42 protein-coding genes (1 of these 42 running past the window's edge) are annotated in these 57,671 nt (G+C 46.0%); 12 read left to right on the top strand and 30 right to left on the bottom strand.

All coding sequences use genetic code 11. The annotated features are described in order from the left end of the window. Positions 1–1,726 carry the 3' portion of an S-layer homology domain-containing protein gene (locus tag AC58QG_RS22780; RefSeq protein WP_497364418.1) on the top strand. The gene continues 440 nt to the left of window position 1, outside the view, so the window shows 1,726 of its 2,166 coding nt (coding positions 441–2,166); its start codon lies off the left edge, out of view; it ends in the stop codon at positions 1,724–1,726. 427 nt (positions 1,727–2,153) lie between these two features. On the opposite strand, the gene AC58QG_RS22775 is transcribed toward AC58QG_RS22780, so the two are convergent. The 7 genes from AC58QG_RS22775 to AC58QG_RS22745 form a co-directional block, all read right to left on the bottom strand. Next, on the bottom strand, positions 2,154–3,260 hold the full coding sequence (locus tag AC58QG_RS22775) for a rhamnogalacturonan acetylesterase (protein ID WP_497364417.1): 1,107 nt from the start codon (positions 3,258–3,260) through the stop codon (positions 2,154–2,156). Between the two features lie 18 nt (positions 3,261–3,278). After that, complete coding sequence (locus tag AC58QG_RS22770) at positions 3,279–4,475, bottom strand: FG-GAP-like repeat-containing protein (RefSeq protein WP_497364673.1); 1,197 nt, start codon at positions 4,473–4,475, stop codon at positions 3,279–3,281. A 95-nt stretch (positions 4,476–4,570) separates the two neighbouring features. After that, positions 4,571–7,138 carry an exo-rhamnogalacturonan lyase family protein gene (locus AC58QG_RS22765; protein WP_497364416.1) on the bottom strand — a complete coding sequence of 856 codons (2,568 nt, stop codon included), beginning with the start codon at positions 7,136–7,138 and terminating at the stop codon, positions 4,571–4,573. A gap of 124 nt (positions 7,139–7,262) precedes the next feature. Then, positions 7,263–9,605, bottom strand: coding sequence for a helix-turn-helix domain-containing protein (locus AC58QG_RS22760; RefSeq protein ID WP_497364415.1), 2,343 nt, complete (start codon positions 9,603–9,605; stop codon positions 7,263–7,265). A 182-nt stretch (positions 9,606–9,787) separates the two neighbouring features. Next, positions 9,788–11,374 carry an extracellular solute-binding protein gene (locus AC58QG_RS22755; protein ID WP_497364414.1) on the bottom strand — a complete coding sequence of 529 codons (1,587 nt, stop codon included), beginning with the start codon at positions 11,372–11,374 and terminating at the stop codon, positions 9,788–9,790. Between the two features lie 46 nt (positions 11,375–11,420). Further along, positions 11,421–12,305, bottom strand: a complete 885-nt coding sequence (locus AC58QG_RS22750; protein ID WP_497364413.1) for a carbohydrate ABC transporter permease — start codon at positions 12,303–12,305, stop codon at positions 11,421–11,423. Positions 12,306–12,338: 33 nt separating this feature from the next. Then, positions 12,339–13,310, bottom strand: coding sequence for an ABC transporter permease (locus AC58QG_RS22745; RefSeq protein ID WP_497364412.1), 972 nt, complete (start codon positions 13,308–13,310; stop codon positions 12,339–12,341). 253 nt (positions 13,311–13,563) lie between these two features. On the opposite strand from AC58QG_RS22745, the gene AC58QG_RS22740 reads away from it, so the two are divergent. Together AC58QG_RS22740 and AC58QG_RS22735 are read left to right on the top strand one after the other, a co-directional pair. Further along, positions 13,564–15,555, top strand: coding sequence for a beta-galactosidase (locus AC58QG_RS22740; protein ID WP_497364411.1), 1,992 nt, complete (start codon positions 13,564–13,566; stop codon positions 15,553–15,555). A gap of 109 nt (positions 15,556–15,664) precedes the next feature. After that, complete coding sequence (locus AC58QG_RS22735) at positions 15,665–16,423, top strand: YheC/YheD family protein (protein ID WP_497364410.1); 759 nt, start codon at positions 15,665–15,667, stop codon at positions 16,421–16,423. 270 nt (positions 16,424–16,693) lie between these two features. Here AC58QG_RS22735 and AC58QG_RS22730 read toward each other — a convergent pair whose 3' ends face one another. The 7 genes from AC58QG_RS22730 to AC58QG_RS22700 form a co-directional block, all read right to left on the bottom strand. Continuing rightward, positions 16,694–17,737 carry a glycoside hydrolase family 88/105 protein gene (locus AC58QG_RS22730; RefSeq protein WP_497364409.1) on the bottom strand — a complete coding sequence of 348 codons (1,044 nt, stop codon included), beginning with the start codon at positions 17,735–17,737 and terminating at the stop codon, positions 16,694–16,696. A gap of 24 nt (positions 17,738–17,761) precedes the next feature. Beyond that, complete coding sequence (locus AC58QG_RS22725) at positions 17,762–18,538, bottom strand: carbohydrate ABC transporter permease (RefSeq protein ID WP_497364672.1); 777 nt, start codon at positions 18,536–18,538, stop codon at positions 17,762–17,764. Positions 18,539–18,605: 67 nt separating this feature from the next. Continuing rightward, the gene (locus AC58QG_RS22720; protein WP_497364408.1) at positions 18,606–19,508 is read right to left on the bottom strand and encodes a carbohydrate ABC transporter permease; all 903 of its coding nucleotides are present in this window, start codon (positions 19,506–19,508) and stop codon (positions 18,606–18,608) included. Positions 19,509–19,726: 218 nt separating this feature from the next. Next, the gene (locus tag AC58QG_RS22715; RefSeq protein ID WP_497364407.1) at positions 19,727–21,052 is read right to left on the bottom strand and encodes an ABC transporter substrate-binding protein; all 1,326 of its coding nucleotides are present in this window, start codon (positions 21,050–21,052) and stop codon (positions 19,727–19,729) included. Positions 21,053–21,147: 95 nt separating this feature from the next. Continuing rightward, positions 21,148–22,710 (bottom strand): response regulator, encoded by a 1,563-nt coding sequence (locus AC58QG_RS22710; RefSeq protein WP_497364406.1) that lies wholly within the window; start codon positions 22,708–22,710, stop codon positions 21,148–21,150. A gap of 3 nt (positions 22,711–22,713) precedes the next feature. Further along, positions 22,714–24,465, bottom strand: coding sequence for a cache domain-containing sensor histidine kinase (locus AC58QG_RS22705; RefSeq protein WP_497364405.1), 1,752 nt, complete (start codon positions 24,463–24,465; stop codon positions 22,714–22,716). Between the two features lie 75 nt (positions 24,466–24,540). After that, positions 24,541–25,383, bottom strand: a complete 843-nt coding sequence (locus tag AC58QG_RS22700) for an AraC family transcriptional regulator (RefSeq protein ID WP_497364404.1) — start codon at positions 25,381–25,383, stop codon at positions 24,541–24,543. A 159-nt stretch (positions 25,384–25,542) separates the two neighbouring features. Between AC58QG_RS22700 and AC58QG_RS22695 the strand changes: the two genes are divergently transcribed. Then, the gene (locus AC58QG_RS22695) at positions 25,543–27,054 is read left to right on the top strand and encodes a sulfatase family protein (RefSeq protein ID WP_497364403.1); all 1,512 of its coding nucleotides are present in this window, start codon (positions 25,543–25,545) and stop codon (positions 27,052–27,054) included. Positions 27,055–27,098: 44 nt separating this feature from the next. On the opposite strand, the gene AC58QG_RS22690 is transcribed toward AC58QG_RS22695, so the two are convergent. Both AC58QG_RS22690 and AC58QG_RS22685 read right to left on the bottom strand, forming a co-directional pair. Then, positions 27,099–27,932: a hypothetical protein gene (locus AC58QG_RS22690; protein ID WP_497364402.1), complete on the bottom strand. Its 834-nt coding sequence runs from the start codon at positions 27,930–27,932 to the stop codon at positions 27,099–27,101. Continuing rightward, positions 27,898–28,626 carry a hypothetical protein gene (locus AC58QG_RS22685; RefSeq protein WP_497364401.1) on the bottom strand — a complete coding sequence of 243 codons (729 nt, stop codon included), beginning with the start codon at positions 28,624–28,626 and terminating at the stop codon, positions 27,898–27,900. The genes AC58QG_RS22690 and AC58QG_RS22685 overlap by 35 nt, the downstream gene beginning before the upstream one ends. A 228-nt stretch (positions 28,627–28,854) precedes the next feature. Here AC58QG_RS22685 and AC58QG_RS22680 point away from each other — a divergent pair, with 228 nt between their 5' ends. Then, a complete protein-coding gene (locus AC58QG_RS22680; protein WP_497364400.1) occupies positions 28,855–29,121 on the top strand; it encodes a hypothetical protein in 267 nt (88 codons plus the stop codon). Here the strand turns inward: AC58QG_RS22680 and AC58QG_RS22675 are convergent. The 4 genes from AC58QG_RS22675 to AC58QG_RS22660 all read right to left on the bottom strand — a co-directional run bounded on the left by AC58QG_RS22675 (position 29,075) and on the right by AC58QG_RS22660 (position 32,678). Continuing rightward, the gene (locus AC58QG_RS22675) at positions 29,075–29,896 is read right to left on the bottom strand and encodes an ABC transporter permease (protein WP_497364399.1); all 822 of its coding nucleotides are present in this window, start codon (positions 29,894–29,896) and stop codon (positions 29,075–29,077) included. The two genes, AC58QG_RS22680 and AC58QG_RS22675, sit on opposite strands and share 47 nt — an antisense overlap. Positions 29,897–29,900: 4 nt before the next feature. Continuing rightward, a complete protein-coding gene (locus AC58QG_RS22670) occupies positions 29,901–30,710 on the bottom strand; it encodes an ABC transporter permease (protein WP_497364398.1) in 810 nt (269 codons plus the stop codon). Beyond that, positions 30,710–31,756, bottom strand: a complete 1,047-nt coding sequence (locus AC58QG_RS22665; RefSeq protein WP_497364397.1) for an ABC transporter ATP-binding protein — start codon at positions 31,754–31,756, stop codon at positions 30,710–30,712. The genes AC58QG_RS22670 and AC58QG_RS22665 overlap by 1 nt, the downstream gene beginning before the upstream one ends. A gap of 157 nt (positions 31,757–31,913) precedes the next feature. After that, on the bottom strand, positions 31,914–32,678 hold the full coding sequence (locus AC58QG_RS22660) for a phytanoyl-CoA dioxygenase family protein (protein WP_497364396.1): 765 nt from the start codon (positions 32,676–32,678) through the stop codon (positions 31,914–31,916). A gap of 188 nt (positions 32,679–32,866) precedes the next feature. Between AC58QG_RS22660 and AC58QG_RS22655 the strand changes: the two genes are divergently transcribed. Next, positions 32,867–33,667, top strand: coding sequence for a helix-turn-helix domain-containing protein (locus AC58QG_RS22655; RefSeq protein WP_497364395.1), 801 nt, complete (start codon positions 32,867–32,869; stop codon positions 33,665–33,667). 1,536 nt (positions 33,668–35,203) lie between these two features. Here AC58QG_RS22655 and AC58QG_RS22650 read toward each other — a convergent pair. From AC58QG_RS22650 to AC58QG_RS22625, 6 genes are all read right to left on the bottom strand, one after another. Then, entirely contained in the window at positions 35,204–36,160 is a 957-nt protein-coding gene (locus AC58QG_RS22650) for an ROK family protein (protein WP_497364394.1), read from the bottom strand. A gap of 11 nt (positions 36,161–36,171) precedes the next feature. Beyond that, entirely contained in the window at positions 36,172–36,855 is a 684-nt protein-coding gene (locus AC58QG_RS22645; protein ID WP_497364393.1) for an N-acetylmannosamine-6-phosphate 2-epimerase, read from the bottom strand. Positions 36,856–36,872: 17 nt separating this feature from the next. Then, the gene (locus tag AC58QG_RS22640; RefSeq protein ID WP_497364392.1) at positions 36,873–37,790 is read right to left on the bottom strand and encodes a dihydrodipicolinate synthase family protein; all 918 of its coding nucleotides are present in this window, start codon (positions 37,788–37,790) and stop codon (positions 36,873–36,875) included. A gap of 62 nt (positions 37,791–37,852) precedes the next feature. Beyond that, positions 37,853–38,683, bottom strand: coding sequence for a carbohydrate ABC transporter permease (locus AC58QG_RS22635; RefSeq protein ID WP_056613048.1), 831 nt, complete (start codon positions 38,681–38,683; stop codon positions 37,853–37,855). Positions 38,684–38,694: 11 nt separating this feature from the next. After that, positions 38,695–39,591, bottom strand: a complete 897-nt coding sequence (locus AC58QG_RS22630) for a carbohydrate ABC transporter permease (RefSeq protein WP_497364391.1) — start codon at positions 39,589–39,591, stop codon at positions 38,695–38,697. Between the two features lie 80 nt (positions 39,592–39,671). Then, positions 39,672–41,072: an ABC transporter substrate-binding protein gene (locus AC58QG_RS22625; protein ID WP_497364390.1), complete on the bottom strand. Its 1,401-nt coding sequence runs from the start codon at positions 41,070–41,072 to the stop codon at positions 39,672–39,674. Between the two features lie 222 nt (positions 41,073–41,294). On the opposite strand from AC58QG_RS22625, the gene AC58QG_RS22620 reads away from it, so the two are divergent. The 5 genes from AC58QG_RS22620 to AC58QG_RS22600 all read left to right on the top strand — a co-directional run bounded on the left by AC58QG_RS22620 (position 41,295) and on the right by AC58QG_RS22600 (position 47,580). After that, complete coding sequence (locus AC58QG_RS22620) at positions 41,295–42,914, top strand: response regulator (RefSeq protein WP_497364389.1); 1,620 nt, start codon at positions 41,295–41,297, stop codon at positions 42,912–42,914. A 4-nt stretch (positions 42,915–42,918) separates the two neighbouring features. Continuing rightward, positions 42,919–44,727, top strand: a complete 1,809-nt coding sequence (locus AC58QG_RS22615; RefSeq protein WP_497364388.1) for a cache domain-containing sensor histidine kinase — start codon at positions 42,919–42,921, stop codon at positions 44,725–44,727. A 49-nt stretch (positions 44,728–44,776) separates the two neighbouring features. Beyond that, complete coding sequence (locus AC58QG_RS22610; protein WP_497364387.1) at positions 44,777–45,175, top strand: CidA/LrgA family protein; 399 nt, start codon at positions 44,777–44,779, stop codon at positions 45,173–45,175. After that, positions 45,172–45,864, top strand: a complete 693-nt coding sequence (locus AC58QG_RS22605) for an LrgB family protein (protein ID WP_497364386.1) — start codon at positions 45,172–45,174, stop codon at positions 45,862–45,864. The genes AC58QG_RS22610 and AC58QG_RS22605 overlap by 4 nt, the downstream gene beginning before the upstream one ends. Positions 45,865–46,344: 480 nt before the next feature. Next, on the top strand, positions 46,345–47,580 hold the full coding sequence (locus tag AC58QG_RS22600; protein WP_497364385.1) for a helix-turn-helix domain-containing protein: 1,236 nt from the start codon (positions 46,345–46,347) through the stop codon (positions 47,578–47,580). Positions 47,581–47,593: 13 nt separating this feature from the next. Here AC58QG_RS22600 and AC58QG_RS22595 read toward each other — a convergent pair whose 3' ends face one another. The 4 genes from AC58QG_RS22595 to AC58QG_RS22580 form a co-directional block, all read right to left on the bottom strand. Next, positions 47,594–51,883: a S8 family serine peptidase gene (locus tag AC58QG_RS22595; RefSeq protein WP_497364384.1), complete on the bottom strand. Its 4,290-nt coding sequence runs from the start codon at positions 51,881–51,883 to the stop codon at positions 47,594–47,596. Between the two features lie 400 nt (positions 51,884–52,283). Further along, a complete protein-coding gene (locus AC58QG_RS22590) occupies positions 52,284–52,994 on the bottom strand; it encodes a YebC/PmpR family DNA-binding transcriptional regulator (RefSeq protein WP_497364383.1) in 711 nt (236 codons plus the stop codon). Positions 52,995–53,285: 291 nt separating this feature from the next. Continuing rightward, positions 53,286–55,193 carry a glucosidase family protein gene (locus AC58QG_RS22585; RefSeq protein WP_497364382.1) on the bottom strand — a complete coding sequence of 636 codons (1,908 nt, stop codon included), beginning with the start codon at positions 55,191–55,193 and terminating at the stop codon, positions 53,286–53,288. 86 nt (positions 55,194–55,279) lie between these two features. Then, positions 55,280–56,134, bottom strand: a complete 855-nt coding sequence (locus AC58QG_RS22580; RefSeq protein ID WP_497364381.1) for an AraC family transcriptional regulator — start codon at positions 56,132–56,134, stop codon at positions 55,280–55,282. A gap of 141 nt (positions 56,135–56,275) precedes the next feature. On the opposite strand from AC58QG_RS22580, the gene AC58QG_RS22575 reads away from it, so the two are divergent. Next, positions 56,276–57,148 (top strand): phytanoyl-CoA dioxygenase family protein, encoded by an 873-nt coding sequence (locus AC58QG_RS22575; protein WP_497364380.1) that lies wholly within the window; start codon positions 56,276–56,278, stop codon positions 57,146–57,148. The last annotated feature ends 523 nt before the right edge of the window (positions 57,149–57,671 follow it).

The following is a 57,671-nucleotide window of genomic DNA, read 5'->3' as shown; positions in this document are numbered from 1 at the left end:
AAACGATTTGTTCGCCGAATCCGATACGAATGTCAACCCGAATCAGCCAGCAGATCGCCTATGGGCCACAACGCTCCTAGTCAAAGCATTGAAGCTACAAGACGAAGCTGAGGCCAATATGAATGCAAGGCTCCCTTTCTCCGACTCCTCCAGCGTACCCGCAGGATCCGTGGGATATGTCAAAGTAGCCGTCGACAAAGGCCTTGTGAATGGTTTCGAAGATAATACGTTCCGTCCCAAACAGCTCGTAACTCGCGCCCAAATTGCCGCTTTGCTGGATCGAGCAGGCAACCAATTGCCTAATAGTGTTGACGGTCTTGTAACAGGAACCGTTGTAGCCCCTGTCAGTGGCAATGTACTGACCGTTCGAACTAATGGCCAGAACATCAATCTGACCCTGGATCCTAATGTGTTTATTTACCGGAACGGCGCTAAAGTCAGTCCATCGGCTTTACAAACGGGTGATGTCCTGAAGATTCGTTCCAACGATGGCAACATCATTTATATCGAAGTTACACAGCCAAGCGGTGGCAACCCTACAACGCCCACACAAGCCATTGGGGTGAAGACCGGCATGGTGACTGGCGCGATTACTGGGAGTACACTAACCCTCTTGAGCAATGGGCAAACTATTTCTCTCCCGATAAACAGTAACGTACTTTACTACCGAAATGGTTCCCAGACGACGGCCTCAGGCATACAAGTAGGTGATATCGTCAGCACGCGCTCCTACAACTATGGTGTCAGCTATGTGGAAGTGACACAACCAGTAGGCACAAGTGGGACGCCAACCAATTACGCTTCGACTGTAACGGGCACGATGTCTTATCCGATTAGCGATAATATTTTATTGTTAACTACCTCTTCTCAACTCCAAGGCGTTCCACTGGGCAGTCAGACTATCGTGTACAAGAATGGTGCATTTACGACGCTATCGGCGCTTCAGGTTGGCGATGTCCTGACAACCTACGCCTACAATAATACGGCAGCCATCATTGAAGTAACCAAGAGTGTGTCGCCAGTAACGACAACAGGCGAGATGACCGGTACGATTACAGGTCCGGTCACCAATAACCTCCTTACGCTAACGAGTGGCGGCCAATCTTACAGCTTACAGCTTCACGCAAACACCTCCATCTACTTGGATGGCACGCAAACAACGAGCGGCGTACTACTGCCAGGTCAAGTCATCAAAGTGCATTACTATAACGGCATTGTATTGCATGCCGAAGTCCTTCAACGTGTAGATGGCACAGCTGTTACACAGCCTACAATTGCCCAACTCACGGGCACAATTATTTCGGCGACAAACAGTCTCCTAGTTATTGTGAACGGCAACCAAGCTCAAGCGATTACCTTGAACGACAAGGCATTCGTCTATCGAAGCGGCGTTCAGGTTAGTGGTTCAGCACTGCAACCAGGTGACATCGTTAAAATCCGTTCTTATAATAATTCAGCCATCTATACCGAGGTCACACAGCTTACCAACGGCAACAATCAGAGCTTCAATGTTTCCGGGACATTTAACAGCGTAACCTTTACGAATCAAGGCAAAATTGCAACCATCACGATCAACCAAACAGGCACCAATGGCAGTAACGTGACGACGACTTACAACGTGTCATCCACGGTAACGATCGTTGGCAATATCACGAACTTGGTGCAAAATCACGCCATATCGCTGCAAGGTACAGGTGCCTTGATTAACAAGATCACCATTCAGTAGCTTCGTTTCAATAAAAAGAGGTTCTCCCATAAGCCATGTATGTGGCGGGGGACCCTCTTTTTGCTATTCAGTGGATTTAGAGCAAAATGCAAAAGTGCAACCATTTTAATCAAATTCACCTCACTTTTTAAAATGCGTGCAATTGTGCAACTATTTCTGCCTCCACTCGTCGTTTTGGCACCTTTTCGGTGCTAAAAGATGCACTTTTGCACGAATTCATCTATGTTTAGCTTTTTCCCCGAAAATGAGTGTATTTTAGCATCTTTACCCATTTTTTTACACGCAACTATCGACATCTGTAAGCGTGTTTTTCAGCGTTACAGCGCGGAGGAGCATTCGACTCCCCTCTCGCTGAAGCGAACAACAAAGGAGCTAAGCGCAAACAGCCACTTAGCTCCTTTTCCATTCCAATATTGGCTTCGCTATATCAACGCAAATACAAACTTAGCGGTTGCAGCTTCAAGTCCTTCAAGCCGGCATGAACCAGCTTCGCAACTTCAATCCCGCCTTGCTGCTGGAAATGCGTGTTATCCTCGACACCATCCGGGAAATTCATGAATTCGCCTGGTGCCAGCCACATGAATAGCCGTTTGGTCCCTTCTGGCCCTAGCTCTTCAAATAATGCCTTGCTGCTTGCGGCAAGATCGATCAATGGCACTTCTTCAGCCGCAGCCAACTCACGCATCGCAATCAGATAATCGCCGTGCGTATCACGCAATGTCCCATCTTCTTCGAAAAACCGACGCTGCACGGATGTGACCAAAATCGGATATGCGCCTCGCTCCCGAGCACCGTCGATATAGATTTTCAACGTTTCCTTGTAGGAGGAAAATGGTTCTGTAAATCGCGCTTCATCCGGCTTCTGGTCATTATGACCGAATTGGATGAGCAGGTAATCGTAGGGCTTGATGCAGCCCCAAATCGTATCCAAGACGCCTTCGCGAATGAAGCTTAGGGAGCTTCTGCCCGATAGTGCATAATTAGCTACCGCCGCATCTGCTTTGACGAATAGTGGGAGCATTTGTCCCCAGCCCGCATACGGATACCCGTCTGTCGGCTGGTCGGTCACGGTGGAATCTCCTGCTAGAAACAGCGTACAAGCTGTAGGCATAGGCTCGATTTCCAACGCATTGATGCGCGGTGCCCTACCCGTGAACGTGAGCTTCAGCTGTGCATCCGCGACCCATATTGAGAAGCTTGTGCGAACAAAATGTCCCGCAGAAGTACGCTGCTTATGAAGCACAAGCCTTCCTTCTCCCGTGGTGATCGTCGTTTCTGTTTCGGCGATCTCATCGCCTAGTAGAATCGAAACACGATAAGTCCCGTTAGGAACATCCACCAGAAACGAAGTGTCCAGCGGAATACAGAAATCTCTCCGCAGCGCACCGGGCTCGTCCCGATCCTTGGCATGAACATTCTTCACATTGCTAAATCCATATCCAACCGTTTTCTCATACTCGGCTGCTGGAGTAATCTTGGTGTACCCTGACTCCGGGTTCCCAACCCCGAAATCAAACTTCAACGCGTGTGTCATCGTAGATATCCTTTCTCTTTACAACGGAATTTCGCCGCCGGGATATAGGGTTGAACTGGACAAGCGTTTGGGCTGCGGCAGTTGTGTGCCGGATAGTCCTTCTCGCAACGCAAGCGGCCCACTTGCATAAATGGCGGCTGTGTCGTCATTATAAATGATCACTTGCTCTGTCCCACTACCACATACATCGGCATGTACGGCATATCCGTGTAGCGGAAATTCAACAACAACGTTCATCTCACCATCATACAAGGATGGCCAAACCCCACCACCTCTACGGTAGGCAAGTATCAGATCCGCTGAATCTGCTTCCCAGCCGCGTAGGGGCTCGATAATCGTCAGCCAACCATCCGTTTGGCGATCTTCCTTCCATATTTCTTGACCTTCACTGTCCAAGAGAAATAGGGCGTCCTTCCCTTTCAATCCCTTCCCATCATCCTCACGAACGAGACGATCTAGTCCTGCAATTTGCAACCCTGGCTTATCGCTGCAGAACCTGCCCAAGGCGATATGCTGCGATTCGATGGAGCCTTCATAGCGCCATAGCTCTTTGCCGAAGCGGTCATACATCACCGTGACACTTCCGCCAATCACAAGCTCTGGTTGACCATCCCCATTCACATCCCCGATCCAGATACAGTCGGCATGATCCTCAAGATCCTGACAGCTCCACAGCTTCTGACCATCATGATCCAATAAATCATAACCAGCCATGACTTCGTCTTTCCCATCCCCATCCAAATCATACACCCATGGGAAATGCCCAGGATTACCTTCGTGAGTCCATAGTAAATTGAAATGACGATCGAACGCCCACATCGTGTGATAACGGTCTTTTAGGATAATGTCACTGGCATACGCCCCGCCAGTCAAATTCGCCACAATGATGCAGTCATGGGCATGCTCATGCGGCAGCTCGTATGTGGCCTTCACTTCGCCATTTTGGCCATTCAGGATGAGAAATCGCCCATCCATCACGCATAATACTTCTAACTGACCATCGCCATCGATGTCAGCGATCTGGGCAGGGTAGTCTGACCCCGCACTTCCAGCTCCCGAATCTGGCTTGCCTGTCTGCCACAGCAGATTGCCCTCCAGATCAAATGCCGTCAGGCATTGCACCTGATGGGGAATATATCGAACATCCTGTCGGTTGTCGGGATGCACCATTAGCATCTCCATACGACCGTCACCGTTCAGGTCACCTAGGAGCATTTTGCAGCGCGGGCCAGCCGCACGAATATCGACCTTTCCAATCAAATAAGCTTCCTTGCTTGTAGGTTCCACAGCTAATCTCTCCTCAATTCTGTCTATTGGGGTAGCCATTCTGATATAAGCTCAAGTGCGATTATCGTATTCAATGACCATTGTGCAGCCTCATTCGTGTTCATCCAATCGATCTCTTGCAAGGTATCCACGTGCGTAACGATGGAGGCCTCCTGCTGCAGATCAACCTTAGCAAACGCGCTTCCGAGCAAAATGGACCAGCATTTCTCCGCCGTCTCATCATCCCGCTTATAAAAAGCACCATAGGCTGTGATCGCTGCACTGAGCACTGGATGCTCGAAATGTTTCGTGGAGATCTGACCATGGGTCAGCTTATCCTTCTGCTCCTGCGTTTGGTTATAATACACGCCGAGCTCCGCCATCATGTCTTCCCATTCGGGGTCTTTCAACATGCCTGCAAGCTCGAACCACACCTGCGGTCCTCCCATACAAATGGCCAAATGCCTTCCCCAGTTATCGTCACCAAGTGGTGAGAGCACGCCTGTTTTCGGATCGTACCCATAGGTTGGTCCCGAGATAAGCCCATAATTCGTATCCTTAATACAATTGATGCCCACCAAGATTTTGTCCCGATACGAAGTATCCTCATAGCGTTCCCAACGTGTCATCCAGTTTGAGCTAAAAGCCGCCCAATCCGGCCCCACACGGATATGCGTTGGATGCTCATCCTTCGGAAAATAAGCCCGCATCGGATCCAAATTCACCGTCGTGAAATCCGAATCACGCACTTCATCCATGATATCCCCGATCCGCTCATCGGCGGTCAAATAATAGAAGTACCGATGTAAGCCCGCCATCCCAATGCGAGCCTCCTTGCAGCCGCAGCCCCAATGGACCACATTATGCCTGGATCCAAGTCCCGCATATTCACCAAAATGGTACAGGTCCACTTCACTTGTGTGACGAGTCATGGCTTCTGCCATTCGGAAAATATCCGCTCGACCCGTGCGGAGGAACATAACCCATAGCCACATGTTGGGCGCAAGCTCTGTATTTTGCCAAGCACAGCCACCTAAATCATAGTTCCATACATGCCTAACAGGATCATAACTATGCATGTAATCGCCATAATCCCAGAACCCGTACCACTTTCGTTGCTCAACTTCATCTTGATAAAAGGTAATAATGCCATCCAGCCGATTCTCCAGCTGCGCTTTCACTTTATGACTGCGGTCTGGTAAGCTCCAATAGCCGAAAGCTCCCGACTCGTGATAATACGTAGGCTCACAAATAAGAAGGGAAGGATTTTGCGTCTCCTCCTGCATATGCTGTAGCAGCTCCGTATCCGGCGTTTCACTCGTACACCACAGCATCAATTCACTCGTATTCGCAATGCCATATGGCGTTGCGCGAAGTTCTTCCGCTCCTTCATAGGAGGATTCTACATGTGTTTCTGTATCATAATGGCGAAGGTCCATCGGCGTCCCGTCAGGAGACCACAACCAGATCGTAAATGCTGCCTCCGAAGCTGCTGTACCATGTATCTCAAAGCTAGATGGATGCTTCTCCCAGAAGTTTCTCAACCCCACGGCTAAGCCGCCGCCTTCACCACCGACATAACTCAGTCCGCCAGCGCGAGCTCCGTCTGTCACCTTGACCCAGCTGCAGCCAGCTTTCGTCCGCTTCCAAATACGATAATGTTCAGATGAATCTTGAACAAGTTTAAAGCTATCCCATGTCGCTGAATCATCCAGCAGCCCTAGGAAATACGCATCCTCTGTGGGGTCAAATGTGGTCAACTCACCTGCCGTTTGATGCTCGAATAACTCTCTATACTTTCCTTTTGTTCGGCGGGTATGTAAGGTTTTGGGCGATTCGCTGAAATAGCCACGATCCCCTGCCAAACGGATATGCCGATTGTATTGGGCCCCTCTCATCGGCACCGCGAAGCGAATGCCTATGCCTTTAATGAAATCCTCGTGGGGATTCCCATCATAGTGAAACGTATGCACGAGTTTAATCGTTTCCTGTCCCGCATACACATACAAACGCAGTGTAAAAGGCAGCCACTCTCGGCTTCCCGTCGTCGATCGGAGCCTGCCATCTAGTTTAACGACAGCCCGAATCGGTCCGTTCTGTTCAACAACAGCGCGTAAGACTCGGCTTTCGAAAGTCTCCTCGCGGCTTATCCGTACACCCGACGCCTCGCTCAGTCCTTCTTTCAAGCCAATCAATTCGCCGCCGCTACATATCTGGTTGCCCTCACGAACGATACTGCGAAGCCATTGTTTCCCCTGCTTGCCTATTGTGCATATCATAACGCCTGTATCAAGCGTAATGGTGTCATCCGTTTCAGTTACTAGCATACGGTGATCGGACTCGGGACCTTTTCCTTTTCGAATGGTGAAGTCATCTGCTTTTCCAGGAAGAACGGCTGCCGAATGAGCGGACCATTTCACGCTGCCATCCGGCCAGTAAGCGGTCGGCCAGCTTTGGACCGGTATAGCTTCTTCACCGTCACCCGTTTCCAAACGCAATGACTCTTCTCGCCCAAGCACGCCCTCGCGCCAAGGAATTCCCCATGTTATCCCAACAGGTTTAGATGCCTCTTTGTTTAACCAACGCAGCTTAATTGCCATATCCGAAGCCAAGCGATCATCTCCTTTTCACATGTAGCCCCATTGTAGAAAGTGGAGCTCTTGCGAACAAGCGGACATTATTGCAATGGTGTACTCGGATCGTTTGCACTTTTTTGGCTAACTAATACATTATTGATTAGGAAGTCCGACTGAGCTCACGATAGCGCGTTGGCGTCATGCCCTCCAGTTTTTTGAAAATCCGATTGAAATACGTATGCTGATAACCGACTTGATCGGCGACATCGTTAATCCGCATTTCGGAGTCTCGCAGCAGCTCTTTGGCTTTGTCCATGCGCAGCTCTGTTAAGTAATCGATAAAGTTTTTACCGGTCACTTGCTTAAAGGATCTGCTTAGAAAAAATGGATTCGTCCCCGTATGCTCCGCACAATTATCAAGCGAAATATCTTGTCTATAATTATTTTGCAAATAAATCATCGCTTGTTCGATAATACGTTTCACTTGCGCGTCCGAACGTCCAGACATCTCATTCATAAAAGGCTTAAGCACTTTATCCTGAAACCAAGCAAGAATTCTCGTGGATTCCCGAATCTGAGAAAGCTGCTCATACAAATTCGCGCCTTTGAAGAGGCGATTCGGATTAATTCCAGACACCATAATGGCATGCTGAACATTACCAAGCAGATGCAGCATCCCTTGCTGCACTTCAATTTCTTTAGCCCCCTTGCAGGTTAACACCTCCAGGAAAGACACCAACAAGTCGCTGGCTTCCCCTTCTTTCCCTGTCCGTAAAGCTTGAATGAGCTCCCGCTCCTGTGTAAATGGATATTGCAATTCCATGTCTTCATCTCCTGCAAAATTGTCATGCTCCATATCGATAATCTGGTTCACATTCTCAAAGTAGCGATAGCTGACCGCTTGCTTGGCTCGTTCAAATGCGATAGGGATATCGGAAATCAGCTGTACAGGCCGACTAATGGCCATGGTCATGCGCATTTTCAAAATACGATTAATCGACTGCTTCAATTCGTCACTAAAGGCTTGGCATGCATCTGTATAAGATTGATCCTCAGGTAGGATGAGAAGAATACCCGCGGTTAGATCGTGAAAATTGAGTGTATGACTTTGTTCAAAATACGGAGTAGCCAGCTCCTCGATCATATTCACGGCCGCAAAGGTGACAAGTCCCTCTTCGCCAAGCCGGAAATTCCCCTCCATGCTTGTCATTCCAATCAATTGTACATAGAGGACAACGAATTGCTTATTCTTCACGTCCCACTTAAAACGCTCCATCCGATGGCGTAAATCGTCCTCTGAATAGGCATTCAAATATCCTTGAAGCAGTTGATGCATAAAGCTGTCCTTCAAGTGAGGGAGCTGTTCCGTCAGTTTCGTATTCAGCTCCAAGCTCTCGTTATGCAATTGCATCCATTGTGATTCGAGCAGTGTAAATTCACACTGTGGAGGGTTAGCTGAGCTTCCGCCCAGCATCGCAACAAGCCTTTTGACAGGCAAATAAATGCGGCGTGAAGCCAACCATGCAAGTAAAGCCGCAAGCAGCAGTACCGCGAGACTTACCGTGATAATCAACTTGGAAATAAAGACTACAGGTGATGTGATACTCGAAATGGGTGACGCGGATACGTACGTCCAATCCTCTGAAATTCTGGCCAAGCTGCCGTATGAAACGGTGTAGGTCGAACCTTTCCAATCCATAAAAAAGGAACCCTTTTTACCTGCTAGTGAAGCAACTTTGTCACGAAGAGCGCTTACAAATGGAGATGACGATGTATTCCCATTTGCAGAAACGAACAGCTCTCCAGCATTCTGAATCAGGAACGTCTCCCCGCCATCATAAGGCGTCAGCGTATTGAGCATATTGGCCACCTTTTGGCTATCAAAACGAAAAACTAATACCCCAAACGGATTCAGACTGCCACCGGGAATTTGATGAACGAGCGTTAAATCTTTGTTATCGGGACGATTCGCATCAAACGACCATTGTGTCCAATACGTCGTATGTTGACCGTGAATGAGAGGATCATATCTAGTTGCTGTGGCTGCAGAACGATCATCGATCTTCATATATTCAGGGTTGAACAGCACGGAGCTTGTTCCACCCACGTAAAGTTCCGCATGCTTCACCATCGCATTCGAGCCTTGCATAGCGACTAGCGTCCTGGTGATATCCTGCGTCCTCTCGAAATTTCGGACAAAATCATATCCGTTTAAGCTATAGTCAAATTTATTATCGAACGCCCAATGGGATAGCAGCAGCTCTAGATTGCCTAATTGGTCATCAATATTTTGCGACCGTTGTTCGATTTGTCTGTAATGCAGCTGCAGCAGCTCGGTTTCCACACGCCCGCCTGCCATCCAATACACGAGCACGCCCATTAATAGCCCTGGTATGCCGGAAACAATGAATATCGTGATCAGACTCTTTTTGTAAAAGCGTCCTTGACCGCCGATCGCCTTGCTTAAACTTCTTGCTAGTCCTTCTTTAATGGCTCGTAACATGCCCTCACCAACCGTTCGAAAGTTTTGTTTGGAGCGAAGACTTCACCTTTCAGCGTATAACGATTGGACGTAGGATGTAAGTTAATTTCCAGTGAATTTTCATTACTTTTCCGACTTTTTAGTGGGCGAGACTTATCTGTAATAATTGAAAAAGTCGTGTCCACTGGACACGACTTTCCATCTTATTTTTTCGTAGCTGCATAAAGGTCGTTCATTTCTTTCACCAAATCATCCCCGCCTGATTTTTTCCAAGTTTCGAAAGCTGCCTTCAGAGCTGCTTCGTCACTTTGACCAACGATGAATTTAATACGTGCATCGTTGATAATGTTATCCAGCTGTTGGCCTTTTTGTGAGTAAACTGTGGAGATGAATGGCTCAACTGGGTTTGCCACGATGTTCGCTTCAGCTTCTTTTTGAATCTTCGTCGTTTGCAAACGAAGCGGTGTTTGCTTCACTTTCAAGCCGCGATCTTCCGGGATAAATGGCAGCATTTGGTTCAAGCCTTCTACTTCAGATTCGAGAAGAGCTGTATCCTTGCTCACCACAAGTGCGTCGCCATCCTTTGTATAATGCTTGCCTTCGATACCGTAGCCAGCTAACGTTTGAAGATCCGGCTCATTCATTTGATCCAAGAATTTCAACACGCGTTTGAGCTCATCCTCTGTTTTCACGCTGGACTTCGAAACCGCTAGAATACCTGCAAATCCGGAAGTCGGCAATGCTTTCAAGCCGTTTTTGCCTGTCACGCCAATCATATTATCGACATAATGAATGTTAGGATTATCTTTGCCATCCTTGGCAAGCGCAGCATGAATTTTATCATCCATACGTGCGGCATTGTCTGTTACGTCTACGATGACCCCTGCTTGATTGTTGGCAATTGGATCGTTCCACTTCGCTGAATCAAACACAGCGAAATCCTGATTGATTAACTTCTCATCATATAGCTTCTTCATAAACTTAAGCGCTTCCAGATATTCTGCGGTTTGATGCTCAGGTACAAGCTTACCGTCTACAACGCCCCATTTGTTCGGAGCTCCAAACCAAAGCTTCATAATATCAAAACTGCTTGCCCATTGCCCTGTCCATTTGACCAATACCATGCCGTATGTGTCATCTTTGCCGTTTTTGTCTGGATCTTTTTCTTTAAACGCTTTCAGCATATTGTAGAAATCATCAATCGTTTTTGGAGGTTGCATACCAACAGCTTCCAACCAATCCTTGCGATAGTTGATACCATTTCTACCCAAAGCACGTCCACGGTAAATTCCGTAGTTTTTCCCATCAACCGACGAGTTGTTCATAATGACTTGGTTCGCTTTGCTGAGATTCGGGTAATCTTTCAAATATTTTCCAATTTCCCAGAATGCACCCGATTTAGCAGCATTAACGAAACTCGGGTTCTTCACATCACCAACGTAGATGATTTGAGGCAGCTTCCCTGATGCCAGGGTAATATTGAATTTATCCGTGTAAGAAGCGTTCGGCACCCACTCCAGGTGGATATTCGTATTGGTTTTCTTCTCAATTTCGGTCGTAACAGGACCATCATCCTTCGGGAAATTCGTTTTGAAGATAGGAAGCATGATGCTCAGATCAAGCGGAGCTAAGTTCTCAGGAGCCTTCGTCTGTGCAGCCGCTTGTGAAGGAGCAGCGGATGCTGCTGGTGTTGTAGTACTCGGTTTGTCACTGCTGCAGCCAACTACGGTCGTCATAACGGCAGTGCCCACGGTTGCTACGGTAACCCATTTTTTCGCGTTTTTTTTCATCTAACATGCCTCCTCTAAATTATGGACTTGCTTCTATCTGAATCCGTTACCCCTTGACCGAACCAATCAAGACCCCTTTAGCAAAATGCTTTTGCAGGAACGGATAGACAAACAAAATTGGAATAGTGCCCACGACGATAACGGCCATCTTGATGGATTGCTCGGGCGGTTTCACGAAATTCGGATCCATGGAATTGAGATCTCCAGCTGCAGCCTGTGACAGTAAAACAATCTGTCTGAGCATCACTTGCAATGGCCATTTGGCTGGATCGTTGATGTACAGTAAAGCTGAGAAGAAGTTGTTCCAATGACCTACGGCATAAAATAAAGTGAAAGTTGCCAATACGGGCATTGATAACGGCAGCACGATCCGCCACAGAAGACCAATCTCCGTACAGCCGTCAATCTTCGCTGCTTCCTCTAATTCTGGAGGGATCTCTTGGAAAAAGTTTTTGACAATAATCAAGTTAAAAGCGCTAATCGCGCCTGGAATCATTAATGCCCAGTAGGAGTCCAACATGTGCAACTCTCGTACAACTAGAAAGGTCGGAATTAATCCGCCGCCAAACAACATAGAGAAAATAATCAGATTCAACACGGTATTTCGTCCCATTAATCCCCGCTTCGACAAGGCATACGCCATCGTTACGGTGAAGAACAAGTTGACGAAGGTTCCAACAACCATGACATACAGTGATACCCCGATACTTTTCAAGATTGTATCCGTTGAGAAAATAAAGCGATAGGCAGCTAAGGTAAACGTCTCAGGTATGAGGAACACCGCACGTTTGGTCAGCTCCGCATCAGATGCGAACGACCCTGCTATGACATACAGAAATGGCAGAACGGCAACGATACCAATGATACCCAGAACAATATAATTAGTTACATCAAAGATGGTTCCGGGAACGCTCTTATATTGCTTTGCCAAAACCTCTCTCCTCCTTTACACATAGTATTCGTATTAATAAATGCCAGATTGTCCGAACCTCTTTGCTGTCCAGTTCGCACCTAGTACAAGAATCACGCCGATGACGGCTTTAAATAAACCAACTGCTGTGCTGTAACTAAACGCCCCTTGCGTGATCCCCATCATATACACATAGGTATCAAATACTTCCGCTACATCCCTGTTCAATGGATTCAGCATGAGGAAAATTTGCTCAAAGCCGTTATCCAACACATCCCCCATTCGCAGGATGAGCAGAATGACGATCGTACTGCGGATTGACGGCAGTGTTATGTGCCACAGCTGTCTCCAGCGGTTGGCCCCATCCACGATGGATGCTTCGTATTGTTCCACATCGACTCCAGCAAGCGCTGCTAGGAAGATAATCGTGCCAAATCCGCATTCCTTCCACATCGTTTGCATAATAATCATCGGTCGGAACCATTCCGGACTAGCCAAGAAGTCAATTTTATGACCCAGATATTTCTGCAAAAGCTCATTAACCAGCCCGCCTTGCGTCGTAAGAAAAACATAAGTTAAGCTGGCCACGATGACTAATGAGATGAAATGCGGCACATATATGAGTGTCTGAATGGTTCGTTTATACATATTGACCTTGATCTCATTGAGTAAGAGTGCAAGCACAATCGGTGCCGGGAAATAAAACACCAGATTATATAGGGAGAGCAACAACGTATTGCGAAGGAGCATGAAAAACTCTGGATTTTGAAAAAATACACGAAAATGCTCTAAGCCGACCCAGTCACTCTTCCAAAAGCCTAGAAAAGGCTGATAATTCTTAAAGGCAAGCAGCACACCCCACATGGGCACATATTTAAAAATAATGAAATATAACAAGCCCGGTGTTAGCAATGCGTAGATCCATTTATCCTTACGCAACCTTGCCCACACTTGCGATCTGCGAAGCCCTTTCGCTTCGGTCACCTGAACCAGCTCTCTGTTGTTAGGAGCAGTTGCCTGCTTCATCCTTTTCACCTCCACGTCATGATCGCCTTGTCAGCGTTTGTACCCCTATTATGCATCACCTGTGATTTACCGCCTATCAGACATTCTTGTAAGCCCTTCCAATCACTAATTTTCACCATGTTTCAAGAAAGTGCAAACCCGTCAAAACAGTTGAAATCCCCTAATATTTCCAGCAAGAATGTGTTATTGCCCCTGAGGCATGTAGCACTTATAGTAGTAACTAACTTTCTGATGAAGAGGATGGATGATAGAAATGGGTAAAAAGCTTTATCATGGTGCAGCCTGGTATCCTGAGCTTTGGGATCAAACGGTTATTGAACAAGATATTGAGCTTATGAAGCAAGCAGGTATGAATGTCGTGCGAATTGGCGAATTCGCTTGGTCAAATATGGAACCAACAGAGGGAACTATTGATCTTGGATTTTTTGTGCGAATGGTTAATCTCTTGCATGAAAATGGGATCGATACCGTTATGTGTACGCCGACACCTACGCCGCCAATTTGGTTTACGCACGGTCATCCTGAACGGATGTATGTAAATGAGCAGCTGCAGGTCATGGGCCATGGTTCGCGCCAACATGCTTGTACGAATCATCCTTATTTCCGCGAAAAGGCCGCCATTATTACCAAGCACATTGCTCAGGCCATTGGTCCCTTGCCAGGTCTGATCGGTTGGCAGATCGACAATGAATTCAAAGCACATGTCTCCGAATGTATGTGTAGCACTTGTCTCGTACAATGGCACGAATGGCTTGAAGCGCGTTACGAAACCGTTGAAAAGTTGAATGAGGCGTGGGGCACGCAAATTTGGAGTGAATACTACCATAGCTTCGAGCAAGTACCGCAGCCTGGTCCAGTGCCTTTCTTGCACAACTCCTCCCTCAGTACGATGTACCAACTATTTTCAATGGAGAAAATTGCCCAGTTCTCAGACGAACAAGCGGCGATTATCCGCCAATTTTCGGACGCGCCCATCACGCATAATAGCAGCGTTGCTTTCAGCGTAGATAATGAACGTTTATTCCGCGAGCTGGATTTTGCGTCGTTCGATACGTATGCGACATACGATCACCCTGCCAACTATTTATTAAATAATGATTTGTGGCGGAACTTTAAGCGCGGACGGGATTATTGGATCATGGAGACGAGTCCCTCCTATGCTGCCTCTCTTGCGAGTTATGCGAAGCCGCATCCGAATGGTTATCTCAAAGCCGAAGCGGTCGCTGCCTATGCATTAGGCGCAGAAGCCTTCTGCTATTGGCTATGGAGACAGCAGCGTGCAGGCTGCGAACAGCCTCACGGTTCTGTTATTAGCACATGGGGCAAGCCTACGGTTGGTTTTCCAAATGTACTCGAGGTTGAACAGGCCAGAAAAGAGATCGAAGCTACGATCCTAGCGACACGACCTGCGCAGGCTGAAGTTGCTATGACCTATTCGGATCGATCCAAAGCGTTCCTGAAAACTGAACCGCATCAAAAACTGAATCATCGCGGTCTGGTTACTGCGTTCTATGAGCGGATACTCCATCTAGGGATTCACCGAGATCTTGTGCCTGAAGGCGCAGAACTAGCTGGCTACAAGCTGCTGTTCACACCTTTCCTCCCTTATATCTCTGCCGATTTAATGAAGCGTGCTACTGCGTTCGTTGCCGAAGGCGGCGTGTGGGTCGTTGGTCCGCTTTCTGGCGGTCGCACAGAGGAGCACACCATGCATACGCACGCTGCACTGGGTGATATGGAGCAGCTCGCTGGCGTGGAGACGATCTACACGTTCCCAATGGACGGCAGCGGATCGATCGGAAGTGCCTTTGATGTCACTGCTCCATTGTCGCTTTGGAGCGCTGTCTTCGATCCGAAGGAGGCTGTTGCTATCGGAACCGTGGAATCGGGACTGACGCCAGGGTTAGCTTTCCTAACCGAGCGGAAGTATGGCAAAGGTAAGATCGTCATGCTCGGCTCCATGCCGACTGGCGAGGAAGGTGAGCTGCTGCTGGGCAAACTCATCACGCATTATGCGGATGATGCTGGCGTTACCCTCCGCACCGATGTGACCGCAGGTACGATTGTCGCACCAAGACGAGGCGATGGTTACGATGTGTGGGTTGTCGTTAACATGGACGGTGGCGGCGGCAGCGTGACACTCCCACAGGCGGGCGTCGATCCGATCACAGGAACACGATACCGTGAGGGGAAACTGACGATAGGCCGCTACGAACATAAAGTGATTCAATTTGCAGCTAAGTAACTTAGACACTTAGTAGTTAATTTTACGTAAATTTGATAGGACAGCTGGGTAAACGCACTGACAAGCAGGAGTCACCTCACATACGCTGACTAAAAAGAGGTGACTCCTTATGCCCACGTACAAAAGCAGTTCAATCAAGAGCAAATGGCGCAAAACAAAATGGCTGCTTCAACAACCTGAAATGCGCAAATTTGTCCCTCGAACGTTGCTTTTTACGAGAACTAATTTGCATACCATGCTAGATAATTATAAAACGGTCTTTTTCAAGCCAACCGATGGTTCAGGAGGATCAAATATTATTCGGATTAAGCAGAAGCCGGGTGGCTTCCAAACCCAATTGAATCGTAACAAGGACTTTTGTACAACGAGAAAAAAGCTTCATACCAAATTGTCCAAACATGCCGGAAAACGCTCCTATTTGCTGCAGAAAGGGATTAATCTTGCCAAGACCAAAGGCAGACCTTTCGATATTCGTGTCATGGTTCAGAAAACGAATAAAAGCGAGTGGGTCACAACGGGACTCTTCACCAAAATTGGAAGACCAGGCAAGGTAGCCACCAATTATAATCAAGGCGGGTCGGTTGGGTATTTCAAACCAACCCTGCTCGGAGCCGGTTATTCCGTTACTGACATACAAGAACGTGAAGCGCTATTGAAAGAGATGGGTATTGCTGTTGGGCATGTTTTTGAATCTCACAACCGGGGATTCAGAGAACTGGGACTCGACGTCGCACTCGATTCGCAAGGGAAACCATGGATCTTGGAAGTCAATACGCGTCCACAGTTCTATCCGCTGAAGAACATGTCCAATCGCAAGATGTATCGACGCATGCTGAATACGGGTAAACAGTATGGGCGAACCAAGTAGATTATGTTTCACTCGTTCTAGCAATTGACAAACTATAGCTGCTCCACTTGAAATAGATGGATATTGTCCATCTATTTTCTTTCATTTCCTCGATTATTAGGAAATAAGAGGAAAACCTCCAGTTAATCTTGGCGTTTCTGTGCGTTTCGCAGAGAATGGCCGAATTTAACTGGAGGTTTTCCATTTATAACATATTTTTAACGAATACACGTAAAAATAACTGTATATTTTGCAGCTAACACTTCAGGAGGCCGCTCGGGCTGTGGTGGGTTAACACCCATTCCCGAAGCTATTTTTCTTCGAATTCAACACCTCAGCAAGGAAAGTCAATGTTAATCCTTGTCCCCATCCTTGGATGCGTTTGTCCGGCACGCCTTTGTAGCCTTCCGCGTTTTTCATGACAGCTGTCCCAGCCGATACGCCTGTGACTGTGCCTTCCTCGGTGATTCGAGCCAAGATACCGTCGATCGAATTCTGCGTATATTTGTTGTACAGTCTACCTCGCGTTAGTAAGGCAGTCGCAATGCCTGCCGATCCGGAAGTTTCCAGCGGAGCTGTTGCATCATCCAGAATGGTGTGCCACAAGCCTGACTCGTCCTGCAATCGGACAAGTGCACTTAGCTGATCACGTAATGATCCATCAATGACCATGAACGAAGGATGCGTTACTTCAATGAGATGGAGCGCGCGTGCCATCGTGAGCGCTGCCCAGGAGTTCCCGCGTGCCCAGAACATAGCGGACATATTATTTTGAGCAATATTGTCCCATCCATGATAGTACAGGTTGGTCTTCGCATCTTGCAGGACATTTTCATGTCCATGATACTGCTTCAAGCCAAGCTCGAAATAGTCTTCATTATTCAGCAATTTACCAACACGCAACAGGAAGTAACCTGCCATAAACATCGTATCTACCCAGGCCTGTTCTGGGAAATTATAGGTCTCGGAATTAACGGTGTGCTGGAGGATATCATCCCCAAACCGCTCCGCTTGTGTTGTTAGAAAATCCGCCATTTCCTTAACTGTGTCTAGATATTTCTCTTCTTTCGTTACGTCATACAAGGTAAGAAGGGAGTGTCCGATGGACACCGCATTGACCGAAAGCTTCGGCAATCCATCTTCCATATTTTCGTCTACCCAAGCCTTCAGCCTTGTAAGATAGGATTCATTTCCTGTGGCTGCATAGGCTTCACTGACCCCATAAAATGCGACACCACCTGGCCAATCCCATCCAAAGTCCATCCGAAACGTGCGGTCTACCACTCGGTCAATTGCTGATCTGATTTCATTTTCCTCAAATATTAATTTCGGCATGTCTATAAGTTCTCCTCTCATCCTCTATCCTTTCAAACCGCTTGTGCTAATCCCTTCAACAATGTACCGTTGGAAAATGAAGAACACGACAACAATCGGTACAAGTGACGCGGATGCCATTGCGAACATGCCTCCCCAGTTATTCACGGACTCTCCGTCCAAGAAAAGCTTCAAGGCCAGGGACACAGGGTACATACTTGGCTTATTCAAGTAAAGCAGCGGGTTAATAAAATCTTCCCAGCGCCAGTAGAAGGAGAAGATCGTTGATGTAATGAGCGCCGGAACGATAAGTGGAACCAAAATTCGGAAAAAGATGCTGTATTTACTGCAGCCATCCATTTTAGCGGCTTCATCGAGCTCAATAGGAATCGTCCGAATGAACTGCATAATCAGGAAGATAAAGAATGGAATCGCAAAGAACTGCGGCACGATGATAGGTTTAAAGGATCCGATCCATTCCAACTTCGCAAACAGTACATATTGTGGAATGATTGTAACGTCATGCGGCAGCATCATGGTTAGCATCATACAGCCGAACCAGAAGTTTCTTCCGAAGAATGGAATACGACCAAATGCATAAGCAACGAGGGCTGAACTGACCACCGCGCCGATCGTAGACAGGATCACGATATAGAACGAGTTCAGGAAAAAGCGACCGAACGAATTGCCTGCGAAGCCTCTCCAGCCCGTTTGAAAGTTCTCCCAAGCAATTTTACTCGGAATCAAGCTGTAAGCGGTTGAAAAAATTTCATTGTTTGGCTTCAGCGAGCTTGCAAGCAACCAAATGATTGGGTACATCATCACGAGCGACAATAGGACTAAAAGGAGATGATAGCCAAAGCGTTTGTAGTTGTTCGAATATGCCATGTTATTTCTCTCCTTTGTTTTCGTAGTAAACCCAGTATTTCGAAGTTTGGAAAATAACAAGTGCAATGATACCGACAAGAATGAGCATCACCCACGCCATCGCGGAAGCATAACCCATTTCGTAGAATTGGAATGCTCTGCGGTATAAGTACAATGAATAAAGCAATGTATTGTCCAGCGGTCCGCCTTCGCCGCGAGAGATGATATAGGCTGGCGTAAAGGTCATGAACGCAGAGATTGTTTGCATAATCAGGTTGAACAGGATGATCGGGCTGAGCAGCGGAAGCGTAATTTTGATGAATTGGCGAATTTTATTCGCGCCGTCTACGCTAGCCGCTTCATAATAAGAAGCCGGAATATTTTTGAGACCTGCAAGGAAGATGAGCATGGAAGACCCGAACTGCCAGACGGACAATGCAATCAGTGTCCATAGCGCCGTCGACGGGTTCCCGATCCAGGACGTATCTGTGTGAATCCCGATAACGCCTAGTGCGGAATTCAGCAAACCTTTATCCCCGAACACTTGCGTCCACATGATGGAAACCGCTACGCTGCCCCCGATCAAGGAAGGCAAGTAAAACGAGGAACGGTAAATGCCTATACCTGAGACAGCTTTATTAAGCAGTACCGCCACCATCAAAGCGAATGCGAGACGCAGTGGCACGCTGGCGAACACGTACGTAAAGGTTACACTGACGGATTTCCAATACTTGTCGTCCGCAGTAAACATTTTTTCATAGTTGTCAAAGCCGATAAAATTCGGTGCATCAAACAAGTTGTAATCCGTAAATGAATAAAAGAGTGAAGAAATGATCGGATACAGCGTGAAAATGAGAAACCCCAGAATGAAAGGGGAAGCAAATATGTACCCTACCAGGTTGTCGTTATAACGCAGCTTGTTCATTGGTGATCAACCCCTAACCTCGATTTATGAAGTGGAAGCCTCGCTTCCTCTCTTCTCTACCTTTATTATAAAAGAGTTGACTCGCTGCCAGAAGGCAAAAAACCGTTCTGTTTGTATAAATAACAGAGTGATAATAACGGTTACACCGTCCTTACAGGATGCTTTTGAACATGAAAAAAGCCTCCGCAAATTTACATGCGAAGGCTTCCGGGCGAAGCTTATTTTTTGTTTTTAGCCAAGATTGCGTTCGCGTCCTTGCGGAATTTCGCTGCGCCTTCTTCAACAGTTAATTTTTTGTACATGATTTGTTCAGCGGTATCTTTCAACAATTTCTCTACTTCAACGGAGCCAATCGGACTTGGCGGATCCATTGGGGAAGCGTTTTTCTCTGCCCAAGCTACGTACTCAAATACTTTCTTTTGCTCAGGAGTCAATAGCGGCATCAATGCTTCTTTCACTTTGGAGGAAACCGGTACACCGCGCTCACCCATGATGATTTTGTTCGCGTCGATATCATTGATCAAGAAGCTGATGAATTTAGCTGCTTCTTCTTTGTTTTTGGAGCTTTTCGCAACAGACCAGAACATACTTGGTTTCAAGAACAGCGCTTTGTTCTGACCCCAGCTTGGTGTTTTCATTACATCCAGCGAACGCTTCGCAGCTGTATTGAAACCAATGAACTGGTTGGACCAACCGAATGTGGCAACCGCATTGCCCAGAACCATTTCGTCGTCTTCCGCCGTTCCTTTTTTCTGTGCCAGCTTATCTAGCGGCAGTAAGTAACCGGAATCATACCACTTTTTGTACATCGTGTAGTAGTCAACAAACGCTTTATCATCGGAATAGCCAAGACTAGCGCCATCTGCCGCATATAGCTTTTGACCAACGCTTCTTAGATAGAACGGGAAGTATACGTCATGACGAAGATCACCAGCGAGCATCTTACCTTTGGCTTTCAGCGTCGCGCCAACTGCGTCCAAGTCAGCGAAAGTCCAATCTTCCTTCGGCGCAATGCCATTGTCTTTCAGCATTTGCGAATCAACGGTAGCACCCAAGGCATTGGAGCCTGCGTTTAACGCAACCAGTTTACCGTCAACTTTGCCACCGGAAAGATTGTTTTCAGCAATATCTTTCACGTCCAGCACACCGTTTGTTGTAAATGTTGTCAAATCTTCCAATTGACCTCTGCCGCCATATTGTGTCAGGTAGGAGATGTCCATTTGAAATACGTCAGGCAATCCATTCGCTGCTGCTTGCGGAGCAAGCTTTTTCCAATAATCGTCGAATGCCGCATACTCCGACTCAATTTTCACATTTGGATGCTTTTGCTGATACAACTCAATTACTTTCAATGTATAGTCGTGACGCGCTTGCCCACCCCACCAGGCAACACGCAATGTAACTGGATCCGCTTTGGCACTTGTAGTTGGAGCTGCACTTGTTGCTGGGCTAGAACCTGTGTTTGACGTGCTTGATGATCCGCTTGTACCGCATCCTGCAAGTAGGACAGCAGCCGAGATCACAGTTAACATAACTTTTTTCATCTGTATTTCCTCCCCAAAGTTGTAATCGGTTTCTTTCTATTCGTATTATCGCGCCAGAAAGAGGAAAGGTTAATCCAAAATACAGTCCTATTTGTTTAAAATGCAGAGGTGTCTGTCGATTTCATGTACTCGGAAGGTGTCGAACCTCGGTATTTTTTGAATACTTGGCTAAAATATTGTGGATTGTCCCCGAATCCAAGTCGCTCCGCAAGCTCGAAAATTTTGATATCCGTATCTTCCGCGATCATTTCTGTCGCACGATTAATTCTTGCTTTCATGACATAATTCGAAAACTTCTCACCGGTTTCCTTCTTGAATAATTTCCCGAGATAGTCTGCATTCATATACAACATATCATGTGCTACCCAATTCAAGCTGAGTTCCGTGTTCCCAAGCTGGGCATTAATTACATCAATCACCTTCTGTACAATCGCACTATGCTTCACTTTGTTAAGTCCATAGAAACGTTCTGTCATCGTAATGACAACATTTTCCATGAAAGTTTGAATCGTTTGAAGCGTATGCATCTCCACAATCAATGGAATTTGCGAGAAATAATGATTCATTTCATCGGGTGCGCATTGCCGAACAAGGGATACAAATTGCTGAATGACATACGATTTCGTTACATCAATGTCCAGCTGCGCTTCTTTCAACCCGCCGATAAAGTCATGCAAAGCTGACTCCGCTTCCTCACGGTGACCGGATCTTACCGACATATTGAGACGTTCCTCGTCCCAACCCAGCTCTTTCGGCGAAGCCTCTTGCGATACTTCTGTATCTTTGCGGGTAATCAGACTGCCTTCTCCCAAATAAAAGCGATAATTCAACAGATGCAGGCATTGCTTATACAGATCTCTTGCCTTCGTAATGTGGCTGGGCTCACTAAGCGCAATTGTCGCGTCCATTTTATAATACTTCTGAAAGGTGTCTCGTATATGGTAAATCCGCTCGTGGAGCTGATCGATGTGATCTGATTCTTCTAGAAGAATTAAGACATGATTCCCAATTGTTGTACTTAGGAGAGGACTCTCTAGGATTTCCTGGGCAATATTCTTGATTGCAAACAGATGCTCAAACTCAAAGGCACCTTCCAACTGAAATAAGAGGAGTCGAATTTGATAATCAAAATCGAGCTTAAATAAGCTGCGGAAATAGTCCCAATCCCAATGTCCGTATGTTTTATTTGTCACGAATTCCTTTAAGAATTGTTCTTTTACATGCGGCATCACTTTCTCAAGCTCCGATTTCATGTTCTGAACGAACGACTCCTGATTTGTTTCCTGTTCAAGCTCGGCCACGATTTCCTGCAGCGCTTCGCCAATTTTGCCTTCGTTCGTTGGCTTTAGCAAATAGTGCTTAACCCCATGTTGCATGGCTCTGCTCGCGTAATCAAACTCGCCGAAGCCTGACAACAAGACGAATCTTATCTGAGGGTAAGCCTCATGCACCCGTGCCACAAGTTCAAGTCCATCCATCCCAGGCATGCGAATATCACTAATGATAATGTCAGGGGCCTGCTTTTGTATGAATTCGAAGGCTTCCACCCCATTCCGCGCAGTCCCGATTAGCTCCGTTTGTAAGGAGGCCCAATCCACCATACGAGAAATGCCATCTAGAATGATTCTCTCATCGTCAACTAACAATACTTTGTACATCCCTTATTCCTCCTGTCCATTTGGTAACCTTAGAATGATCGAAGCTCCTTGCTTAACAGTCTCATCCACCCCGATCCCGTATGTGTCCCCGAACGCAAGCTTAATACGATCATCGATATTCAAGAGCCCAATGCCCTTGCCTTTCGTCGTCACTTCACCACTACGCAGTCTTTCAATTACACCTTTCGGCATACCTGGTCCCGTATCTTCAACTGCAAGGAAGATCCCGTCTTCGGTACTCCAGCCTCGGATCGAGATTTCACAAGGCTCGATGGTTGACTCCAACGCATAATGAATCGCATTTTCCATTAAAGGTTGAAGCGTTAGCTTGGGAATGGAGCGATTCATTAATTCTTCAGGTACATCAAGCTTGAACACCAGTCGCTCTTCGAAGCGAATTTTCTGAATGGTCACATAACTTCGGACAATATCAATTTCTTCACCGAGCGTAATAATCGGTTCCTTGAGATCGACAGAGTGACGAAGTAAATACGCTAGCGCTTCCACCATCTCAGAAATTTTGGATTGGCGATTCACTTTCGCCATCCAATTAATCGACTCCAATGTGTTATATAGAAAATGAGGATTGATTTGAGACTGCAAAGCTTTAAATTCCGTTTCTTTTATCAAAAGACGGTTGGCATAATTCTCCTGAATTAACGTGTTGATCCGCTCTATCATGAATCGGAAGCTCCGCTGTAAGAGCCCAATTTCATTCATTGCTAACTGCCCGCCGCCAGGTGGAAATAAATTCGCTTCTTCGAAATTCCCTTTCTCCGCCAGCTTCATCCGCACCATCAATTCGTCGATTGGCCTAGTTAAGCTGTACGAGAACCGTATGCCTATTAAAATCACGACAACAAAGATGGCAATAAAGACGAAAACGACCATTTCTTTAATAAAAATAATACGATCAAAAATCTGATTAAATGGCGTAATATTCAAGTAAGTCCAACCCGTATTCAGTGACTGTATTTGGGCAATGAAATACTCTTCGCCGTTAATATTCTGGATTTCATAGCCTTTTGCATTATTCATTGGCGCGGCAATCCGACTCCAATCAAAGGAAGGATTGCTAGGGAAGATAACGTTTCCATTAGAAACAATCATCACATCCCCCTCTTCGGGTGCAATATCGCGAACAAGTTTCTCAATATTAATTCGAATCACAAGCGTTCCTAAATAGTCCAAATCAAAGTTCGTTTTGTGAAACGAACGAATTTCCCTCGTCGCGATTAGTGCCGAATCCTTGTTGTCAGGGTACATCCAGCGATTTTCCCCCATACCCTCAGCGGCGACATCCAGAATATGCCTTTTCCTCTCCGCATCCATTCTTAGGATATTTCCACCTTCATGCTCGTTTCCTTTGGCGTCCATAATTTGAATCGAGTATAGATAAGGTTCCTCGCCCGAATAGCTGATCAGCCGATCTACCAAGTATTGACTAATGATCAGACGGTCATAATCCGAAGGATTTTTTTTGAGCGAAGTCAACCATTCCTGAACCTGCTCCTCTGCCAAAATCCGATAAGAAAGCTGCTGTAATCGCTTGAGCTCCGTTTCTATCGCAGTAGATGATAAATTAAGCACGCGCGACGATTTCTCATAGATTTGCCCATCGTAGATCGAGAAGACATATTGCTGTATCAAGATGGTAAATGTCAATGAAACCGCGATAATCATCGTTATCAAAATGGATAATTTATTTTTGATTTTCATATGTCGATACGTATCGAGGACTGAACGTAACCCCATGGCTGGCCGACTCCCTATGTCGTTTTGTTATCGATTATGGCATCAAGTAGGATAATGGTCAACGGTTACACAAGGTTACCCCCTATATACCCGTGGTGAGACCCCCATATAAGTCGTGAATGCACGCGTGAAGGCATATAGCTCAGAATAACCCAAAGAATAGGCGATTTCTGTCACAGACAACGACGTTGTTTTGAGGAGATCCGCCCCCTTCTCCAAGCGTTTTTGGGCTAAGTAACGCTGAGGGGAGGTGCCATATTTTTTCAAAAATGCCGTATATAAATGCGACCGATGATACCCAAAATGCTGCGCTGCATCCTCAACGCGAATATGCTCGGTATAATGCAGATCGAAGAAATCCTTCACCTGTGCCAGCCAATTCTCTTTCTCTTTCGAGGAAGAACGGTTTATTTGGAGATTCATTTTATAAAAAAGGTCACTGAGCGCACGTTGTTCGAGAAACATATTTTTCTTCGCCCCCGAAATGACACCAATCACACTTCGCAGTGCTTCTCCAACTTCGTTACTCACGATGCCATCTAACCAATACTTAGTTGGTGTAAGACCAAACTCCGCTGTTACTATCGGCAATTGATTCCCTTCCATTGCAAGCCAAATCATTTTCAATGGGGGCATGCTGTCATCCGTTTGCAGCGTTTCATACACATAAGGACGTCCAGGAAATAAGCAAAATAGATCCCCCTCACTTAATTCGACGGTATGTTCAAGTGAAGTCACCCTTACCTTGCCTTGCAGAATCCAATGAAAGCTAGTCTGTTCAATCACTTTGGGGCCGATGTGATAACTAGGCTTAGCTATATTCTGACCCGCGCGTACAATCCAACAGCCGCTTGCACTCTGAAACACGTGGGGGATGGCAAACCAGACATCGGCAAATTCCATTTCAAACTCTTGCATCGAACCATAGACCTCCTTCTCCTCTTTACTTCTCTTCTCCCTAGCTTAATTAAAACCCAACAAAATGACAACTTCTAACATTCGATCATGTTGCTATCTCCCTCGTATTTTTATACTAATCATAGTGTGTAACACGCAGATGAAAGGTGGAGCATCCCATTGAAGAAACCGAATATTCTACTCATCACAAGCGATCAACAGCATTGGAATACGATTGGCGCTTTTAATCCTGAACTATCAACTCCGAACTTAGATCGACTTGTCCAAGAAGGAACAACCTTTACCAGGGCCTATTGTCCGAATCCTACCTGTACACCGACAAGAGCCTCCATTATTACTGGACAATACCCTAGTCAGCATGGCGCATGGACGCTAGGCACGAAGCTGCTAGAAGATCGACATACGGTTGGTGAAGATTTCAAGAAAGCGGATTATCGCACAGCATTGATTGGTAAAGCTCATTTCCAACCGCTCAAAAGCACAGCGGAATATCCTTCTCTTGAGGCGTATCCGATTCTTCAGGACCTCGACTTCTGGAAAGCCTTTGATCAGCCCTTCTATGGCTTTGACCATGTTGAATTAGCACGCAACCATACGAATGAAGCACATGTGGGACAACATTATGCACTATGGATGGAGGAGAAAGGGCTCACCAACTGGCGCGACTATTTCTTAGCTCCAACAGGAACGATGGACCCTGAGCAGCTGCATCATTGGGCGATTCCCGAAGAGTTTCATTATAATACCTGGATTGCAGAAAGAACGAATGCCCTTCTGGAGCAATACCAACAATCCGATGAAGGCTTCTTTCTATGGTCGAGCTTCTTCGATCCTCATCCCGATTATTTAGTCCCTTCCCCATGGGATACGATGTACGATCCAGACAAGCTAACCATCCCAGCTATCACGCCTGGCGAGCATGAAAAGAATCCACCACATTTTCGTTTAACACAGGAAGAGAATCCCGACTTTTCCTATTTAAAAGAAAGCGGCTATGGCATACATGGCTATCATTCGCATTCCCATCTGCCAGAAAGTGAGCGCAAGCAACTCGTGGCGACCTACTACGGCATGATCAGCTGCATGGATGCACACATTGGCCGTATATTAGACCGGCTAGAAGAGCTTGGGCTTGCGGAGAATACTATTGTTGTCTTTACAACCGATCATGGTCACTTCTTCGGGCAGCATGGCTTGCAATATAAAGGCGGCTTCCATTATGAGGATCTGATTAAGCTCCCTTTCATAGTCCGTTATCCTGGTCATGTGCCTGCTGGCAAAACTTCAAACGCCATCCAGTCTCTCGTCGACTTGGCCCCGACCTTTCTCTCCATGGCGGGTCTGCCGATCCCGAGCTTCATGACAGGTATCGATCAAAGCAGCGTATGGACAGGTCATGCAGAGCAAGTACGAGAGCATGCCATCTGTGAGTTCCGCCACGAGAAGACTACCATTCACCAGAAGACCTATGTGGATCAGCGATATAAACTAACCGTCTACTATAATCAAACATATGGCGACCTTTTTGATCTCCAAGAGGATCCAGGTGAGATTCGAAATCTGTGGGATGAGCCAGCGTTCAAAGAATTAAAAACCAATCTGCTGTTGGCTTATATTTGGGCGGAGCTGGGGAAAGAACCGTTAGCGATGCCGCGGATTTGGCATGCTTAAACAAAAGAAGCTCCCGCGAATGAATCGCTGGGAGCTTCTTTCTCTTACAAAACCGTTTGAAAGCCTGTCTTATCGGTATGCTTATATTTAATACCTGAACCACGCGTCGATATCACCATCATATCTCGCCAAATCAGCAAATCCGTCACCTCGGCTTGCGCATTCAATGCATGCAGCATGATGTTGCCTTTGATCTCGATCAGTTTATACAATCCCGTATTTGCACACACATAGACATCTCCACGATGCGCGACCAAGCGATTCAAAAACATTCCCTCAAACTGGTGCTGCGTTAAGCCGCCTTTCTTATTGCCAACAACTAAGCCTCCACGCTCCGTTGTTCCAACTAGCAAGGTGTTGAACACAGTTAAACTGGTCACTGCCTGAGTGAGCGGCATGCTGCACCAATCCCCTGTAAATAAATCGTAAAAAGCAACGCCATCCTCATAACCTAAAAATATAAAGTGAGGAGTAACTAGCAAATCATAGGTTTTCTTCCCCCGATAGGCAAGTGGCAGCCATTCCTCTTCATTCCCACAAAGCAAACCATTCTCCGTTAGAACGAATCGATCTCCCCAGCCAATTGCCCGATAACAGGGATCAGTGACACTCGTTTGCTGCCACACATCTTCCTCTAAGTGGTACAATCCATGGCTCGTGGAAGCGAATAATTTGGTGCCGACCCAATCTAATCGGAACACATGAACACATGCAGGTAATCCCGCTGACGCACTTTCCCATGATCGTAATGGCGAGAACTGGACCACACCATGCCCTTCAGTCCCCGCATACAACACCCCATCTGGGGAAGCCATCAAGGTTGTAAACTGTAGGGACAACAGCTCATTGGTGGATGGCCATGTCGAATTTATTTCCATGAAGTTCATCCTCTCTGCAGCAAGTACATCTGCGACTTTCCAAATACACATCTTTCACAAGTCTGAGATAATCCAACGATTGTTCCATTGTGAAATGGTTCGTCTCGATGCGATGCTGCTTACCGCTCATCAGATTTACGACTTGAAGCTGCACAGGGATCTCTCCGAAGGCTTTGTTGCAAAAAACAACCGACATATGTGTAAACAGTCCAAGCGATTCCGCGCTATCTTCCATGACAAATTTCTGAATCACAACCGAATCCTGTGAGGATTCCATCGCTTGCACGATCATGGATAATCCCAGATCAAGCTCTTCAACCCACACATCCATACTTTCAAATACAAGGAGCGGCCACTCGATCCGACCATCAATCGTCAGAATGTGATACAACTGATCGATGACATTATGCTTAACTTTGCTATAAAAGGTATCTGTTCCGAATTTTTGGACTTTATTCGTCCACTTTTTTTCGAACTCACGCGTTAACACGCGATGCGTCCGAGCGGCTGTCGGCAATGTGTACCATGCGTTGATCGCATGATAAGCTGCATACTGGGTAAGCTGCTGCCAATTCAGATCCTCGGAATCCGTTCCACGATCTTCATGAGTGAGGGTATGCAGCCAACGCTCTAATTGATAATCTGCAATGACCTGCAAGTTCCCGACGCCAATACCGTTCTCGCTATGATTCATATCGACTTAGCCCCCTCATGATGCCGTTCACTCTCGTCACCGACTGATAATCATTTTCATTTAGACTCACTACAACGAATGATAATGGTTCTCACTTGTATTGTCAAGACGAACGAACACATTTTGAAGCCTTTTGACAATATGTCAGAAAACGACAACGATTTTCGAGCGACATTGCATTCTAAAAAGGTTAATCTATGAAAAATGATTCATAGGAGGCGTACTAGGATGCAAAACTTACAAATCTGTGGATTGGGTTTTATTGTGCTGTGTATCATGTACTATCTCGTCATCGATGTTTTTGAGAAGAGCAAGCGCCTCAGACAGACTGAATCGATCTTTCAGGAACCAATGACCGAAACGATGCCTACAGTTATCAGCAGAGTAGCCCCTCCCATTCAGGAAACTGTGTATCCGATGTATATCGACTGTAGTCGCACTGAACAGTTTATCCCGCCACACTCGAATAACGCCTTAACCCCTGCGACCATATAAAATAAGCGCCCATCACGACAAAGAGTGTTACGGCTGGAACGCCCCAAACGGCCCAGCCGTATTGCTCTGGCCGCAATAAAAAAGCTGCCGGATAGAAGCTGGCTAAGGAGTATGGGATGATGTAGGTTAATAAACCTCTGAGCAGCGGATGAAAAATTTGCAATGGATATCTTGTAAAATCGTACAACCAAGTAACTGGATAGATCAGCGAGCGTACCTCTTGAAACCAGAACGTAAGTACACTGATCGTGAGTAGGATCGAGAATTGAATGAGCGCACTGCATAGCAATGCGATGATGACGTAAAGAACGCTCAAGAAAGTCCATGCCATATCCAAATGTGAAGCTGCATATCCCATAATCGCAATGCCTGTGACCAGCTGACCGACGCCATTCAATTCTTGCGAATAGCCTATCGCTTGAAAAAGCACACCAACAGGCCGCACCATCATCATATCCATCCGCCCGTTCCGAATGTAGCCTGTTAACAGGAACGGTGCGTTGAAGAAGGTCTGATTCAGCGCTCGCCCCGTAGCGGCAAGTCCGAACATAAAGACCAACTCATGGAAGTCCCATCCAGCCAGCGTCGGAATGCGTTTGAATATGACCGTCAAAAAAATCAGCGTGCTTCCCTGCGCAACGATTCCCGCAATGACCGCAATCATCGTATCCGCACGATATTCAACCAACGTTTTGATATACACTTTTAAAAAATGACCATACATCCCTATGAGATACACAACCTGCTTTAGCCAGCTTCTCTTCGGTGCAAGCATCCTCTCACCCCCCGTTAATCGCGAGTCGTTTCGCCGCTTTCATCCACAATAATCGACTAATCACAATCATCCCAAGTGCCCAAGCAAGCTGCTCCAATAGTGCGTAGCCAATATGTACGCCCGTCAACCTGCCTGTATAAATCGAAAGTGGAATATAAGCCATAGCTTGAAAAGGTAAATAAGTAAGAACCGTCTGTAAGCTGCTAGGAAAAAAGTCGAATGGAATCAATGTACCTGCGAAAATATCCATAATCGCTCGCTTCGCCAGCTGTACACCGAACGTATTCGTGGTCATAAACGAAATCATCATAATAATTGAATTAATGCTAAATGCCACTAAGAAACCTATGATGAGACTTAGCACAAAAGCAGCCCCAGCCGCCAAACTCGGTGGTGTTAGTATCCCAAGCCCAAAGATCAGTAAGAGGAGGGCAGGAATATTCACCCACACCATTTCCACGGCAAAAAAGCCCGCTGCTTCTACAAATCGCTGAACCTGAAAGTCCACCGGTCGGATAAGGTCTAGCGCAATGTCCCCCGAACGAACGCGTACCGCCATGGCATAAGTAGGTGCTCGCTCCGCGGGAGACCAACGTGCGAAGTTAATCGTTTGACCTACCATGATATAGGTAATCAGCTGCTCCCAGGGTAACACTTGCCCCGTCCCATATGTATAAATCGCTTTCCAGAGCATGTAATATAGCACGCAGAACATAAGCGTTGACACGAGTGTCATCATAAAATCAAATCGAAACTGCATGCGTTGTCGAACCGCAATACGGGACATACCACCTAGTCGTCTCAGGGTATCCATTAACTGATGACCATACCTTCCCGCTCAGGATGAGACGCTTGTGACGGACTGGAAAGACCCTCCCGATAAATCCGCGATATTAATGCGTCGATGTTCTCATCTTGCATAGTTAGATCACGCGGTTGTGTCTTCTCTAGCAAATGCTTAAGCAATGTGGAGGTATCGATGTGATGCTGATCATAGGAGATTTTGAGCATGCGTTCTTCAACCAGCGTGATGACATCATAGCCCTTAAACAGCGAAGCTGCCGCTTCGGCGAGCTTTGTATCTTCGAAAGTTGCCTTGATTTGACGCTCCGTCGCAAAGTGATCTCGAATATGCTGCAAGCTGCCATCGTAAATTAGGCGGCCCTTATCAATAATCATCGTCCGGTGACACAACCGCTCGATATCATGCATGTCATGTGTCGTGAGCAGCAGCGTGACACCTTTTTCCCGATTGATCTTCTCGATAAAAGCACGAATGCGCTCTTTCGCCACAACATCCAGTCCGATTGTAGGCTCATCCAGAAAGAGGATATCCGGCTCGTGCAGCAACGACGCTAGGATTTCACAGCGCATCCTCTGTCCTAGCGAAAGCGTTCTCACTGGACGGTTTAATAAATGCTCAACCTCCAAGACCTCTGCAAATTCACGTAAATTTCTGTGGTATTGCTCCCACGAGATGCTATACATATACCGCAATAAATCATAGGAATCTTTCACTGGCAGATCAAAGAGCAGCTGACTTCGTTGTCCAAATACAACACCAATCTGATACGAGCTCATCTTTCTACTTTTGTGCGGGATCAAGCCCGCCACTTCAATACTTCCGCTTGTTGGCTCCAAGATGCCGGTCAGCATTTTGATCGTTGTCGATTTGCCCGCGCCGTTCGGTCCCAAGTAGGCAACGCTCTCGCCTTTTTCGATGGAAAAAGATATATCCTCCACAGCCACCATCTCACGCTTCTCGGGCTTGATTAAGCTCCGAATCGTTGCAAATCGCCCCGTACGTCTCACATCGGTTTCAAATGTTTTCCGTAAATGCTTAACCTCAATTAACGACAAAGCGCTCTCTCCTTTTGGTTGCGATAGTCCGAAATGAATCCCATTTATTATACCAAGGTTTTCCAAGTGGATGTTACTACTTTTTTGCCTCATGAGGAAATCGCTGCAAGAAAAAAAATAACCCATCATCCGAAGATGACAGGCTACGTGGACTGGCTTAGTATAGCGGATATTTGACCCGCAGATCTTCCCGGAATAAGACGGTAGAATCATTCCGAATATAGTGACACACATACGAACGGCGCCAGCGATCCTTGCTGCGATTTTTGTAGGAGGAATGAATGAGCAGCTCATGGAAAAATAAAATGTCCCCTTTTTCCATAATAACGGGAATCTCTTGACTCAAATCTACACCTTCGGTTTCATCTGTCCAGCTTTCATGCTCTTCGAGATTCTGTACTTTCCCATGCGGAAGCAAGCCAAGTTTGTGTGTGCCTGGAATCACCCATAAACAGCCGTTTTCTTCATCCACGACTTCCTCCAAAGCGATCCAAGCAGCAATCATGGACTTCGGGTCATCCTTAATATAGTAGTAGTCTTGATGAGGCGCTTGTCCTGGTGAGCCTGGCTCCTTATAGAAGTACATACTTTGCACACATACGGCCTCTTCACCCATCATTTGAGCAAGAGCACCTCGGACAACAGGGAGCTTCATGATTTGCCGGGAGAAGCCATCATGCTTATGCGGATTAAATAATCGCACCGAGAAACGATCCTTATCCGTCACTTGCTGACTGCCTTTTCTAGGGAGTGCCCATTCGGCTATCTCATCAGCTGAACGTATACTGTGGATGTGTCCATTAAAGGCATCAACCAGATCTTCGCTGCAGCCTTTTTTCAGCAAATAATACCCATGCTCATGGAAAAATGCCAATTCTTCTTCGCCAATAGGTGTTAGTCGTTCCTTCACTTGACTTTGCATATCACAAATCCCCTTTCAAAATGGAAGCTCTAGCTATATACTTAGCATACAGTCGCACTCCCATTTCGAACATGGCTGTGATTGACGAGAATATATCTGTAATTGATATTCACACTATTATTGATACTTACTTTTACTTACTTTTACTTGCTTTCTCTTTCATCAAATCATAGAAAAGGACCTTGGATATGACCTCAGAACCCACTATTCACCTCCCTAAAGTACAGGCAGCTTTTGGCGGAACTGTTGTGTACCCGCCTGGAAGTCGCTTTGGCCCCCGTATCCAAACGGATCTTCAGCTAGTCTTGCTGCATACCGGCTCTATGACCGTGTATATTGATGAGGTTCCCCATGTCGTCCAGCCAGGGCAGGTCATCCTTTTGAAGCCTGGACACCACGAACAGTTCCTATTCGCGAAGGGAAATGAAACGTGGCATCGCTGGATTGCCGTACATGTCGATGAGCTCTCTGAGTATCAGCGACAGCAGTTAGCGCTATTGCCCCATACGCATGCCATAAGTGAAGAGATGAACCGCCTAACAGATATCCTGATTTCCTTAAGATTACGCTATGAGACAGACTCAGAAACACTTTGCAGTCTGGGTCTGGCGGCTCTTCAGTTATTTATTGCAGAATCGACAAGCAACCATTTGCAGCATAAACATCCATCGATTCAACACGCGAAGAAATATATCGAGCAGCATTTCCATGATCATCTCTCGCTCGAGGGCATTGCCGATGAAGTCGGACTTTCTCCAGAGCATCTAGTTCGCTTATTCCGTAAGCATGAAGGGATCACGCCGATCAAATTCGTATGGAACTATCGCATTCTGCGGGCCAACGAATTACTGACGCAAACAGGTTTAGCCATTGGTGAAATCGCAATGCGTTGCGGCTTTAAGAACTCGTTTCACTTTGCTCGCGTGTTCAAAAGTTCAACAGGCACCACACCATCGGATTATCGGCATGGCAACTGGCGGGGAGAATGATATAGAAGCTGTTCCATTCCAACTTCTCTAACTCGCCTCCCGCCGAGCCCTGTCAGGTCTGGTTCAGTTCGGATCAGTTCGGCACGGCACGTTTAACTGTATAAACTACAGCTAATTCTCCTCGTTTAATCCTATCCGATAAACTAGATGGAATTAATACAGTTAATTTCGCCTGATCTCGCTGAAACAGTCGATCGCCGGTATTTTAACTGTAGTTTTTCCATCTAATCCACAATTTCAGGCATTTCGTGTGAAAATAAATGGAGGTTTTCCAGTTAAACTCCGATTGAAGCATTAAACATCTGCTCATCCGAATTGTAAGTCGCACAACCAAATTTGCTAATTCATAAAAACCAACTTGTGTAGCCAGTCGTTAACACTGAATAGAGCTCCCATGTCAATTGGATGTGTACCACTAGATTTGGCGGGTTGACTGGAATTGATGAGTGTTGGGGTAGGCTGAGTAGCTGGGATTGGTTGAGTAGCTGGGGTTCATTGAAGTTAGAGCTGGCTGGAGTGACTATTAGATGAGTGTTGGGTTCGGAGTAACTTTGGATTCGCTGATGCTACATCTGGCTGGAGTGACTATTAGATGAGTGTTGCGTTCCGCTGAGTAACTAGGGTTCGCTGATGCTACATCTGGCTGGAGTGACTGGGATTGATGAATGTTGGGGTAGCTGAGTAACTTTGGGTTCGCTGATGCTACATCTGGCTGGAGTGACTGAAATTAGATGAGTGTTGGGTTCCACTGAGTAACTGGAGTTCGCTGATGCTACATCTGGCATGAGTGACTATTAGATGAGTGTTGGGGTAGCTGAGTAACTAGGGTTCGCTGATGCTACATCTGGCTGGAGTGACTATTAGATGAATGTTGGGTTCGCTGAGTAACTGTGGGTTCGCTGAGTAACTGTGGGTTCGCTGATGCTACATCTGGCTGGAGTGACTATTAGATGAATGTTGGGTTAGCTGAGTAACTAGGGTTCGCTGATGCTACATCTGGCTGGAGTGACTATTAGATGAGTGTTGGGTTCCACTGAGTAACTAGGGTTCACTGATGCTACATCTGGCTGGAGTGACTATTAGATGAGTGTTGGGTTCCGCTGAGTAACTAGGGTTCGCTGATGCTACATCTGGCTGGAGTGACTATTAGATGAGTGTTGGGTTAGCTGAGTAACTGGGATTGGTTGATTTGTTGGGTTTACTGCGTGTTGGAGTTGGTTTGAGCGAGCTGAGTAGCTGGGATACAAACAATAATTGTATTAACTGGAAAATGTACAGCTAATTCGAAGCAATCTCCTTGAAAATTCAATTTAGATGGAAATGATGTAGTTATTTCTCCCCCAAATGCTTCTATCAGCATAAACGCCAGAAATTAACTGGAGAAAATCCAGCTATTCAGGTTTAGGAGGCAAATACCTCAGAATTACCTGTATAAAATACAGCTATTCGCTTGCAAGCAGCTTCCATGCAGGCAGCGTCTAGACAAATAATGAAAAGAACCCCGCTTCATCCGCGAGGCTCTTTCTTTCATAACGATCATTCCCATAATTGCAGCGCTGCGCCAATCATACCGCTCCAATTGCCCCGATAGGCTGGCTCAATTCGAACGCTTTCCAACATCGCTGGCATGGTTCTACGCGCAACTTCTTTCCTTAGCTCCGCAAATAAGCGGTCGCCAGCCTCCGATACCCCGCCGCCAATAACGATTAACGAAGGATTAAACATGTGAATCAAGGAAGCAATGGCTGAACCTAGGGCAGCCAAGGTTTCATTCATAAGCTCGTTCGCCAACGGGTCACCCGCATGCCACCGAGCAAAAACCTCGCGCGTATCCACCGTTTCATCCGGTCTACCGCTAAGCGCAAGCTTCTCGCGCATCCGCCTCGCAATATTCGTCCCTGACGCATATTGTTCCAAGCAACCGATCCCGCCGCATACGCAGGGGATACCGGCGAAATCAACCGAAATGTGGCCAAGCTCACCGCCACCGCCCCATGCGCCGTGGACCAGACGGCCATCCACAAGGAGCGCGCCGCCAACCCCTGTCCCCAATGCAAGGCATAGAAAATGTTCCACACCCTGTCCAGCTCCCAAATGTTTTTCTGTCAGAGCTAGCACATTCACATCGTTATCGACGATGACAGGCAGCTGAAAGCGCTCCTGCAAAATTTCCTTCAGCTGGGTCCCTGTATAACCAGGAATAAGCTCAGATGCTGAGCGAATCGAGCCGCTCGCCCAATCAATTTGCCCTGCACTTCCGACACCAATGCCCCTAACCTGAAGACTCGGCTGCATATCCCGACCTTTCGCGATCACCTCGCGAATGGCCTGCTCAATGCGATCCACCGTCCTTGCTTCACCCGCCAATGTCGCTAAGCTAACCATACACAACACATCACCTTGTACGTTTACGACGCCAGCATTGATCTTGGTACCTCCAACATCAACACCAATTACGTAACCTGCTAGGGGGTTATACGTGTACTCTCCCACCAGTCTCCCCCCTACGCACGCTGATTTAATAGTGCCTTCACATATCGCTCCGTAATGAGCTGAGGCCGTGTGATCGCACTGCCCACTACCACATAGGCGGCGCCACAAGCCATCGCTTTCACCGCTTCCTCCGGTGTCCAAATTCTGCCCTCAGCAATAACTGGCACACTAACGCCCCCACATAACCGTTCAAGTAAATCAAAGTCCGGTCCTTCTTGCTGCGTACTATACGGTGTATAACCAGCGAGAGTCGTCCCAATGAAATCAACCCCAAGCGACTCTGCTGCTATCCCTTCTTCAAAGGTTGAAATATCCGCCATAACAGCAGCACCCATCTCGTGAGCCCAATCGATCAGCGGCTTCACCGCTTCCATTCGCCCTTCACGATTCGTAACATCAAGCGCTACGATATCAGCTCCCGCCATCACGATGGCCTTCACTTCGTCCAGAGTCGGTGTAATAAACACGTTAGAGCCAGGAATATCTCTTTTGATAAGTCCAATCACAGGCACATCTACTTCTTTTTTGATCATCAAAATATCGGAAACCCCATTTGTCCGTATGCCAATGGCACCCGACTGGACTGCTGCTCTCGCCATTTTCGCCATCGTATCTCCGCCATGAAGAGGTTCGTCCTCCAGTGCCTGACAAGAAACGATCAATCCGCTCTCTGGAAATATCGCTCTACGTCCCATCCGAATCTCTCCTTTCGTTATGCTTTTGCCAGCTCCACCAAGGTCATAATCCGCGTATTCAACTGCTCAATTCGATCTTGATCCTCATTCGTACAAGGTAATAAAGGCATCCTCGGATCTCCGATATCGAAGCCACGCAGCTTTAGAATCGCTTTGCAAGCCCCATACAAGGATGGGAATGAAAGCAATTCAACAATGAGCTCGTTCACCTTGAACTGCCAATCCTGTGCTCCACGCATGTCCCCAGCCACATAACACTGTTCAATTTTGAGGAAAAGCTCCGGCATCACGCCATAGGTACCCCCAATTCCTCCGTCTGCCCCAATGCTGCGCCCCGCTAAATATTGCTCATCCGGGCCGTTGAATACGAGGAACTCACTGCCTCCTGCCGCTTTGAACTGTTGAAGCTCGAAAGTGCTTTCAGCCGAGATTTTGACACCGATAACCTTATCCTGCCCAGCCATTTTCATTAACAAGCTCTTCGATAAATGAAAGCCTGTCGTCTGTGGAATGTGATATATGATGAATGGCAGCGAGGTCGCATCGATGATTGCCTGCCAATGGCTCTCCACACTGTTCGGCGATAAGCGATAATAAATCGCCGGAACCGCCGATACCGCGTGTGCCCCAACTTCGGCTGCATGCTTGGCTAGCTCGACACTATCTCGTGTTGCAGCTGCTCCTACATGGGCAATGATCGTCAGCTCGTCGCCGACTTCCTCCACCACAGCCGCAAGGATCAGCTTGCGTTCTTCAACTGTTTGCAGCATTCCCTCACCTGAGCTGCCGCCAACATAAAGTCCTTTCACGCCAGTCGAGGCATAATACCGAGCCAAACGACGCACAGCGTCTGTATTCATCTCGCCTCGCTCATCATAGCTAGCATATAAAGCGATAATAATACCGCGAAATTGTTCTAAATCATAAGGTTTCATATATGATTTCCTCCGAGTTATCGAATAATAATCTTCTAATTTTCCGATGCCTAATAAGAACTTTACCCTTTCACAGCGCCCATCGTAATCCCTTGTGTAAAGGCTTTTTGGAACACGAGAAAGATCGTAATCATAGGAACAGACGCGAGTGCCGCTCCTGCCATCATGATTCCGTAGTTGGTCGTAAATTCACCTTGCATCGTTGCTACCCCTAGCGGCAGCGTCATCATCGAGGTAGACCTCGTCATAATGAGTTGACTGAAATAGTCGTTCCATGAAGCAATAAAAGTAAAAATCGCTAGCGCTCCTAACGCTGGTTTAAGTAATGGCAGGATAATCGTGGAGAAAAGTCGGATTTCGGAGCACCCATCGATCTTAGCTGCTTCGATCAATTCACCAGGTACCGTTTGAGCAAACTGTTTCATTAAGAAAACACCAAATGGCCAACCAATCGCTGGAAGAATGAGTCCATGATACGTATTGACCCAACCAAAGTCAGCTAGCATGGTAAAGAGCGGTACTAAAATCACTTGCTTAGGTAACGCCATCGCAGCGATGAACATTGTAAAAATGATTTTTCGGCCTGGGAACAACTTCTTCGCCAGGACATAGCCTGCAGAAGCGGAAACCAGACAGACGGCAAACATTTCAACCAAAGCAATGATGAAGCTGTTTAACGTCCAGCGCCATACTGGATTCTTAAACAAATCCACCCAGTTCTGTAAGGTCGGTTTGAGCGGGAACCATTCCGGCGGAATTTGTGTCGCCACAGTTTGAAATTTAAAGGCCCCCGTCACAATCCAATAAAACGGAAATATAAAAAACAACGTAGAAAGGATCAACAATAGCGTAGAAAATCCATTAAATACCCTTTGCCCAGCGTTTACTTTCATGATGTCCCCTCCTAGTACTCAACATCGCTGCCAAAGAATTTAAATTGAATCAATGAGATAACCCCGATAATGATTGCCAGGAATACCCCCATAGCCGAAGCGCTTCCGAAATGACCAAGCACAAAGGCTTGCTCGTAGACGCCATACATGACGGTCGATGTACTATAAACAGGTCCGCCAGACGTTAGCAATTGTATCAACGCAAAGCACTGAAACGTATTAATTGTCGTGATGACGATAATATAGAGATTGGTCGGCATGAGCATGGGCCAAATAATTTTCAAGAAGATTTGCCACGGTGTTGCACGATCGATTTCAGCCGCTTCAATATAGGAAGTTGGGATATTCCCTAGGGATGCCACGTAAAGAATGATTGGCTGACCTACAGATGTTGTAATCAAAACTGCGATTATCGCAAGCAGAGCTGTCCGCTGGTCACCTAGCCACGAAATCGGCTCTAGACCAATTAGTCCCCCTAAATAGTTGAGAATGCCGTAATTCGGATGGTAGATCCATCCCCACACAACCGTAATACTGACGACAGAAGACACGGCTGGCAGATAGAAGACACCTCTGAAGAACGATCGAGCAAACTCTTTTTTCTTATAAATGGAAACCGCCACGAATAGGGAGAAAATGATCACAATAGGAACCGTTATGACGACAAGCAGCAGCGTATTTCGCATGGATTTCAGAAACGTTTCATTATGAATCAAATCCACATAATTATCGAACCCAATAAAATCAAACGTTCGCAAGGAGTAATCGAAAAAGCTGATATAAATCCCTTTTACCATGGGATAGGCAACAAAAAGCAGAAAGAATCCGAGTGCAGGCAGTAAAAAGACATAGCTCATAAGCCAATCTCGACGTATGTAACCTTTGGTTTTACGAACCGTTACCTCCATGTTTCTTCCCTCCAATTCTTTTGTGATTTAAAAAGAGTAGAGCACGATCGCACTCTACTCCCAGAGGACATTTTTCTTGCTTATTTGGAAGCTGCTTGATCCTTTTTGGCTTTGGCAATCGCTTCGTTCGCTTTCGTTGCAAAGCTATCCAACGCTTCTTTACCTGTTGCTGCTCCCGTTAACACACGTTGTAATTCAGGGAACCAGAACGTACGAATTTCTGCATAGCCATCCGCAATTGTTGGCGCATCCGTGATGAATTGACGAGCTGTCTCTGCGTATTTGTATTCGGGATCACTATAAAGACCTGTAATGGACGTACGCGCGGATAATCCACCTGTTTGGATCAAGTTTTTCTTCCCATATTCGGGATCATTCGCGATGAAATCCACGAGTTTTTTGGCAGCTGTAATCTTGTCCGCATTACCATTGTTAAACACGGCCATACCGCCCAAATACGGCTCAAGCTTAGGCTTAGATCCATCTAAAGTTGGGAATGGCAGAAGAATATCTTCGAATTGCACCTTTTTGAGCGGAACGTTTTGAGCTTTAAGTACGGCTGAATAATTCAGTGTAAAAGCTAATTTACCTTGCAAGAACAAATCGTTGACATCCGCTGCGGCAAGGGAGGCAGAACCTGATACGCTTAGCTTATCCTTCGTTGCCTTAGCCACCCAGTCCAAAGCTTTCGCAGCGTTGTCTGTATTTATCGCTACTTTGGAATTATCTTCACTTAAGAACCTCGATACACCTAAGTTGGCAATATAAGCGCGAGTCCCTTGATCACCTGCTGTGCTTTTTGCGAAGAATCCCGTCGGAATAATATCTGGTGCTTTATCCTTCACAGCTTGCAACGCTTTCTCATATTCAGCCACTGTCCACGTCCGATCAGGACGACTTAGCGGTAACAAGTCTAAAGCACCAATTTTTTCAAATACTGTCTTATTGACGGCCATCATGAATGGCGCTGTATTAATCGGATACATGTAAATCTGATCTCCGACCATGGATTGCTTCCACAGGGCTGGCGTAATATCTTTCTTCACCTCTTCGGTGACGATGTCATTCAGCGGAGCAAGTAACTTCTTCTTTCCCCAATCGATGATACGTCCCGGAGCATCGTAGATCACATCTGGCGCCGAGTTCGAGGCGATGGCAACGTTCAGCTTTTGCGGGCCGCCTTCAAAGGTAATCATTTCTAAGTTGACTTTAATCTCTGGATACTTCTTGTTAAAAGCTGCGATAATCTGCTTCTCGTATTTCCCAACTTCCCCATCAAGCGGTTGAAAGTTCGGGAAGTTCCACCACGTAATCTCGACTGGCTTTGCAGCCACAGGACTCGGTGTAACGGCCTTGCTGCCCTCCGTGCTCGTGGCTGTATTCGCTGGTGTATTCGTAGATGAATTCGTACATGCAACTAACTGCGACCCGACAAGAGCAACGCCAATCAATGTCATAAGTCCTTTTTTCATAGCCCTCATTTGAGCACCCCCGTTATTTTTTGTGGAATAAAATTGCTATGTTTCATTCCGTGCCCTTAGCATACGTGATATTGAAATCGAGGAGAATCCCCGTATCTTTACATTCATAGTCGTATTCTGACCTGTTCATTTTCTAGCAAATGACAACCTCTTTTCGGATAATTTTAGTGTTATACTTGAATTATCGCACAGTTTCAAGTCCTAACAATCTGGGGGAACTTCATGTATAAACTACTAATTGTCGAGGATGAACCTCTGATCAGAGCTGGGTTGCAGCACTATTTTGACTGGTCAGAGCTTGATGTCACTACGATCGTTGAAGCTGCAAATGGGAAGGAAGGATTGCTCACTGCTCTTTATGAACAACCTGATCTGATCATCACCGATATTCGCATGCCTGAGATGGACGGACTTCAGATGATTGAACACATTCGAGCGAAACTCCCGGATACCCTCTTTATTATATTGACTGGTTTCAATGACTTTGAATATGCCCAAAAGGCGATCCGTCTTGGCGGCGTTCATGCTTTTCTGCTAAAGCCGTTAGAATATGAAGAAAGCCTATCAACGATTCAAAGCTGTATGTCTACGCTTGAGCAAAGACGAAATGACCTGGTCCTACGTACGGAGCTGGAACAGCAAGCTAGCGAAAACAGAAGCTATAAGAACAATCAACTGGTCAAATTCGTACTTGAAGATGAGCATGCCGCTTGGGAAGAAGGCGTTGCTCAGCAGCTAAGCGGCTTCGGAAGCAAGACATTCATGTATCAACCTTTTGTTGTGACATGGTTACCTCTGAATCCCACTCAGACTTACGATAGAAAAGAGTTTCGGCAGCGAGCTGAGCGAATCATTCAGACAGCGTTAGATACCCTGAATGGCTCTAGTATTCCCAGTCACCTGTTCGTATATATAGATAGAGCAAAATGCTATGCTATTGCCGTTATGGAAGATCAAAAAAGCGTGCATCAAACAGACAATTTCTCACTTCCACCCTGCGATTCGAGCTTATTTATAGCCATAGGAAAGCCAACAACAGATAGCTCCCAATTAACTCAGTTGCTTCTTCAAGCGGATCAGGCACTTTACCAACGCTACTCTCAAGTCAATCGACAGTTCTTCTTTCCGATTGAAACTAGTGAGAAACCTACGCGTGCCAAAGATACCCGATTGCTTTTGGAAGAGGCTGATAAGAACCGTATGATCTCTGGACTTGAAGGCGGAAATAAAGATGACATTGAGCAGCTGATGCACCGTCTCGCCCAAGATTTAAGTCTTCATTTGCCCCAAACTTCGTTGGACCGCGGATTCGCCTTTATACAAGAAATCATCGGCATCACCATTCGCTTCGCCCATCGAAACGGGATTCCTGTGGAGGGTGTTTACAGTGAAAAGCTGCTAAAGCTGACGTGTGTCGATGATTTCCGAACGCTCGACGCCCTCTTCAGCTGGCTTGCGGCTTGGATGGTGCAGATCAGCGATGTTTTTCGGGATGAGTTCTCTTCAACGAATCACCAGGATGTGCTTATTTTTGAGCATATTGAAGCTTATATTAAAGAGCATATCGACCAGGATATTACGTTGCAAATGGTGGCGGATCGCTTCTTCTATAATCCATCGTATTTAAGTCGTATTTTCAAAAGAAAGCTTGATAAGAATTACATGCGGTTTGTAACCGAAATTCGCATCCATTATGCGCAAGAATGCTTGAAAAAGCCTGAGTACCTTGTGACGGATGTGTGCACGATGTGCGGATATAAAAGCTACAAGCATTTCGTCAAAACCTTCCGAAGCATCACGAATATGACGCCAACCGACTATCGGAAGAAATGGGGGTGGTAAACCTTTGAACGCATGGCGGCGGCTCTCGCAGCAATACCGGATGAAGCATGTTAATCATCAAATATTCGTTCTTATGATCCTGATTATCACGGTCCCCCTTTTGATTATCTCGGTCATTATCTATTTCTTTTCCATCCAAGCCGTCAAAAATGAATACCAGAGCTCCTCGAACCTGATTCTCACGAATCTGTCCTTCAATATTGACCAGTATTTGCAGAGTATTGAGAAAGGAACACTCAACGCTCAAATGGATGGGCAACTGCAGAACGCTTTGGAGCATTGGATTGCCGATGGGGACGAGAACAGTAATGATCAACGCATTCAATACGGAAACACCATTGAGCACTTTGTCAGCTCCATCGAAATGACGATTAAAAATGTGGACAGCGTGCAAATTTACGCAGGTTCACGTGTCTTTTACTCAGCAAATTTCAATCGCTCGGATTACGATGTGAAAGACTTCACGAAGGAAGACTGGTACATACAGACACAGCAAAGCAAAGGCGGTATCGTGCTATTCGGAACCCATCTTCCCTTTCATCGTGTGAATGCCAAGGCTCCCGTTATTTCCATCGCGAGGGTCATTAATAAGGTCGGAAGTAAGCAGCCTCTAGGGGTTATGCTCATTGATATCCGGTTGGATTCGTTACGTGAAATCCTGAAATTGTCAGAGACGAGTAAACGCAACTTCACAATAATTGATAGTCATGGCGCAAGCATTTACAATTCCGAAAGTACGCCTACGAACGCAAATGTACCGATCACGTTAGAGAATCAGAAGCTTCAGACCGTTTTGAATGCTGAAAATGGAAGCTTTTACGCTTATTTTGCCGGGGCCAATTCGTTTATTAACTTCGTGACCTCGCCCTATTCGGGCTGGAAGGTCATTCAATCCATCGATGAGAAAGAAATGACGAAGCAAGCCGAGATTTTGATTAAAATCATATTGGCATTAGCATTCTTATCCTTAGGTACTGCGGTACTCTTCATGTTCATTCTATCTGCACGTGTGACGAAGCCGATTATTCTACTGAGCCGCAAGGTAAAAATGGTTGGCTTAGGTAATTTCGATGTCGATATTAACTCAGATCGGCAGGATGAGTTCGGCGTACTATACCAAGGTATCCGGAAAATGTTAGAAGATCTACAAAACTATATTGAACGTTCCTCCATGGCCAAAGCCCAGCAAAAGGTTGCGCAATATGGTGCATTGAAAAGCCAGATTAACCCGCATTTTCTTGCGAACGTGCTGGAAACAATTCAAATGAAGGCGATCATCAATGGTCAGCGCGATGTTGGTGAAATGGTCGGCATTCTTGGCCGCCTGTTCCGCATACATATCCAAACGGGTAAAGAAACGGTAACCCTGCAGGAAGAATTGATCCACATTCGCCTATATGTGAATATCCAACAGCTGCGTTTCGGCGATAAAATCAAGTATCGTGAAGAGCTTTCTCCGAATAGCGAAACGCTGCAAGTGCTTCATTTTTCTTTGCAGCCGCTGATCGAAAATGCCTTTGTGCATGGTCTGGAACGAAGCAGTCATGCAGGGCTGCTTGAGGTATCTTCCCAAATATCGGGGGATGACTTGCTAATTCAGGTGAAGGATAATGGAGTTGGCATGGATGAGATGAAGCTGCAACAGCTGCGGAATCGGCTTGCCCAGCCTTCAGACACACTGGACGAAACACATATTGGTATCAAAAATGTGCACGATCGCATCGTTTTCTACTTCGGTGATCCGTATGGGATTGAAATCGAAAGTCAGCTAGGCGAAGGGACGATCGTGAGGATACGCATTCCTGCACGATAACGAATTAAACCTTCAATGACCACTTCAGTAAGACAGACAGGAGGTCCTTATGCTAGGACTCGCGATATTGCTTGCTTTTAATTTCATCGGCATTTGGCTTCAAACGAGCTTTCACATCCCGCTTCCCGGGAATGTGATTGGACTTATTCTTTTTACCATCGCACTCTTCGCTAAGCTCATTAAACTAGAATGGGTGGAAACGACGGCGAATTGGTTCACTGGACATATGATGCTGTTTTTTTTGCCTTTTGTCGTGGGGACTATGGCATTCTTCCCTCTGATCGGGCGGAATTGGCTTTCTATCGGGGTTGGTGTCATGGGGAGTTCAATTGCTGTCCTTATGGTCACTGGATTTATTACCTCCAAATTACAACGTCGTGAGGATAAAGGGCATCGGATGCATACTGGTGTAAAGGGGCAAAAGACGGCTGAAGGTGGGATGAAATGAACACCTCCGCTTGGCTTATGAACCCGATGTTCGGCATCGCACTTAGTGTTGTAGCCTATACGGCTGCTCAGTTTATTCATCAAAGGTGGCGTTGGTTGCATCCGCTTTTTGTATGTTCAGGCTTTATCATCTGCATCCTGCTTAGCTTCCATATCCCTTATGCCGCCTACAAGGTCGGGGCCGACATGATTACTGTGCTGCTTGGCCCAGCAACTGTAGCGCTAGGTGTACCGTTGTACAAGCATGCGGCATTGATCAAAAAGCACATCACCAGCATCTTGATTGCCGTTACGATCGGATCCGTATCCGGCATTGTTACCGCCGCTGCTTTGGTTGGACTGCTCGGCGGAAGCCACGAGATTCTGCTCAGCATGCTGCCGAAGTCCGTTAGCTCGCCGATCGCTTTGGAAATATCGCGCCATCTCGGCGGCTTACCGGAGCTAACGGCGGTGCTGACGGTGCTCACCGGGCTATTCGGGAGCATGATCGGCCGGAAGCTGCTCACATCGCTCGGCATCCGCGACGCTCTGTCGATCGGGATCGCCGTTGGAACTGCTGCGCACGGGATTGGCACAGCAAGGCTTCTCAAGGATTCCGAGGAGGAAGGCAGTATGAGCGGCTTCGCTATGGGGGCCGCTGGGATCATAACGTCGATTTTGTTTATTCCGGTGTATTGGTGGTTTACATAATTGTGAAAAACCCGACTTGAAGCTCACGCTTCGGGTCGGGTTCTTTGGTTGTACGATAGCTGTGTGACAACTTAACTGTAAAAAGTACAGCTAATCTGCTGCAAATATGACGATTATGAGCAATAGCTGGAAAAGATACAGCTAATTTTCAGCTTTTTAGCTATCTTGATAGATCTGGGTAAGATTAGCTGTAGGATTTACAGTTAATTCCTTTCGAAAGGTGAATTTGACGAAATTAACGGGAGTTTTTCCATTTAATTGATAAACTGCCCTTAATACTCCTTCTTCACATCTCACCTCATACTCCATTCAACCACAACAAACAACTAGTCATGACTTACTTACCTTCATTTCCTCGTTTCTTACTTATCTAACCTTAGCTACTTTTCCACTCCTTCGTCTCGCTGAATGTGCCTCTATACCTATTTTGTTGTACAATGAGATCGAAATCACTTTCGACGAAACTTGGGGGAATTTAGTATGTATGAAGGAAAAATTATTAAATTCTATCGAGAGAAATCCCAATTAACACAGGAACAGCTAGGGCGAGGAATTTGCTCGGACACACATATTAGTAAAATTGAACGAGGATCTACCGAATATTCACCTGAAATTATTACCTTTCTGTCCAAACGTCTACAAATCGATATTTCATTAGAAGCCATTCGGCTTAAAAATATAAGAACACGTCTTCATCATTGGCACGACGTCATTATTGAACAGCTTTTTGAGGAAATGGCTGTGTTGTATGAAGAATTGGAACAGGAACCGCTTATCCAACTCTCGGACTACCAACCACTTTACAACTTGCTGAAGGCCCGCTACTATTTGATGCACAACCAAGCTGATAAAGCATATAAGGTTATAAAGCACTACCATAAGGACGCTCAGCAACTCCCCCTTTATGAAAGTAATCTATACAAACATGTCATGGGGATGTACTATATGGCGAAACAGGAGTACTTAAAAGCCATTGATACGATAACAACCATCGTTCATGAGGATTACAATAATCCCGAGTATTATTATCATTTAGCCTCAGCCTATCACGCTATTCAATCACCCGTCATGGCTTACTTCTACGCGGAGAAATCACTCTCTTTTTTCAAAGGCATTAACAGCTTCTTAAGAATCATCGATGCCGAAATGCTGATGCTGATTCAAGTGAAAGATGAAAAGAGCCGAGACTTCAAAGAAACCATTCGGCGATTTGAGAAGCTGCTTCAAAGCTGTGACATCTGTCACGCGCCTGTTCGTAAAGCAAGAGTACTGCATAATTTGGCTTATGAGTACCTGCGAAGACAAAATTATGAGCTTGCAGGCAAGTACTATCAGCAATCGATGCAATTAAAAGAAAAGAAAACAGGCACATACCTGCTTTCTTTAGAAGGATATATTCGAAGCTGTTTACATGGTGAACTGCTCCCCAGGGAAGAATTATTGCAAATCACTAAGGATGGACTAGCCCTAGCCAAGAGGCTCAAGGAAGTCTTCTACATGCATCTGCTACAGCTCCTTCTCTTCTTGATACAGAAAAAGGAACGTGAGTACCATGAGTATTTAAGTGATGTTGCCTTACCGAAGTTTAGAGATTCGGGAAATACCTATATGATTCAAGGCTCAGAGAAAGAATTGTTTATCTATTACACGAAAACAAATCAATCCGATAAAGCTTTGGAGATTGCAAACATTATGATCATGAATAAAGTGAATTGATATTGCCTGTACGTTAGTTAATTGGCTTAAGCCCAAGTTCATTCAAGTAATAAGCCAAATCCTTTTTCCCGTCTTTCTCTTTCGGTTTACTCTTACCGTCGACATCTGCACCCACCTTCAGGAAGTTCTTTTCAATGAAACGAACATCCTTCTCATCCACGATGCCATCTTGATTTAAATCATCTTTCTTGGATGATTTCCCGTACGCATTGGCGACTTTCTTGAGATCTTCAATGTCGATCATCCCATCACCATTCACATCTCCTGCGTAGCTGATCGGTTGTAATTGTCCGAGCATTCGATTTGTCCCGATCAGCTCGCCACCTTCTGTTTTACTCAATTGCACCGTTAATTTACTTGTCAAATGCCCTGGTATCTCTACAAAGATCTCATAAGCTTGTTTCGTGACAGGCAGATTATCAATGTAAAATACGCCGCTTGGATCGACGGATCCCTCATACTTTCTTCCATCCGCCGATTTTGCAAACACTTTAGAGCCAATTCCGCTAAAATCCTTGTTCCAATCTAAGTAACCATTCTCATCTAGGTAGGCCTCAGCCCAAGTTACCGATGAAATTGTTGAGTGTTTCGGAATAATATCAAATCCGTTGATTTGATTAAACACAGGTGCTATTGTTTGTACAGTTTCTCCATCTTTCTTGTAGAAAAACTCCTCGATATTTTGCTCGATATTCATACTATCTTTTATGACTCCAAACCACTTATCATCCACTAATTTAAACGTAACATCAAGGAAGGCACTGTCTCCATCAAACCCGCGGAAATTTTTCCCCGTAATGGATGCTCCGATTTTCACCATCTGTTTGGATTCGAACACATCGTGGTCCGTTACAACCGCCTTGTCCACGTTAACCTTCAAGCCTCTTTGGGCAGCTATTTTTTGAAAAGCAGGATTTACCTTGACATCTACAAATTTAAAATGCTTATAGTAATCGACCGTATAGTTACCTGAGATTAGCTTTTCAACATTATTTAAGTTTAAAGTCATGGTAATCTCATCACCAAGATAAACTTTTTTCTTGTTATACTGCGGTACGACATAAGCCGAGCCTGCTTTGATAAATCCGTAGTGACGGAAATCTCTAATTAGACGAGCGTTAGTAGCCATGTCAATTGGGAATAAATTCATCGTTAACGGATGATCTTGTATATCCTCGGGAGTCACGCCGAACTTCACATTCCCGTTCGCCTGAATAGGGAATTCTCCGTCAGGAAAAACATTTTGATTTTCATAATAGTACAAATGATTAGCTGATTGCGTGATTTTTGATGCGGCTAGCGATTCAATCGCTGTGTCATGTACGTTAGCATGCACCCACAGAGCACGATGACTTTTACCGTCTACCTCTTCTACTGTATACATATCATCACTAACTTCGTAAACCCCCGGTGCATAGTCTAGGAATTTGAGTTCAGGTAATGTATTATCCACAACAAAATCTTGTTCTTTCGTAAAGGTGTGACCATTCGCTTCCGTGGCGATCATCCTGATTTTATATGCACCTTCTGGTAAGTCGACGGAATCCGGACTAATTGTCGGGTGAGAAGGATCACCTGTAAATGGATACACCCATCCACCAACGGGATAGATATATATTTCTTGGTCTAATGGAGCATCAACCGCATTAACTGTATAACCATTAGCACTTCCCATCACATGTCCATCTTTATTTGTAATAAGGACATCGATCGTTTGAACAGTGCTATTCAATTTAAAGAACAATATCTTAATTGGGTCTTCTAGAAATGGATGCATGATCTCAGGAGGATCCGTCATGATCGATTGATTACTTAGTTGTATATATTCGATTCCTGGCTCTACGACACGAACAGCGAAAGGAATTCGATATTTCTCTTCTGTTTGTGAAGCATCTGTCCTCACAATGTTAATATATCCTTCATATCTACCTAATGCCGCAGTGGTCGGCACTTGAATACTCGCTGTCAGATCGACAAACTGATTGGCTGCCACATTTACAATGTTTGGAACAGTTACCGTAACACCATTTGCTGCAGCATTCGGTACACCGGGCTTAGCCGGCAGATACTCAACTGAGAACGTAAATTGTTTATGTTCAACGCTTCTGTTTTGAATGAGCAGACGTCTGCTCTCTTCTACGGCTTTATTCTCAACTTTCGCGTGGTTTCCAAAAAATATGGAGCCAGTTGGTTCTTCGATTTCGACTAGTTCGCCTTCATTGTTTATGTTCAGCGTCTTATCTAATACTTTAATTGATGTAGTCGCAGATACGGCTTCGACGACATCAACTAATCCCGCACCCACTTCATAAACGGAATAAGTGCCATTCAGCGCATCTGCGGTATTCATCAATGCAGCCTTCACATCAAATGGCGTATACGTAGGATTTTGTTGCAAAACCAGTGCGGCAATGCCTGCCATATGCGGCGTAGCCATAGATGTGCCAGATATATGAGCATAGGCAGAAGAATAATCGATCCCATCTTCTGGACTATTGATATACTCTGGGTAGCTGGAGTAAACAGCCACCCCCGGCCCGATTACGTCCGGTTTAATGTCGTAATTCGTATTAACCGGTCCTCTACCACTAAAATCAGCTAATTTATTGCCCTCGGTTGTTATACTGCTTACATCACCAAATGTAATTGTAGGCAGACTTTCCAACCCTAATAAGGACTCCCCTTCTTCTTTGGTTAATCGGAAAGCTGGGATAAATTTTGGACCTTGCCCCGTATAATGCGGAATTTCTCCATCAACATTGTTGAACATGAGAACCGCTTTTGCTCCAGCCGCTCTGGCATTAACGACTTTCTCATCTAAACCATTTTCCCCACGCTGAATTAGGGCAACCTTCCCCGTAAAGTCCTTGCCTTCAAAGTCATAACCTGTACCTAGTCCCGCGAATTCGATCGGGAATGTCTGTCCTGTTAAATCTTCAAGGTTATCCGTGAAATTTTTGGCTAGCAGCTTCATATCCGGAAGTTGTGTATTAACGGTCGTATAGACAGTTGCAGATACCGTTGGAATGGACATGGAGAAGTTGCTTGCTCCAACTGTAATCCCAAGCGCAGCAACGCCTGGTACGGTTACCGTTCTCTCGTTTGGCCCTGAATTCCCAGCAGCCACAAGACAAACTACGCCAGAGAGCGTTGCATTGTTGATAGCTGTAGATTCAGGTGCTAATGGATCATTGTAAGTAGCTCCCAAGGATAAATTAATGACTTGCATCCCATCTTTAACCGATTTATCGATGGCTGCAATAATACCGCTCTCAGCTCCACTTCCATAGGGACCTAATACACGATAAACATAAAGATCAACTTCAGGAGCTACGCCTAAGGCTGGGGAAGCAACGTTATTGCTACCTTGGCCAGCGATAGTTCCTGATACGTGGGTTCCATGTGAAGTGAAATAAGTGGCTCCTTCAGGCTTTCCAGCATCTTCCCAATCCTTGTATGTCGTTTCCATAGGATCAGCATCGTTATCAATGAAGTCCCATCCCTTAACTGTTGTTGGATCGATTGACTTCGGATCAACATTTGGTTGAGTTTTATACCCTTTGTACACATCCTTTAAGTCAGGATGATTATAGTCGATCCCGGTATCAAGGACACCCACTTTGATCCCCGTCCCTTTAATTCCTTTGCTGTGAAGAACGTCAATACCATCTAAAGGAATACGATTCTCATCGTTTTGTTGATCGAATTGCGCTTCAATTTGAGCAGATGATAAGGCTGCTTCCTTAGGATCAAGCTTAACGATGTTATCTTTCCATATTCGATTTACGACGCCTGATTGTAGTAACGATTCAATTTCAGAACCTGGCAGGGTCATCGCTACGCCGTTAAAAGCATGGTGATATTCCCTAGTAATTTGCAATTTATTTTCATTAATAACTAACGGATTGATTCCAGGAATAGATGACGACTTGCCTTGCTTTTTTTGCACAAATTTATTAAATACATCGTGATCTTCCACAGCATTAGCTTGCGCGGCTGAAGGTGAGATGTGAATTCCCTCTGCCGCTTGCTTAATCACTTCTACTTTAGCAGGAGCCTGCTTAAATTCAATGATGACATTCGTCATCGCAGCACTCTTCAGGTTTAATTCTGGAGAAATGACAGGACGTCCAACTTGAATTTCGGTTAGCGCTTTCTTTTGCTCAATGGATAGATTTTTTAATAGACTCTCCGTATGTGGAGAAGGACTATCAGCGAGTGCCTGGTAGGGAAGAAATGATGATACGACTAACAAACCAGCTAAAACTTTTACGGTCATTTGGTTGAATTTACTTATACGCATAATTTCTCTCCTCACTATTTTGTACTCTAGTAACAAATGTTTTTACGCTAATAGAGTTAGTCTACAGGCACATCAAAAAGACGTAAATGGGGGGAATTTGGGCCCTTTTTCCGCATTTTCGGATTAAAAAAGTGAAGCAATTCTGGTGCAATTACCATAAAATACAAAAAAATGCCCCCCTAATGCTAGAGGAGCAAGCGTTTGATTCACATTAAATTGGGATATTTCTCCTATCTACGAAGTTAAAAACTTTATGCTTTTCCTACATCTCTTGAAGCTCATAGATGTGAATTGCTCACTACCAACAATTACCTCTCCAAACGCAACCTAATGGCCGAATCCATGCCATAATAAAAAGCGGTGCGAGACTAGCTCTCGCACCGCTTTTTCCAACTTTAGCCTATTCCACGTTATGATACACTTGCTGTACATCCTCTAAATCTTCCAAAGCATCAATCATTTTATCGAATTGGACTTGTGCATCCTCCGATAAAGAGATGTTGTTCTGCGCAATCATCGTTAGCTCGGCAACCGTAAACTCGGTGATACCAGCTTTCTTGAATGCTTCTTGAACCGCATGGAACTGATCGGGCTCCGCATATACCATGACCATTTCATCTTCTTCAATGAGGTCACGAACGTCTACATCTGCTTCTAGAAGAATTTCCATGATCTCATCTAAGCTCTTATCTTCAATACCGATAGCCGCAGTTGCATCGAACATGTACGCAACTGAACCCGTTACACCCATGTTACCGCCATTTTTACTAAATGCGGCGCGCACGCTTGACGCGGTACGGTTTACATTATTCGTTAACGTGTCCACAATAACCATGGAACCATTCGGTCCAAAGCCTTCATAGCGAAGCTCTTCATAGATTTCATCTGAGCTGCCTTTGGCTTTATTAATAGCGCGATCAATAATCGCTTTCGGTACATTATACGTTTTGGCGCGTTCAAGAACGACTTTCAACGCACGATTTGATTCAGGGTCCGGTTCACCTTTACGTGCTGCTACATAAATTTCAAGTCCGAACTTCGCATATACTCGACTTGTACTTGCGTCATTAGAAGCTTTCTTCTCTTTTATGTTATTCCACTTACGTCCCACTATGGATCCCACTTTCTATTATGATTTCATTACCTATCATAACCTATTTTCACGTTAAATTAAAATGTTTCCATAGGCCCTGATGATCTAGTCATAATAGATAATAACAAACTTTGAGTGAAGTAGGGAAGATTTCAAAGGATTTTTTATTTCGTCTACTTTCTCGTTTACCGACTGGTACCTCGCGTCAACGCTGATCCTATACGGGTTCGTTGTATTTTCGAGTGAACAATGCAGGAGGAACATGCCGAAAGTGAGTACATCCCTGTTTGAAATTCAGTTGTCGCCCACTTACCGCAGATGAATGGTAATCGAGCCTTCTTGATTCCAAAGATAGGTTTCCTGCATAGCAGGCGTCATACACGCTACAAGTACCCCTTCGTCACAGCGGGTAACGACAAGATCGAAACAAGCATCGAACGCTCGGATTGAACGAAGCGCCATAGAGTCCCAGTGTTCAGGCAATCGGGGAGAACAGGTAAACGAACGAAGACCCGTGGGCACGATGCCGAATAATCCCTCTACAATCACTCGCGCGTATAGCGCGCTCTCCGCAGAAAGATGGCGTTGATTGCCTTCGGGAAAAGCTTCAACCGCATAAGGGACGTGTTCGCCAAGTAACCTGTTACGGGAATATTCGAGGAGCCGCGTGATACCCTGCTCGGTTTCACCTGAATAGAGAATACCTCGCAATGCATACAAGGTTGAACGATCCCAATACGTGGTTTCTCCCGCCTGCGTGACAAGTCCGCCGTTTACCCACAAACGAGATGACAACAATGCGGCGATGGTCTGTTCCTTGCGATCCAAGATATTCATCGTTAGCGGCACGCAGATCCAAGAGCGCAGAATGTCGTTCCCTTCGTAGTACCGATAAGTCGCATACCCCTCGATGGTTGCACCAAAATGGGATTCAATCGCTTGCCGAAGGGTAGCAGCTTCCTCCTCTAAGCGTGAAGCGGTAGCCGCTTTTGCTAACTCTCGAGCAAGTTGTGCTGTGGATAGCATGGCCCCATAAGCTAGCGAAGATGTGAACAGATTGGCATCACCGCTTGGAAACCGATTCTCGAGTTCATCCGAGTCAGATGCAATAACACCCTCTTTGGTGAGCTTTCGCCTGCAGAATGCCAAACACCATTCGATGGCTGGCCACAGCTCCTCGGCAATAGTCCGGCTGCCGCTCGCCAACGCAAATCGCGCTGCACCGTAGGCATACATCGCCGCATCGCCGCGATCTCCTGCCCCTTCCCAGATGTCGATTCCTTCCGCGATGATCGAAGATGGAATCGGCTGGAAGGCAGGACCCATGAACGGCATGTAAAGTCGATACGCATTCAGTGAAGCCTCTATCGCGTCTGTCTCTCCTAGAAAAGGGAAAAAAGGCCCGGCATATTCTGCTTGATCGTTGGTCCACACAGCCGCGTAATAGGAGCCTCCTCCAGGACAGTGCATCAAACCGCTCTTGGTGCGAAAAACACTTTCCGCAGCGCGGATTTTGGCCAATTCAAACATTCGATTTAAGTGGGGCTCTGGTGTTTCAAGTCTCAGAGACGAACCCAGCTCCTGCAAAAATTCCCGCCGCTTCTCCTCCTCGACTTCAATATCCACCTTTTCTTTGGTCGCGTGTAACGTTGATGCGCAAATCCACCCCATGTAGGCATATGAAGTTCGTGCTTCCAGCTGCAGGGAAGCCGGTGCATCATGTCCCGCTTCCACCACATAAACCCCTTTGGTACCTCTGCGATATGTTGTCGATGCGGCCCCATCAATCTCAAGACGTATGGCACCCTCGGTCATATTCTGAACCTCTACGTGTTCTAACGCATACGGTTTATCTCTCGCCGGAAACACAGTTCTACGTACCAACACCCCTTGATCCGATACGGATGCTAACCGAAGTATGCCATCGAAAGTAATTCTATACAGTTTTTCTTGTACGAGTTGACCCTCTACTCGCATAGTCGGTAAAAGCTCATGTCCGAACTCCTCGATTAAACTTGCATGCGTATCATTCGGAATCGTGCGTAGACCAGGCCACACTACTTTTCGTTTTAGAATCACACTTCCTACCGAATCTACGCCGTAGGTCACGATGAGAGAGATCGCTTTCCCGCTCATTTCGACATGATCCTGGTGAGCAAGGTCTCCGAGTTGAATATCCCAGACGATTCCAGCTTCTTCGCCTATTTGCCAACGCATCCTTCCGCCCCCTTCCTGTTCTATATAACCTTACTTCGTTGGGATTATTTCTATGACAACTTGAGAGGCAAGCGTGGCTTCCCCTACTAACTCTTCCTTCTCCGGAATTCCGTTGGCGAAACACCATGGAATAGTGTGAATTGTTTGGTAAAATGATGGACCGAAGAGTACCCGAAATCTTCTGCAACGGCCGTTATGGAACGGTTGCTTTCCCACAAGGCTGCTTCCACTTGCCTCATAATGGCTTTGGTCCAGTACGCTTTGGGCGAGAGCCCTGTAGCTTGCTTGAAAAGCTCATGAAATTGGGTTTTACGAAGCCCACATTGGCTCATCCATTCGTCATAACCTCGGCTTGCATTCGCTTCCCTGTCCATTCGCTCGATGATCGGGATGATTCGGTAATCGATGAAGTATGGCGTAGAAGCGATCTGTACAAGCGCTAGAAGGAATGCTTTGAGGAGACTGCTTACGATTAATTCGGAGTAGTCGTCGCTTTTCCTCGACTGGGTCACAGCATGTATGAATAATTGACCAAGTGAAGCATCATGCTGGATGGGCGTCACGACAGGCAGCATGGCCAGCTCTGGGCACGGGACAATAGGTGTAAGCAACTCACGATTAAAGTCAGACTCGTCCCAAACGAGATGTTGACTACTGCTCAATTTAAAATTCCAGAGATCACAATACAGATTGTAGGTGGCTAACGGTTGATCTGGATGGGCGTAAAAAGAGTGACTCACCTCAGGTGAAAAATAGATCAGATCACCTTTCTTCACTGGATATGTTTTCCCCTGGGTGGAAACCGTACCTTTGCCACTGGCAACGAAATGAAAGGCATAGCAGTACCCGATCCTGCCCACCTCAGCTTGGTTGCGTTTAATTGGAAATTGATAATAATGGCCCACTCTTACAGAGGGATTAACGGCAGATAAAGAAGTCATCGTAACCCTCGCAATCGTTAGTAAATTGACAACATGAATGATCGGAAGAATTGATCAATAGACGAACACAGAAGCAAATACAACGACCACATGAAATGTTATTATTTTCTATATTACAACACATGTTGGAGGATGAGTAGGATGATCAAGCAAAATAAAAGCGGAAGTTTAACTACCGAGCAATCGCAGTTTTACGAGGAACAAGGCTATCTTATCATCCCTCATTTATTGTCGGAGGAGGACTTAGCCTCTGCTCGCGAAGCGATGACTGAGAAGGTTTCCATGATTGCGGATGAACTGTTCGCGGATGGACTTATCACGGATAAGCTTGAGCATCGGCCATTTCCAAATCGCTTAGCTGAGCTATTTCAAGATTTGTCCGCGGAAAACTTCCTGAAATACGGCCGAAGCTGGCGTGACCGCATCCCAGGCTACTTCACCTTGATGAGCAACCCAAAAATTTTGGACGCGGTAGAATCATTAATTGGCGGAGAGCTATTCGCTAATCCGGTATATAACGTGCGCCCGAAGGTGCCGAAAGTAGCTGCTGGCGCTGTTCCTTGGCATCAAGATAAATCATATTGGCCGGATGCCAATGCGAATCCCGTTATCACTGTATGGATCCCGCTTGTCGATGCGAATGAAGTGAATGGGTGCCTCCACATCAAGCCCCAGACACATCGCAAACGTGTGCTCAAGTGGCATCGCGAAACATACACAGGAACAGGGTACACAGCGCTCAAAGATAGTCAGCTTGGCAAAACGGAAACGGTTGCCCTGCCTGTACCCGCAGGAAGCGCGATCCTGTTCAATGATCGCTGTCTCCATATGTCCACTCCGAACATGTCCGATACGGTTCGCTGGAGTGTTGATCTGCGTTATCAGCCTACAGATCAAGATCCTATGCTTCAGCATGGGGTAGGCTTCCTAGCAAGAAGCCACAAATTTCCATCACGTGTGGCTACACTAGAGGATTGGCTAGCTGGGAAGCCAGAGCACACGGAGAACATCTAAGGAAAAAGTTCCCGAACAATAAAGCGGCTGTCCTGAAGTAGAAGAATCTACTTCAGGACAGCCGCTTCTTGTTACAACATTACCTTAAAGGTACGATGAAGGGGATTGTTCAGTGCCCACGCTTCCTGCACTGTAACGATGTAACGCCAGCTACCCAATCCCCTTGATGCGGCAGTAAGGCTTACGTGAACTGATGAGCACCAACTTGGGGATGACTCCACAGTCTAAATTAGAACTAACTGGAAAAAAACCTGTTAATTTCTCACATTCCAGCTATAGAACAAAATTAACTGGAAATTCTACAGCTAAATTCCAGGATATACGCACAACTGGCGGATTTGTTCGAAATTAACTGTAGGAAATACAGGTAATCCCTCTCAAACTCAGACTTTGAAGAAAATAACTACCTTTTTGCTCTTCTGTCAAGAAAGTGGACGTCACTAAGTTAAGCTAACCGCTGGTAGTAGAGCTGCTCGAATTGTGCGGGGGACATGTAACCAATTGTGCTATTCGACCTTGTACG

This window comes from Paenibacillus sp. J22P169, from assembly GCF_059691995.1.
The sequence above is the reverse complement of the archived record's forward strand: the minus strand, read 5'-3'. Positions and strand labels throughout refer to the sequence as shown.

What these genes read in the sequence shown, in the direction of transcription:
- AC58QG_RS22775 (WP_497364417.1), bottom strand. Translation starts at nt 3,260, where the DNA reads ATGACACACGCGTTGAAGTTTGATTTCGGGGTTGGGAACCCGGAGTCA.
- AC58QG_RS22770 (WP_497364673.1), bottom strand. Translation starts at nt 4,475, where the DNA reads ATGCTCCTAGGTGACCTGAACGGTGACGGTCGTATGGAGATGCTAATG.
- AC58QG_RS22760 (WP_497364415.1), bottom strand. Translation starts at nt 9,605, where the DNA reads ATGTTACGAGCCATTAAAGAAGGACTAGCAAGAAGTTTAAGCAAGGCG.
- AC58QG_RS22755 (WP_497364414.1), bottom strand. Translation starts at nt 11,374, where the DNA reads ATGAAAAAAAACGCGAAAAAATGGGTTACCGTAGCAACCGTGGGCACT.
- AC58QG_RS22745 (WP_497364412.1), bottom strand. Translation starts at nt 13,310, where the DNA reads ATGAAGCAGGCAACTGCTCCTAACAACAGAGAGCTGGTTCAGGTGACC.
- AC58QG_RS22740 (WP_497364411.1), top strand. Translation starts at nt 13,564, where the DNA reads ATGGGTAAAAAGCTTTATCATGGTGCAGCCTGGTATCCTGAGCTTTGG.
- AC58QG_RS22735 (WP_497364410.1), top strand. Translation starts at nt 15,665, where the DNA reads ATGCCCACGTACAAAAGCAGTTCAATCAAGAGCAAATGGCGCAAAACA.
- AC58QG_RS22730 (WP_497364409.1), bottom strand. Translation starts at nt 17,737, where the DNA reads ATGCCGAAATTAATATTTGAGGAAAATGAAATCAGATCAGCAATTGAC.
- AC58QG_RS22725 (WP_497364672.1), bottom strand. Translation starts at nt 18,538, where the DNA reads ATGATGTACCCAATCATTTGGTTGCTTGCAAGCTCGCTGAAGCCAAAC.
- AC58QG_RS22720 (WP_497364408.1), bottom strand. Translation starts at nt 19,508, where the DNA reads ATGAACAAGCTGCGTTATAACGACAACCTGGTAGGGTACATATTTGCT.
- AC58QG_RS22715 (WP_497364407.1), bottom strand. Translation starts at nt 21,052, where the DNA reads ATGAAAAAAGTTATGTTAACTGTGATCTCGGCTGCTGTCCTACTTGCA.
- AC58QG_RS22710 (WP_497364406.1), bottom strand. Translation starts at nt 22,710, where the DNA reads ATGTACAAAGTATTGTTAGTTGACGATGAGAGAATCATTCTAGATGGC.
- AC58QG_RS22705 (WP_497364405.1), bottom strand. Translation starts at nt 24,465, where the DNA reads ATGGGGTTACGTTCAGTCCTCGATACGTATCGACATATGAAAATCAAA.
- AC58QG_RS22700 (WP_497364404.1), bottom strand. Translation starts at nt 25,383, where the DNA reads ATGCAAGAGTTTGAAATGGAATTTGCCGATGTCTGGTTTGCCATCCCC.
- AC58QG_RS22690 (WP_497364402.1), bottom strand. Translation starts at nt 27,932, where the DNA reads ATGGAAATAAATTCGACATGGCCATCCACCAATGAGCTGTTGTCCCTA.
- AC58QG_RS22685 (WP_497364401.1), bottom strand. Translation starts at nt 28,626, where the DNA reads ATGAATCATAGCGAGAACGGTATTGGCGTCGGGAACTTGCAGGTCATT.
- AC58QG_RS22680 (WP_497364400.1), top strand. Translation starts at nt 28,855, where the DNA reads ATGCAAAACTTACAAATCTGTGGATTGGGTTTTATTGTGCTGTGTATC.
- AC58QG_RS22675 (WP_497364399.1), bottom strand. Translation starts at nt 29,896, where the DNA reads ATGCTTGCACCGAAGAGAAGCTGGCTAAAGCAGGTTGTGTATCTCATA.
- AC58QG_RS22670 (WP_497364398.1), bottom strand. Translation starts at nt 30,710, where the DNA reads ATGGATACCCTGAGACGACTAGGTGGTATGTCCCGTATTGCGGTTCGA.
- AC58QG_RS22660 (WP_497364396.1), bottom strand. Translation starts at nt 32,678, where the DNA reads ATGCAAAGTCAAGTGAAGGAACGACTAACACCTATTGGCGAAGAAGAA.
- AC58QG_RS22655 (WP_497364395.1), top strand. Translation starts at nt 32,867, where the DNA reads ATGACCTCAGAACCCACTATTCACCTCCCTAAAGTACAGGCAGCTTTT.
- AC58QG_RS22645 (WP_497364393.1), bottom strand. Translation starts at nt 36,855, where the DNA reads ATGGGACGTAGAGCGATATTTCCAGAGAGCGGATTGATCGTTTCTTGT.
- AC58QG_RS22640 (WP_497364392.1), bottom strand. Translation starts at nt 37,790, where the DNA reads ATGAAACCTTATGATTTAGAACAATTTCGCGGTATTATTATCGCTTTA.
- AC58QG_RS22635 (WP_056613048.1), bottom strand. Translation starts at nt 38,683, where the DNA reads ATGAAAGTAAACGCTGGGCAAAGGGTATTTAATGGATTTTCTACGCTA.
- AC58QG_RS22630 (WP_497364391.1), bottom strand. Translation starts at nt 39,591, where the DNA reads ATGGAGGTAACGGTTCGTAAAACCAAAGGTTACATACGTCGAGATTGG.
- AC58QG_RS22625 (WP_497364390.1), bottom strand. Translation starts at nt 41,072, where the DNA reads ATGAGGGCTATGAAAAAAGGACTTATGACATTGATTGGCGTTGCTCTT.
- AC58QG_RS22620 (WP_497364389.1), top strand. Translation starts at nt 41,295, where the DNA reads ATGTATAAACTACTAATTGTCGAGGATGAACCTCTGATCAGAGCTGGG.
- AC58QG_RS22610 (WP_497364387.1), top strand. Translation starts at nt 44,777, where the DNA reads ATGCTAGGACTCGCGATATTGCTTGCTTTTAATTTCATCGGCATTTGG.
- AC58QG_RS22605 (WP_497364386.1), top strand. Translation starts at nt 45,172, where the DNA reads ATGAACACCTCCGCTTGGCTTATGAACCCGATGTTCGGCATCGCACTT.
- AC58QG_RS22600 (WP_497364385.1), top strand. Translation starts at nt 46,345, where the DNA reads ATGTATGAAGGAAAAATTATTAAATTCTATCGAGAGAAATCCCAATTA.
- AC58QG_RS22595 (WP_497364384.1), bottom strand. Translation starts at nt 51,883, where the DNA reads ATGCGTATAAGTAAATTCAACCAAATGACCGTAAAAGTTTTAGCTGGT.
- AC58QG_RS22585 (WP_497364382.1), bottom strand. Translation starts at nt 55,193, where the DNA reads ATGCGTTGGCAAATAGGCGAAGAAGCTGGAATCGTCTGGGATATTCAA.
- AC58QG_RS22580 (WP_497364381.1), bottom strand. Translation starts at nt 56,134, where the DNA reads ATGACTTCTTTATCTGCCGTTAATCCCTCTGTAAGAGTGGGCCATTAT.
- AC58QG_RS22575 (WP_497364380.1), top strand. Translation starts at nt 56,276, where the DNA reads ATGATCAAGCAAAATAAAAGCGGAAGTTTAACTACCGAGCAATCGCAG.